Raw genomic sequence first — 44,314 nt, forward strand, 5'->3', positions numbered from 1 at the left:
TGGCATGATCCACCGTGTAATTAAGGGGGAAAATGTCCGGGTGGTCGTCCACCCATACCGCGAGCCACCCGACCGAGTTGCCGCGCAGCAGCGCCCAGCAGGCACTTTCTTCGAGAACTTCGGTTCGGGTGGCTGGCTGGTTGGTGCTCATGAAACCGAGCGTAGCCCTGGCGGTCGACGCGCAGTAGGGCATTAGTGCCCTGTGCGATTCAGGGGCCCGAAACGTGTCGGTGACCTGAGACAAGGCCAACGTCGAGACGCTGGCCCGCGTGCAGGGTCTGCCGAATGCCCTCAACATTGACGTCTATGGCTGCGGCCGGCCCAGGATGCAGTTCCAGCCGCACGCGCTGCGCGCTGCATTCAACGCTGATGCGCTGACCCCGGTACAGCAGTTGAAAGTGGACACCGGGCAGTTCCGGGGGGGAGCACCGGGTGAAGCCACAAAGCACCATCACGGGTCTCGACGCCGCCGTAGCAGCGCAGCACCATGTCTACGGTGCCTGCCATGGCGCCCAGGTGGATGCCTTCGGCCGTCGTCCCGCCCTGCGTGTCGTCCAGATCGGAATCCAGCGCTTGCCGGAACAGGCTCCACGATTTCCTCCGATTGCTCCGGGCCAGCACCCAGCTGTGCGCAACCCGGCTCAATGTCGAACCATGGCTGGTGCGGGACAGGTAAAAATGCACAGTTCGCGGGATCTGCTGGGGCCGGAGGTGATAGCCGAGCCGGTCAAAAATGTCCTGCAGTTCTTCGGCCGAGAAGAGATAGAAGATCATGAGCACATCCGCCTGTTTGGACAACCGGTAGTTGTTGGTGCTGTCGCCCTCAGACTGCAAAATCAGGTCCAGGCGGCCGATATTGCCATAGCGGGCCTGGTATCCCTCCCAGTCGAACTCTTTGAGCTTCTCGTATCCCTCGAACTGGCTGATGACGCCGTCGCTGTGGAACACTACCGTGAGCCGCCGGCTGATCGCGTCCCAGCTGTTCAGCTCTGCCTCGTCCATCCCCAAACGGTTCCACAGCGATTCCCGGTCCCCTCCGGTTGGTACTTCAGCCGCCTCGATCGCCCGGGCCAGGACCCAGGCGGCCAGGATATTCGTATAGGCGTTGTTTCGCACGCCTCCACCGGAATTGCCAGGGTAGCCGTCGTGGAATTCATCCGGTCCCATCACCGAGTCGATGCTGAACCGGTTGCCCGTCTCATCGGGTGTGGCCAGGGAGGCGAAGAACCGGGCGATCTCCACCAGCAACTCGATGCCGTAACGGGTCAGGAAGTCGATGTCGCCGGTGGTCTGGTAGTAGCGCCATACACTGTAGGCGATGGCAAGGCCCACGTGACGCTGGCGGTAGGAATGATCAGATATCCAGTCCCCGTCACGAGTGTTGAACAAGGTGGTTGGAGTCTCATCCCGGCCATCGCTGCCACTTTGCCAGGGGTACATTGCGCCACGGAACCCGGCACGACGGGCAGCGTCGCGGGCGGCGTCCAAGCGTCGGAACCGGTAGAGCAGGAGGGACCGAGTGAGATCCGGCCGGCGGAGTGTCAGCATTGGGTAGACGAACAGTTCATCCCAGAAGATATGGCCTCGGTACCCCTCGCCGTGCAACCCACGTGCGGGTATGCCGGCGTCCTGGTCATCGGAAGCGGCCGCTGTGGCGGTGAGGACATGAAAGGTTTGCAGGCTCAGGGCCATACCGCTGCGAGGCCGGCCGGCAAGTTCGATGCCGAACACGCTCCAAAGCCTGCCCCAGGCATCGACGTGACGCGCCAGAAGCTCCGCAAACCCTGCGGCCCGATCGATCCGCGCAAGCGCGTCCAGGCCAGCGGTTGAGACGGCGTAATCACGGGAGGTGGCAAGTGCCGCCGTCTTTTCGATTATCAGCGGCATCCCACGCTTCAACTGGACCTTGAAGAGCTGCCGGGCACCGGAGCCGGCTCCGGCGTCCGTGCGGCCGGCCAATCGGGTCCGGACGGCGAGGGCGATGTGGATCCCTGACTGGTTGGTGTCGGTTTCCACCAGCACGGTGGCGCCTGGCGTGCGGCTGCATCGGCCAGGACGCAGGTGCAGCCGGTTGAGGGCTGCGTCGGCGGCCGCATTACGGTTGGAAACGGCGGTGTTTATACCGGACTCGATCTCAAGAGTGCCCGCCCAGTCGACGGCGGTAACCTCCACCTCAAGGGCTGCAAGGTGCGGGTCGGCCATTGATTGGGGTGCCCTGCTGGTGACGCGGGTGGTGCGGCCCGCTGCATCGCGATACACCGTCGTGCGTTCCAGGACACCTCGGCGCAAGTCAAGCTGCTACCGGTGGCTGAGGGTTCGCGTTCTACCCGGCAGCAGTGGTTCGCCGCCGGCTGGCTTCAAAGACAGGAAGGTCGAGTCCGGAAGGTTGACCAGATGCTCGGTCTCGGTAGTCTGTCCGGCACGTTCGGTCCGCACGCGGTTGTAGACCCCGGCGGCATAGGTTCCGGGACAGTGAACTCCGTCTGCGAGGCTTCCGGGAGCTGACTCGCGAGTTGCCCAATAGCCATTGCCCAGCGTGCACAGGGCCTCCCTACGGGTTTCCAAGAAGGGATCGAAGTCCTCGTAGGTGAGCAGCCAATCGCTGTCCTTGCCTTTGCTGAACAGACTAGGGCGGCGTGGTTTTTTCTCCCGGACTACCGGACCACGTGGAGCACGCAAGTCAAGATTCGCGACGTCGGTCACTATGATCGTGGCTCCTGCCGAGAGCAGAGCCGGACCGTTCTCGCAACAGCACGGTGTCGGAGTACGCCTTGACGCCGGACTCTTTCAGTCTCTCGACGAAGAGTTCCTGCTTGCGTTCGGCCAAGGCACTCACGGTCAGTGCCGAACCCGCATCGTTCGATGTACCTTCCGTAAGCCGCAAGCCCCGGGCCAGCAGGAAGGCCCGGATGCCGTCTTTCCTGCTGCGGCCATCGATGTAGGTGCGATAGTCCAGCACAGGGTCGAACGGCTCGGGGGAGTGCAACGAAGGCAGGACAGAGTCGAACAATGCCTTCCATGCCGCAGCATGGACGGAAGCTGTATCCGTGACTACCCCGTCGAGGTCGAAAATGACAGCTCCAAAGCCCGCTGTTGTGCTTCCCCGGACCGTCCTTCCGCGGTGGGAGGGGTAGTGCTTGAGCTTCACAATGTCTCCAGGTCCTTAATGCACGGTACCGTCGCCGGCCATCCGCACGGTACCGTTGCCGGCCCCTATTCGAATGATGCCCGGCGCGGATCGGACAGGGGAGTCTTCCAGATCTCGGGTTTCGTCACCTTGAATCTTCGTCCGCTGAGATTGAGGGTATTGACGCGGATAACGTGCTCTTTCGGCCCGCCCTGCCATGGGTCCAAATAGGCGACGCTGGCGTTCGACAGCTCTTCCTGCCGACGGACTTCCCGAGCGGCTCCGCGGAGCACGACGCTCCACGCAAGTTCGGTGTGCGAGTCGTAGCCGTCGATTTCCATGGCCACAGGTGTGCTCTCCAATGCGCCCAAGAATTTGGTTCCGGATGCGGTGCGGAATACGACTGATCTGTTGTCCACGACGTAATTCACAGGGAAAATGTCCGGGTGTCCATCCACCACGACAGCCAATCGGGCCAAAACGTGGCTCTCCAACAGATGCCAGCATTCGATTTGCTCGAGCTTTTCGACGTCGGGCCGGTTCTTTGCATCCATGTCCTTGAGGCTATCCAAAGTCGGCTTTGGGCGGCAGGGGCGAAAGACCCTCCCGACCGAAAGACCGTCCGGCTGTAGTCTTTCAGCACGCGGTTGGTTCCCTTTGGAGGTGTCGGATGAAGGATTCCCCGAGGTCGGGCGAACTGCTGTACACGCAGGAACGCATGCAGGGACTGATGGCTGCCGTGGTGTCGATCGGTGTCGAGCTGGATCTGGCCTCCGTACTGAAACAGATAGTTGAGTCGGCGTGCACCTTGCTTCATGCCAGCTATGGCGCGTTGGGGGTCATCGGCGAGGAGGGCGGACTGAGCCACTTCGTCACGGTCGGCATCGATCCGGACCTCGCCGCCATGATAGGACCCCTGCCCACTGGCCACGGCGTTTTGGGACTGCTGATCCGCGAGCCGAAGCCAATCCGGCTGCCTGACCTGCACAGCCACCCCGCCTCGTACGGTTTCCCCGCTCACCATCCGCCGATGCAGACCTTCCTGGGCGTACCAGTCCGAATCCGGGACATCGTCTTCGGCAATCTGTACCTGACCGAAAAAGAGAACGGAGAGCTGTTCACTAAGGAGGACGAGGACCTTGCCGTTGCGCTGGCGACAGCTGCAGGCGTCGCCATTGAGAACGCACGGCTCTTCGACGACTCCCGGCGTCGTTCGCAATGGCTGGAGGCCTGCATGGCTGTTGCGGCCGGTGCCATGGGGAGCAGAAAGGGCGGCGGAGTCGCTGGCCTGGGCCTGGTTGCCAACCGCGCCCAGGAAGTCTCCGGTGCCGCCATGGTACTGATCGCCGTTCCTTCCGGTGACGGCGGTCCGAGCTTCATCGCCGCAGCTGCCGGGAAAGGCGCTGAAGCGTTCCGGGGAAGGTCGCTGGAACTCGACGCCGTCGTCGTCCGACACGTACTGGAGGCAGGGGTACCCGTTACGCTCGCGACTGCCGCGGAGCTGATGGGAGCCGGCGAGGGGAGGGGTTTCGGCCCCGCCCTCGCGGTGGCGCTGGGATCCGCAGAGATGGAAAATGGCGTCCTGATTTTTCTTCGCCCCGCCGCCGGCGGAAATTATTCGGCAACGTTCGTCGAAATGGCTGCTCTTTATGCGGCCCAGGCGGCGCTGGCCCTCGAGCTGGTGCGCACTAACCGGCTCCGCGAGCAGTTGGTGGTCCTGACAGACCGGGACCGGATCGCCAAGGACCTGCACGACGTTGTTATCCAACGGTTGTTCGCCGCCGGGCTGAGCATCCAAAGCCTGGGCCGGCTCACAGACAATCCGATAGCGGTGCAGCGGATCCACGCTGTAACCGGGGAATTGGATTCCACGATCCGGGATCTGCGGGACACCATCTATTCGCTCCAGGAAAGCGCCGGGAACGTCGAACTGCTCAGTAGTCGGATTCTGCGCGGTGTCCGGAATGCCACCCGGTCGCTTCCTTTCACACCACGGCTTCACTTGGCCGGGCCGGTGGATACGGCCATTGACGACGCCACATCCGTACATTTACTGGCAGTGCTCTCCGAGGGCTTGAGCAACACGGTGCGCCACTCCGGCGCGCAGACAATCGAAGTGACGGTGGCCGTCGAGGACAGCCGGGTCAGCCTGCAGGTGGACGACGACGGCACGGGCTTTGCTGCTCCGGCGCACCGGAGTGGACTGGCCAACATGGATCAACGGGCCCGGGAGCTCGATGGATCCTTGACCGTGGACAGCGCCCCCGGAAAAGGGACGCGGCTATGCTGGTCGGTGCCACTGGCCGAGGTCTAGGCCAACGGATGTCCTGGCGCTTCAGGGGATGCGCGTCACGTATACCGCTGCCTGGGTGCGGCGTTCAAAGCCGAGCTTGGCGAGCAGCGATGAAACGTAATTCTTGACCGTCTTCTCGGCCAGAAACAGTTCCCGGCCGATTTGCCGGTTCGTCAATCCCTGCCCGATCAGATTCAGCACTTTTCGTTCCTGGGCGGTAAGCATCGCAACCCGCGGATCCAGATGTTCGAGTTCGACCAGTCCCCGGACCACTCGGCTCTTGAGTGCGGAGTCAAAGAGAGATTCCCCGTCGGCTGCCCGGCGCAGAGCGGAAACCAGGTCCGTCCCGCCGATCTCTTTTAGGACGTATCCTGCCGCACCGGCGAGCACAGCCCCGCGGACCGCCTGCTCGTCGTCGTAACTGGTCAGGATGAGACAGCGCAGTGAAGTGTCCACGGCGCGCACGTCGCGGCAGACCTCGATCCCAGTCCCATCGGGCAGACGCGCATCCAAGACGCAGACGTCGGGATGAAGCGCGGGAATCTGCCGTGTCGCCTCGGCTGCAGAGCCCGACGAACCAACGACAGTGAAACCCTCACCCTCCAAGAGTTCGGCCAGCCCGCGGCGGACCAGTTCATGATCATCAAGGATGTAGACACCGATGTTAGGCAGGAAAGAATCCCCGGCGTCGCGCGACTTTGCCGTCCCCGGTGACGAACCGCTGGATGACTGTGTACTGGTGGATGGTGAGCTCGCCACGGGACCTGGATTTCTGTTGAGCGTCCGCAGTCGCGGACAAGGCCATTCTTTCGCTCCGCCCACCCGGCTGCAAGGGTCCAAAGACCCGCCGATCAGTTTCGCGGTGCCCGACGCCAGCATGTGCCGTTGGAACTTAATCATCGTTGGTCTCGATGGATCCGACGCATCTCGGTTGCAGAGCAGAGCAGAACTGGCACGCGGCCCGGTAGGTCGGTACCGTCGTCGTAACGGCACATCAGCAACCAGACAGGTGCGGCATGACCAGGAACAACAAGAATCGGCACAGGGGAAAGAGCCCATCGCGGAAGGGCGCCCCCGGTTCTGGCTCTGCCGGATCCACTTCCCTGAGCGCCTTTCGCTCGGCACGTGCCGTGGACGCCCTCACACCAGCCTTCCTTCAATGGTTCAAGGCGCAAGCACCGGCCGAAGCCCCAGCCGCTGTTGCCTTGGATCTCCTGAACCAGGCCAAGGCGGTGCTGGCCCGGTATATGGAGGAAACTGCCGGCTCGGAGATCACCAACCTTGACCCGATTCCGTTGGCGAAGGCCGTCGCCGAAGCAAGCACCGCCGTTGCGGCCCCGGCCGGCGAGGAGCAGCCGGGAGACAGCGCCTTCACCGTGATCGCCATGCACGCCTTCGTGGACTTCCTTTCCGAAACGGGCCGGTGGACGGGAACTGAGGAGAACCTGGCCGCCATTCTTAGCTTCTTTGCAACAGTTGACGGTCAGTTCACGAATGGGGATACCGACGACGGCGGTCTCATCGATGTGCCGGAAGTCTCCGATGAGCGGGCCTACGAAGTCTTTTCCAACCTGCCTCTCATCCAACGGGCTGCGGCCTTGCTTGAGTGGATCGGCGATGGGAAGCCGGTGACCGCAACGGGCGCGCTTCGGCTGAAGGACATCGAAGCTGCTGCGGCCTCCATCGGTGTGAGGGCCAGGGGCGGCTCCAAACGTGTCCATGCCGAAGACTCCTCTGCGGGGACGTCCGAAGAAGTCGTTCACACTGTCCGCAGTATGTTTGACGTCCCGCCGCTTGCCCAGCTGTGGAAGGCGTTGGAGCGGGCCGGGCTTATCGGCCTGGGCGCATCGAAAGCGGTTCCTACCGAGGTGGTTGCATATTTTCTGACCGGGGAGCCGTGGGCCCGCCTGGAGGAGTTCCACAACTTCACGGTGAACTTTCTCGAGGTGGCGGTGCTCGACGTAGACCCGGCACAGCCGTGGCAGGGCCAGGTCTCCAGTCTGCTGGCGTCAGTCCTGATCGCGGCGACCACTCCGGAGCCGCCGTCGGTGGAACAAATTCTGGCCGCCGAACATCAGGCGCCGGAAGGGGAAAGGCTGCTGGTCCGGCTGCTGAGCGGCCTGGCGGTGCAGCGGCTGAAGGGTTTCACCGAGCTCGGCCTGCTGACAATGGACACCCACTTCAGAGTGCCCCCCGCACTCGTGCAAGCGGTGGCGGAGGTCCTGGACCATGACGGGGTGCTGGAAGAACTCGGATTGGGCGGAGACTTCGACGACGCCGACGACGCCGACGACTTCGACGACGCCAGCGCAGACGAGCCGGACATCAGCGCGGGGGAGATGCCGGACATTTCGGCGGAGGAAATTGAGCGGGCGCTCGCGGGCGATATTGTCATCGAGGCGCCGGCGCAGCAGCGGCCGGCGGGTGGGTCGATCCTGCAACTGAAAGTCACGCTGAAGGGCTCCAAGCCGCCGATCTGGCGCCGGGTTCTGGTGCAGTCCGGCATGCCGCTCAGCCAGCTGCACCAGACCATCCAGTCACTGTTTGCCTGGCAGGATTTCCACCTGCACGAATTCCAGACCGGCGGCCTGCGCGGGCCGGCTTACGGCCCGGTTGATCCGGACGGGGAGGACGACGGATTCGGAGAAGCTCCGCAGGACGAGGCGACAGTCAGCGTCGTCAAACTTCTGCCGGACATCGGCAGTTCGATGACGTACACCTATGACTTTGGCGACGGCTGGGATCACGAGATCAAGGTCGAGAAGATTTCGACGGACGACGGCGTCGGGCAGCTTCCGCGGTGCACCGCGGGCCGCGGCGCCCCACCAGCGGAGGACAGCGGCGGCCCCGACGGCTGGGCGCACATCGTCGAGGCCGTCAACGATCCCGGCCACGAGGAGCACGACGAGTACCGCGAGTGGCTGGGGCTGCAGCCGGGAGAAACTCTCGATCCGAAAGCCTTCGATCTGGACGAAATCAACGAGGAACTGGCTGGTCGGTTCTGAGGTCGGGTTTTGGGTCTGCAAATCACGGGCGCCCCGACGCTGAACATTGGCGTCCGGGTCCGACCAAAAACGACTAGACGACGGCGGAGACCAGCTCCTCGGCTTCCCTGACCCGCAGTTTGCCGGACATCAGCTGGGGAAGAAGCGCGTCGCGGGTAGCGGCAAGACTGCGATTCTCGTCGGTGAGGGACTTCATAAGAACAAACGTGCAACCGGTAGATTCCTCGAACTCGGCCAGATCACGATCGTCAGGTTTGCTGACTGTATATCCCGTCAAGTCAAGGGCCGAGACGCGTTGCCTGCCCGATGTGCCGACCATGTGTCTGATTGCGAAGGTTCTAAAACGTTCACTTGTCGCGATGAAGTATGAGAGAGCGATGGGGATGCCGGCGCGGGACCGTAGGACGATGAACTCTGTTGAGCCTATTCCCACTTGGCCGTCGTCCAAGAAGTCCACGAAGCCGGTTTTACGGTTTTCCAGGCAGGGCGTTATCCTCGCAAGCAACGTATCGCCGTTCTTGAACCGGGCTCCGCCTTTTGCCGGTCGATGATCCCAGTCGCTGATGCTTATGTTGGCAACAGGGATTTTCTGCATATCCACATAGACAGGTTCGGCTTCCACAGGAGCGGCCACCTTGGGATTGAGTTCTACGAGCTCGTCGAGTCCGACTAGAGGTGTGTCCTCTCCAGGATCTTGGTTCAAACCCAACGCGGCAAAATGTGCCTCAAGCAGTGATACGGCGGTAGCAGCGAGCTTGGTGTTGGCGGCGATCTTGTCGTCGAGCGCGCCCAGCACCTCCGCAATCGCCCGCTGCTCCTGGAGCGAAGGAAGGTTCAGATTCATGTTTTTCGCTGAACTGACGTTGAAGTGCTGCTGGACAGCACCGACCAGTTGAGAGTCAATGTAGCCTGCTGCTGCGCTGTTTATGTAATAGCTAAGCCAGTAAGGATCGATTTGCGGCCCGGGACGGGTAATTACTAGGTCTGAGCAGTTGGCTGCCGACCATTCGGCAGGTACAACTGCCGTCGATCCAGGCTTTCCTGTTCGGACCGTAACGACGTCGCCACCACGAAGCGCGCTCTTCTTCAACTTTAAGTGGAAAGCCTCATCGATGTACTTCACGTCCGAAAGGTCGAAACCATGGCGAAGGACATTCTGTGATCGTAGCAAAGGGATTCCAGTGGATATGTATTCCTGAGCCATTGAACCGACGTGGCCGACCGTGACTTCCTCAGCAATATCGCCTAGCTTGATCTGCCGCCAGTCGGTCACGAGACCCGCCCCAACTGTTCGCGAACAACGTGCGCCAGTCGTTCGGATTCGTCGAACTGTTCGAACAGCTCCTTCGACAACCTGGCGATTTTTTCCTCGATCGGTTCGCCGTCGTCCTCAACCTCTGCGGCCCCAACGTACCGTCGGGGGTGAGGGCGTAGTCGGCGGCCTTGACCTCCGCGAGGGTGGCCGAATAGCAGAAGCCGGGTTCGTCGTCGTACGTCAGGCCCGCGTCGACGGCGGAAGTGGTTCCGCGCCAGGCGTGGAAGGTGCCTGCGATCTTGGCGATGTCTTCGTCGGAGAGTGCGCGCTCGGCGCGGTCCACCATATAGCCCAGGTTGCGGGCGTCGATAAAGAGTACCTGTCCGGTGCGGTCCACGGATCCGTGCGTCCCAACGGTTTTGTCCTTGGCGAAGAACCAGGTGCAGACGGGGATGCCGGTGGAGCGGAAGAGTTGTGTGGGCAGGGCGATCATGCAGGAAACCAGGTCCGCCTCGACGAGGTTCGCACGGATGTCGCCTTCGCCGCCGGAGTTGGAGGACATGGAGCCGTTGGCCATGACCACGCCGGCCGAGCCGCCGGGTGCGAGTTTGGAGAGAATGTGCTGGATCCAGGCATAGTTGGCGTTGCCGGTGGGCGGGACGCCGTACTTCCAGCGCGGGTCAGACTCGGCGCGGGCCCAGTCCTTGATGTTGAAGGGCGGGTTGGCCATCACGAAGTCCGCGCCGCGGTCGCCGGTCAGTTCGGGGTGCTGGTCGCGCGCGAAGGTGTCGCCCCAGCGGGAGGCGAGGTTGGCGTTGAGGCCGTGGATGGCGAGGTTCATTTTGGCCATCCGCCAGGTGCGCTCGTTGAGCTCCTGGCCGTAGACAGAGATGTTGGAGCCTTCTTTTTGGTGGTGCTCCAGAAATTTCTCGGTCTGCACGAACATGCCGCCGGAGCCGCAGCAGGGGTCGTAGACCCGGCCGTAGGTCGGCTCGAGCACTTCGACCAGCACCCGGACCACGCCAGCAGGGGTGTAGAACTCGCCGCCGCGCTTACCCTCGGCCTTGGCGAATTTCTCCAAAAAGTATTCGTACACCTCGCCGAGCAGGTCGCGGGCCTTGGTGGCGCCCTGGCCGGTGAAGCGCGCGGAGTTGAACAGGTCCAGCAGTTCACCGAGGCGGCGCTGGTCGATGTTGTCCCGGTTGAAGATGCGCGGCAGGGTCGCGGCCAGGCTCGGGTTGGCGGACATGATGAGGTCCATGGCGTCGTCGATCAGTTCGCCGATGGTCCGGGCTGCGTCGCCGCCGTCGGCCTGCGTGCCCTTGGCGTTCTGCGCCAGGTAGGTCCAGCGGGCCCGGGCCGGGACCCAGAAGACGCCGCGGCCGGTGTACTCGTCGGTGTCGTCGATCAGCTGGCCGATCTGCTCGGCATTCAGCCCGTCGGCCTCAAGCTCGGTCTGGATCTGCCCGCGGCGCTCATCGAACGCGTCGGAAACGTACTTCAGGAACACCAGCCCCAGGATCACGTCCTTGTACTGCGAGGCGTCCATGGAACCGCGCAGCTTGTCCGCGGCCTTCCACAGGGTGTCCTTCAGTTCCTTCATGGTCGAGGGCAGCTCGGCGGTCTTTGCCCGGAGGGCAGACTTCGGGGGCATTAGGTGTTTCCTTCCGTGGGGACGCCGGCAGCGAGGCTGAGACTGCCACACGACACTCCGTCCTTGATCAGGTTATCGAGTTCATTAAGCATCAGGAGCCGTTCGCGGGCCAGGCGCTGGGCGTGTTGGATCTGCTGTAGGGCATCGGTGAGGGCCTGGTGCTGGCTTTCGGGCACCGTGCGCAGCCGCCAGTTGCGCCAGTCCTTCGCTGCCGGCGGTAGGGCGTTGATGTCGGCGGCGACGACGTCCGGGTGCAGTCCGCGCGGTTTCGTGGCATTGATGCGCAGCACCCGGGCCGGAAAGAGGACGACGGCGGCGCCTTGGGTATCGACGACGGCGGCAGGCCGCGGGCTGGTGCAAAAGACGATGTCTCCGGGTTCGGTAAGCCGGCCGTGCGGATGGCGCCGGGTGAAATCCAGCAGGCTGATGGATCGGCTCCGGCCCGTAGTGAGCAGTTCGGCTGTGCCAATAAGTCTGGTGCTGCCGGCGCCGGCCAGATCGTCAGGGTCGAGGCGGTTTCCCTGCAGATATTTCAGTGCGCCGGCAACCAGCAGCTGGTGGATGGCGGCGGCCGGGAGCGGAGTTGCCGCTGCTGGGCCGGCCGCAGTCGAAAGGATGCGAAGGTCCGGTGACTGTCCAGCGCCGGATTCTTCGGTCAGCAGCCGGAGCAGCTCATCGGCCCGAACGGCCGCCGCGGCTGGATCTGCCGCACGTCGTTGGGCTGCACCGGTGGGCTGGGCGGCCGCCACCAGCGACCCGCGTGCTGCCAACAGCGAGCGGGTAAGAACCAGCCGGGCGAAGCGGAAGGAGTGCGCGCGCACCATGGCCCGGTCACCCATCGAGGCCGCTATGTCGGCAAGAAGATCCTGCGCCGCGGCCGGCGTCAGTTCCTGTCCGATCAGATCCGCCACCATGGTCCAGCGGTCCGCAATGTCCACCTCCGCGAAGGACGGTCCCAGCACCCACAGCGCCTGGGCTTGGCGTGGTTGGCTGCGCCGCAGTCCCTGCGGAAGACGGATCACCGCGCGGACCCGGCCGGATCGCAGCAGGTCCGCCCGTAGGCCGGAAACCCTGGTGCCGGCGACGGCTGCGTCGCACAGCACGCCGGCTGGCGCAATGAGAACGGCACGCTGGGGGTCATCCATTTGCAGCAGAATCTGCTCAATGCCGGCAAGGATTTGATCCGGTCCCATGGAAGGGCAGCCGGGGGAGGGAAACTGGGCCATTTGGACGGCCGGACCGGGAACGTCAAAACTGCCGTCCGTGCCGATGTCCAGTGGGACGGCCCGAACGCCATGTGCCCGCAGCCGGCGCCGAACCAGCCGCGCGGCGCCGTCGTCGTCCTTGGTGGTCAGAAATGTCGGACTGCCCGCGTCGCCCAACCGGTGAAGAACTCCCAGCAGCAGATCGCTGCCGCCCAGGGTGGGATCGACAAAGGAGGGATCGGAGCCCACCGTCCGGCCCAGCTCGACGGCGGCGGCTGCCACCAACTCGATGGCAGGGGCGGTCAGGGCCACGGTTGAGTGACCGCCCAGACCCGTGCGGAATCTGTCGGTCATGAGCTTTTCGAAGGCGGCCGCCGCGTTGTAGGAGCCATCCACCAACCGGTCCGCGTACTGGGCCAAAGGCGTCAGTTGCTTTCCGCGGGCCTCCAGCTCCCGGTAAAGGAAGTGGTCGTCCGGATCGGACTCGTCGGCGGCGTCCAAAAGCTCGGCGCTGCTGAGCCCTCCCAGCGTGCTGCCGCTGGTGACCCGCAGGGCCAACAGTGCAGTGAGGGCTTCAAAGTGTCCGGCGTGAGTTTCCGTGGAATTCGTGGAATTTATGGTGCCGGGCGTGGCCGCCGGCGACGCGTAGGCTGCCACGTCCGCTTGCGCACTTGGATTATTGCCACGGCCCGTCTCCGTGAGCCAGGCGGCAACTTCCTCCGCGTCAAAGAGCTCCCGTCCACGGTCCGTCCGTGCTGGTTCTGGAAAGGGACGCCGGAGCGCACTCCCCGGGTGCGCCACATGGAAACCACCGGGCGCTGCACATGGGCCAGTGCTGCGACGTCGGACAGGGTCATGTCCATTGCTGCGTTCTGCTGCACTGTCGTTTCCTTCCGGTGTCCCGTGCAAAAGCGGGCCGATGGTTGGCCGGTCCTGGCCGTGTCCCAAAGGCGTCCTGCGGTCTGCCCTCTCCCAGAGGGGTCCTGCGGGCTGTCCTGCTCCAGAGTAACTGCAGATCGAACGCTGCGATGACTCCAAAGCTTTGATAACCCCCATTATCAACCATCCGCTGCAAAAGGGATCCAACACGGCCATAGGTTGATTCTGCAGGGCCGGTACATCGGGCCCCGCACCGGTCGTCGGTGGCTTTGGTTGGGGGGTGCCGCCGACGTCCGGTTTCACACCCGCATTCCCCGATCAGGAGAGAACGTGACAAAGCCGGATGAAGGCGCCACCGCCCGTGGCCCCGCCGATGCAATGAACGGCGGCACAGAGGCTTCGGCGGAGGACGGCGGGTCTGAGCGTCCCGTCGTGTACGGCGGGCTTAAGCGTCCCGCGGACGGCGGGTCCGAGCGGCCGACGGACGACAGAGGATCTGAAGTTCTGTTCAGCGCCGATGGCACCATGCTGGGGCTGGCGGGCGGCCGATTGTTCGGCGCCCGCAGAGGCGGTTCCATGATTTGGCCCGACGGCATCGAGGGCAAGGTTGCCCGTGCAGTGGCCCGAAAGACCGAAAGTTGCCGGGCCAAGGAAGCACGAAACGATTTGGGGGAATGACGATGGAACAGATGCGGGACCAGCAGCAGGATCGAGCGAATGATCCGGACCAAGAGCAGACACAGAACCTGGACCAGGCGGAGAACCAGGATCAGACGCAGGAAACGGAAGGCGGACGGATACCCGGTAGTAAGACCGGTACCTCAAAGCGCAAAAAATGGGCCGCGATTGCCGTCGCCGGCGCGCTGCTGCTGGCGGCTGGGGGAGCGGTGGGATACACCATGCCGGATCCCAAGGCCAGCGATGCCTACCGTGCCTTGGACACGGTAAAGTCTTCGGCCGTGGCGGACAGGGATTCGGCTCGATCCAGTTACGACTCGATTAAGGGTCGCTATGACACCCTGCTCAATGGAATCAGCGACCGCGAGACCGCCGTTGGAACCCGTGAAACCGATGTGACGGCCGCGGAAGGAGTGGTCAAAGACGCCCAAGCGGCCGTCAAGAAGCGCGAAGACGCCGTTGCCGGAGCCGAGCAAAAGAAAGCCGCGAACACCATCAGCGATGGCACGTGGACGGTAGGGACGGACCTTACGCCTGGCACCTACCGCGCCACCGCGCCTGTGGGCTCCAGGTGCTATTGGGCCATCTATAAGAGCGGGACCAACGGAAGCGACATCGTCGAAAACGACCTCCCAGGCGGCGGCCGCCCAGCCGTGACCCTGGCGCCCGGCCAGGATTTCAATACGGCCCGCTGCGGCAGCTGGGAAAAGCAGTAACGTCCGCACTTAATAGGCGATTCTGTCCAGCACTGTGCCAATGCAGCCTCGCACTGGCCAGCGACGCACCTTCCACCAACAACAGCTTCAGCACGCAACTTCAGCACGCAACGAAAGGCACATCATGTCTGCACGAATCCCCGAACTGACCGAAACCGCAGTCCACACGTCTCCCAAGCCGGACCCGGCGAATCGGAACCGCAAGCCCTTCTACCGGAAGAAGCGCATTCTCATCCCGACCGCCGTTGTCATCTTTGGCATTGCCGTGGGTTCGTGTTCGGCTGGCAGCGGCAAACCCGCCGCGGCCGTACACCCGGTGGCGACACCGACGTCGGCCGCGTCGCCGTCGCCGTCGTCGTCGGACCGAGTTCCCGTTGCGGCTCCCGCCGCAGCAAAAACCGCCGCTCCGGTGAAAACCGTGGCGCCGGCGGAACCCAAGGTGGGCGTGCCGTTCACCGTCCCGATGCGCAACGGCGACGTCGCGCGGATCACCATCGCTTCAGCCGTCCGCACCCAGAGCCTGGGCGATTCGGTGATGGCGGTTCCGCCGAAAAACGGCGAGTACCTGCTCCTGGACGTCCTGTGGGAGACGCAGACCGGGGAGACCAGTTCAAATCCGTTCTATTTCAGCGCCAAGGACAGCCAAGGGCGAAAAGCCGACCAGAATCTCTTCGTCCATAACCAGTTGGGCGCGGGGAAAATTGTTCCGGGCGACAAGTCGCGCGGATCCATAGCCTTCGACATTGCTTCCGGACCGGCGACGGTGATGATCTCCGATCTGCTGCTGCAGGAAGCTGCCCGCATTCAGATTCCGGGATAGCGGGTCAGCTCAGGGCGCTGAAGCCGTCCAGTGCCGAGGCGATTTCGTTGGGAAAGGTGCCGCCGCCGTGGCCGGCGTCGTCGAGCACCACCAGCCGACTGCCCGGCCACGCACGGTGGAGTTGCCAAGCGGTCTCCGGCGGCCCGGAAATATCGTAGCGACCGTGCACCAACGCTGCTGGGATACCGGCCAGCCGGGGCATCGCCGCGAGCACCTGACCGTCGGCCAGGAAGCAGCCATGGGACCAATAATGCGTGACCAGGCGGGCAAAGACGCCTTGGAAGGTTGGATCCTCGTATTTCGTGTTGGGTGTCCAGCCGGGCATCAGCGACACATGAGTGTCCTCCCACGCGCACCAGGCGCGGGCCGCCCTCCCGCGCACGGCCGGGTCCGGACTGGAAAGCAGCCTGGCATAGGCCGCTGCCAGGTCTCCGCCGCGTTCGGCCACTGGCACCAGCGCCGTGAAGGCCTCCCATTCCTGCGGAAAGAGCCGGCCCATGTCCTTGGTGATCCAGTCCGTCTCGCGCCGGCTGCCGGATGTCACGGCGCCAAGCACCATCGCGATGGCCCGCTCGGGATGGGCCTGGGCATAAACCAGGGCCAGGGTCACGCCCCAGGAGACGCCGACAATAACCCAGCGGTCAATGCCCAGCTGCTCCCTCAGGAGCTCCAAGTCGGCGACCAGATGGCTGGTGGTATTGGTGACCAGATCAGCATCCGGCCCGTCGGCGAGCGGCCGGCTCCGGCCGCAGCCGCGCTGATCGAAGAGCACGGCTCGGTACGCGGCCGGATCGAAATACCGTCGGGAGCCAGGCCCACAGCCGCCACCGGGTCCGCCATGGAGATAAACCGCCGGGGTGCCGTCAGGGGTACCAACAGTTTCCCAATAAAGGGTGTTGCCGTCGCTGACCTGCAGAAAACCTGATTCGTATGGTTCCACTGGGGGATAGCGGTCGGTCATGGCTTCAGTATCCTGGATATCTCCTGCCGGCGGAGGGGTAGCTAACGGGTACAGAGTGTCCCGGCTGCGCTCGGAGCCGATTGAACGGCTGTTCGTCACTTTCCCGTCCATCACTTCCATCTCCGACATGCTGCTAACGAGGGCCCTGATTATTGTTGGGTTGCCGAATGAACTTGGCGGTGGTGCCTGCCGGCTTTGGAAGGCGGGGAATTCCAGCGGGGAGATGAGGGTTGTGGGTTTTGGAGCAGGAATTCGTGCGGTATCCGACCGTGCTTGAGCTTGTATTCGTCGTTTGCTTTCTGAAGGGATGTTTTATGGATCTGCAAGATCGTTCAATTCTGCTGACGGGCGCCGGCAGCGGTATCGGCAGGGAGATGGCGTTGGAGCTGGCATCACGTTCGGTAAGGCTTACCCTGGTGGGCCGCCGGAGTGAGCCCTTGGAGGAAGTTGCCGCCATGGTGCGTGAGAGGGGCGGCCAGGCCCACGTGGTGGCACTGGACCTTACTGCGCCTGGTGCCCCGGCTGCGGTGGTCGCCGCGGCGCAGGACCGCTTCAGCGGTGTTGACGTTCTCATTAATAACGCCGGTAACGTCCGGGCCGGCCGGTTGGAGGCCTTGGATGAGTCCGAGGTGCTGGCCCAGATCGCGTTGAACCTTACCGCGCCGATCCTTTTGACCCGAGCCGCGATTCCCGCGCTCCGCGATTCCGGCGACGGACTGGTCGTGAATGTTTCATCGGGCATCGGGCTGATCGGCCTGCCGTTTTATTCCACGTATGCAGCGACGAAGGCCGGGATTGCGCATTTCGGGGAAGCTCTGCGCCGGGAACTCCTCGGTGAGGGCGTCCACGTGCTCAATGTGTATCCTGGGGCGACGAGCACACCGATGATGGACAGCTCCCAGGCCGGGGTTGAGCACGGCTTTGAATATGAGAGCCCGCAGGACGTGGCTGCCGCAGCGGTGGCCGGGATGGAACAGGGCGCCTTGTCGGTGGTCCGGGGAGGCGCGACCCGCAGCGCGATGATCGCCCTGAACCGTGAAGACCCCGCCGCAGTGGACAGGACGCTCTTCGCGCGTAAGGGCGCCCTGGAGGAAGCCGTTGCGGAGCATTCCAGTCTCTGAACTGCTTCCTTGCCCGGGGACTGCGTCGCGGCCTGCCACCCGTGCGTGAAAGGACTCTGCCTATGACGGGACAATGGCGCTGGCCGGCGCTGGCGATGTTCGCTGCCGGTTACGGGGCGAACCAGTTCGTTCCCCTTCTGGCGCTCTACCGCCGTACGCTGGCCCTCTCGGACGCGGAAGCGACCGCCGTGTTCGGTGTTTACGCCCTGGGTTTGGTCCCCGGGCTCATCCTGGGCGGGAGGGTCAGCGATGCCAGGGGACGCCGTCCGGTCATGGTGGCCTTTACCGCGTTGTCGCTGGTGGCAACCGCCGTGCTGATCACCGGACAGTGGGGCGTCGCCGGGCTATACGCGGGCAGGCTGCTCACCGGCGTAGTCTCCGGAACCGTCTTCACGGCTGGTACGGCTTGGGTGAAGGAGCTCTCTGGAGAAGGTGCGTCCGGTACAGGCGCGCGGCGGGCCGCGCTGGCGCTGACGGCAGGGTTCGGTGTCGGCCCGCTCGTGGCTGGCCCGCTGGCCCAATGGGCGCCGGCACCGCAAGTGCTGCCCTACCTGGTTCACTTGGCACTGGCCGGTACCGTCCTGGTGATGCTTCCGCGTGCACGGGAAACGCTGCCGCCGGGCAGACTCCTTCAAGCCCGGGCGCCCGTGTTGCCGCCGTCGGTTTCCTCGGCGCGGTTCCTCCGCGTGGTCGTGCCGATGGCGCCTTGGGTGTTTGGCAGCGTCACGCTGGCCTTCACCACGCTTCCCGGTCATGGAACAGGGACGGTGGGCGTACTCGGTGTGGCCTTCCCCGGGCTGTTGGCCGCGGGCGCCCTCGCGGCGGGCGTGATCTCACAGCCTTTGGGCCGGCGCCTGCATGAGGCAGGGGCGGCCCGTGGAGGAACCACCGCAGCGATGACGGGCCTTGGCATTGTTGCCGCAGGCTGCGCGGCGGCCGCGTTTGCTACGGCCCGGCCCGGGGTGCCGGCAGCCACGGTGGCGGCCCTGGTGCTCGGCGCGGGGTATGGAATATGCCTTATCGTCGGGCTGCGGGAGGTCGAGGAAATCGCTGCGCCCGGGGAGCTCGGCGCTGTGATCGCTCTCTTTTACTGCTTGGCGTATTCGGGCCTGGCCATTCCGTACCTGCTGGCCCTCGTGGCCCCGCACACCGGTTACCCTGAAGCGCTGCTTTTCACCGCAGCCGCCGCCACCCTGACGCTGGTCGCCATATTCCTTGCAGGACGGCGGGGCTTACGGGCCGAACCCGAAGTGAACAACACCTAACCCGCCGCTTCCGGACAGCCGGCCGTCCGTCACAGGTCCCCTCCTGATCGGAGCAGATGAACTCGGTGTTCTGCGCCGAAGGTTAGTGGATCCGCACCGGAGTGAACCTGACACAAGATGGCAGCGCGGCAAGAGTGGCTGTGACCGGACTTCCACTCACCCTGCGAAGCGGCCGCCTGGGCGGTGCTCATGGGTGCCGGCTCGAGGCCGAAGTCGCCGAGCGGTACCCCGGGTCGCGCTCTCATCGTGTTAGGTGAACGGGTGGGAAACGCCGACAATGCGTCGATGGACAACGTTCTTGCTGATCCTGAACTGGATTCGTGGATTTCCGGAATTCGCGCCGTCCCCGCCCAGGTGCCGCCGCTGGACATTCCGGCCTTGCGCACGCCGCGGATCAGACCGCCGGGACCGGATCTTCTGGCTGTCCGCAGTCTGACCGTCCCCGGAAACATTCCGGTGGCCGTTCGCCTGTACCGGCCGGGCGAGGGGAGGCTGCCCGTCGTCGTTCATGTCCACGGCGGAGGGTTCGTCTTCGGCGACCTTGAATCGCACGACCGTACCTGCCGCCGGTTGGCGCAGGAGGCGAACGCGGTGGTGCTGGCGGTGGATCACCGGCGGGCGCCGGAGCACTGCGCTCCGGCGGCGGTCGACGACGTCGCCCGGGTCCTCGAATGGGTGCTGTCCCAGCCGGGAGAGCTGGGAGCGGTGGATGGGCGAACCGGCCTGGCGGGGGACAGTGCCGGCGGACTGCTCGCGATTGTGACTGCCAATCGGCTGGTCTCGGCCGGGGCCCTGCTGCGGGCGCTGCTGCTTATTTGTCCGAATGCGGATCTGACCTTGTCGCAGCCGAGCATCGTGCAGAAATCCTCCCGCTGGGGACTCGACGAGGCAGAACTGCGTTGGTTTGTCGAGCAGTGGGTGCCGGGTCTGGATGCGGCAAAACTGTCGCGGTTCAGCCCTCTGCAGATGAACTTCGGCCCACTACCCCGGACCCTCATCGCGACGGCAGAACATGACCCATTACGGCATGAGGGTGCGGCCCTGGCCCGGAAACTCCAGGCCTCGGGCATCGACGCCCGCGAGGTCGCCCACCCGGGACTCGTGCATGGATTCCTCAGCCTCGACACCGTTTCGCCGGCTGCTGCAGCGGCTGGAGCCGCTTTATTGAGGCTGTTCGGTGCCGTCCTGCGGGAACCGTGAGACCGCCGGGCCGGGAATGTCCGTCAGGACAAGGCTGGCCCAAACCCGGTCAGTGCCATCTGCGGCAGAGGGGGTGAACCCGAGCTTGCGCAGAAGGGCCTGTGCCGCGGTATTGGATCCGCCGGTTTCGGCGCATACTTCGTCATAGCCCAAGGAGCTGGCTTCGCGCAGAACGGCGGCCAGTGCTTCCTGGCCGGCGCGCCGTTCGCGGTGCGAGCGGCGGATCCAAATACCGGTTTCCAGAACGCGCGGCGAACCGGTCCTCTTCAATCGCACCGAACCGACTACTTCATTGCCGGTGAGAATGGCCCACGTGGCCTCGGCTTCCGGGCCGTCCAGTCCGCCCCTGCGCGCCCGATGGAAGTCGCGGAGCCAGGTGATTCTCGCGGCCGACCATTCGCCGTCGTCCGTCAGCGGTGGAGTTACCTCGTTGGCAGCGGCGTCCGTCGTCGCGGCGTCAATCAGCCGGACAAGTATGTCCTCATTCACGGGCACAATCATTCGGGCGCCGCAAGTCTGCAGAAGGAATGTCCGGCGGAGATCGACCGCCGGGGTTCCACTGGAGGATAGCGGTCGGCCATGGCTTTAGTATTGCGGAGATCTCCGATCGGTGAAGTGGAAACCGTTAGCTGCGGGGTATTGGATGCTTTCGCCCGGCGAAATCTGACGGGTTTGATGGCGCGCCGGATATGGGAGCGAAATGGGGCATTCGCCCCATGATTTTCCTTTGCCGCCGGCCGTACGCTCAATGCACCAGAACGAAAGGAACCCATCATGGCAGCCCATCAGCCCCAGTTCTTTGCCGACCAGGCGTGCAGTGACACAACCGGTAACGAAGGACCCGAAGACCCAGCCGAACATTTCCACGGATACGCCGTTCTCGGATTGCCGTTCAGCTCCGGCTACTACCTGGCATTCCGGCACTGGCCCTCCAGCTCCGTTGGACCTGGGTACCGGGCGGTCTGGGTGCGGACGCCGGACCGCCGATGGACCATCTATGCAGACGTGGCCCCGGAGCTGAGTTGCGCCAGATACTTCGGCTCAGCGATCCATTCCGCGGTGACTGCTCCGGTATCCATCGATTGGTCCGGGCCCTCCACGGCACGGATCCAAGTACCGCGCTTTGTCGACTGGCAGCTCCAGCTCGCGGGTTCTGCCGCCACCGCCATGCTGACTGCCATGGCCACAAGCATGCCGGCACCGCTCTGGCGGCGGGAGAGCCTGCTCCGGGCCATGGGTGCCATGGCCGGAGGAGCCCTGCGGGCAGGAAAAATGAGCGTCAGCGGTACCGTCCCCAACGGCCAGTCCTTCCAGGCCCAACCCAGGAGGCTGTGGCTGGTGCGGGACTCACGCGCCATTGTCGACGGATGCGACGTCGGTGAGCCCGGGCCACTGCCTGAGCAGGACCGGCTGGGCAGCTTTTGGCTCCCGCAGCGTGGTTTGTTCGCCGCAGACCTAGGCATCAGATTCCCCTCCACGGCGCCGGGCGCCTTGCCGGAGTCGGCAAAGGAACGGAGCGAAACACATTGAATAAGGCAGCCATGTCCCTGACAACGGGATGAAAGACCCGGAGCGCGTCACCCTCCAGCTGTGGACGGACAATGGGAAGGAAGAGAACATCGCACGCGTACCCCTGCTGCCGCAGGGCGCGTCCCTATAATGGGAAAGGTGACGCGCCCTCCTGGCTTTGGCGGTGCAGACCAAGGTCGGCGGGGACCACGGCCGGCAGCAGCGGCGCGGGCACCGAGCGGTGCGGCTGCGGGAAATGGGGCATCGGATGGGGCAGTGCCAGTGCGGCGCTGCGAGATCCTTGCCGCACTTTCGCTGGCCATCGATTTGGGCCTCGGGCAGCCGATGGAACATATGCTTCGGTCCTGCCTGTTGGCCCTGCGGATCGCAGACCGGACGAATGCAAACCCGGCCGAGCGTGGGAGCATCTACTACGCGCATCTGCTGGCTTGGATTGGCTGTCATGCCGACTCCTTCGAGCTGGCCGCCATGTTCAGCGACGACATTGCGTTCCGGGCGGACTACTACACGATCGATCAGCGCGGATTGCCGATGTACAAGTCCTTTTTCAGCCACACCGGCGCCGCCCTTCCGCCCGTGCAGCAGGCCATCAGCCGCACCCGGTTTGCTCTCACCGGCCGCGGTGCTGTGCAGAACCTGATCCGCTCGCACTGCACATCAGCCGGGGAACTCGCCCGTCGGGTGGGACTTGATGAAAATGTCTGCGCGCTGCTGACCAACACCTTCGAGCGGTGGGACGGCAAGGGCCTTCCGGAGGGGCGGAAGGGGCCGGATATCCCACTGGGAACGCGGATCACAAATCTCGCGGAGACCATCGAAGTGTTTCTGCGGGCGGCCGGTGTCCAGGGGGCCGTGGAGATGGTCCGGAAGCGGCGCGGCACGCAGTTTGATCCTGAGCTGACGGACCTCTTCTGCGCCAACGCCGTCGAACTGACCGACGGCCTGCTGGATCAGGACCCCTGGCCGGCGGCGCTGGCGGCGGCTCCGGAAGGCGATCTGCTGGCAGGAACCGAACTTGACGCCGTCCTGCGGGCGATCGGGGATTTCGCCGACCTGAAATCCCCCTACACGACGGGCCATTCCCGGGAGGTCGCCTCGCTCGCAGCCGAAGCGGGCCGCGAACACGGTCTTGCCCCGGACGGCATTGCAGTGCTCCGCCGGGCCGGCTGGGTGCACGATATTGGGCGAATGGGAGTCTCCAACGGCGTGTGGGACAAGAAAGGGGAGCTGTCGCAGCGCGACACCGAGCATCTGCAGATGCATCCGTATCTGGGCGAGCGGATCCTGAGCCGCGTGCCGGGAATGCGAAGCGTCGCAGAACTCGTGGGCTCACACCACGAGCGTCTGGACGGATCAGGATATCCCCGTGGCCTTGGGGAACAGTCACTGAACATCAGCCAGCGCATCCTGGCCGCCGCCGACAGTTACCGGACATATCTGGAACCCCGACCGCACCGCGCCGCCTTGAGCCCGGACGGGGGCGCCGAAAGGCTGCTCGCGGAAGTGGCGGCGGGCCGGCTGGACGGCGCCGCGGTGGATGCGGTGCTGGTGGCGGCGGGACAACGACGACGACGGCCGCGCGTGCTTCCCGGCGGCGTAACACCGCGGGAAGCGGAGATCCTGAAAATGCTCTGCCATGGGATGAGCACCGCGGACATAGCCGGAATCCTGTTTATCTCACCGAAAACCGTTCGGAACCACGTTGAACACATCTACCTGAAAATTGGGGCCAGCAACAGGGTGGGAGCCACCCTTTACGCCGTTGAGCACGGGCTGTGAAAACCTGATCATTCGGGTGCCACAAAGATGCAGAAGGGATGTCCGGCCGGGTCCGCGAAGACATAGAGCGGCTCGGCGTCGTCATTGGATCGGTCCCGGAGCAACTTTGCTCCAAGGGCGGTGGCGCGCCGGTACTGCACCTGCAGCTCGGCTTTGCTGGGAACGGAGGTATCCAGGTGCAGCATCTGCGGTCGGGACCCCTCCGGCCAAGTGGGACGGGGGAGAGCCGGCACCTGCGCGAAGGCGAGCGCCGGAGCGCCGCCGGCGCTGCAGAGCACCAGCCATTCTTTACCTTTGGCGTCGGGTGTTCCCGCCGGAGGAAGTTCGTCGCCGGCGCGGTAGTTCAACCCGAGCAGTTGGCGGTAGAACTCGGCCAGTTGCCGGGCGTCCTCACAGTCGAGCACCACTTGGCGCAGCGTGGGCGTTGTCTCAATCGAACCCGTCATGGCTGCCTGCTTCCTTCCAACGTCCGGGCGGTGCGCTGCTGCCCAGCGGATCCGGCGAATCAGCCGGGTTAGTTCCCCGTTCCGTCGGCCGGGACGAGCTCCGCAGCGTCTGTTGAGCCATTTTCCCCCTGCGCGCTGCGCGGCGTCCAGCGCACGTGCACCGGGCTGGGGTCGCAGGTCGGTTCCCTGAGCAGGGACAGCCGCGGCCGGATGGCATCCGTCCGGGCGCTCGGTGGCTTCCGGCTGCCGGCCCGGAAAGGAAGCACCCACGCGGCCGAATCCCCCTTGAAGTCCTGGTCGGCAGCGGCGTGCAGCGTCCAGTGTGGGTCATACAGGTGCGGACGGCCCACGGCGCACAGGTCGGCGCGGCCTGCCAGCAGGATCGAATTGACGTCGTCGTAGGAAGAGATGGCGCCGACGGCGATGACGGCGGCTCCAGCGGGAGCGGCAGCTTCCTGGCGGATCCGGTCCGCGAACGGAGTCTGATAGCTGCGTCCGTAGGCTGGTTTTTCGTCCTTGGTCACCTGGCCGGTGGAGACGTCGATGCCCGCCGCGCCGTGGTCAAGGAAGGCGCGGGCAATTTGCACGGCGTCATCGACCGTGTTGCCGCCGCCGCACCAATCGGTGGCGGAGATGCGGATGGTCAGTGGCTTGTCGGCGGGCCAGGCGGCACGGACGGCGTCGAACACCTCCAGCGGATAGCGCAGCCGGTTGGCCAGGCTGCCGCCATATTCGTCGGTGCGTTTGTTGGAAAGGGGCGAGAGGAATGAGGAGAGCAGGTAGCCGTGGGCGGCGTGCACCTCGAGTAGGTCGAAGCCTGCCGCGGCGGCCCGCCGGCCCGAGGCGGCGAACTCCTCCCGGATCTGATCCATTTCGGCCCGGCTGATTTCGCGCGGGATCTGGCTGCCGTCGCCGTAAGCAACGGCCGAGGGGCCGGTGACCTCCCAATTGCGGTCATCCAGCGGCTCGTCGATGCCCTCCCACATAAGTTTCGTCGAGCCCTTGCGGCCGGAGTGGCCGATCTGGGCACCGATCTTCGCGGTGGACTGCTGATGCACGAAGTCCACAATCTGCTGCCAGCTTTCGCGCTGCTCCTCGGTGTACAAACCGCTGCAGCCCGGAGTAATCCTGCCTTCGGGCGAAACGCACACCATTTCCGTCATCACCAGCCCGGCACCGCCCAGAGCCCTGCTGCCGAGATGGACCAGATGGAAGGAGCCGGGGATTCCGTCGACGGCCGAGTACATGTCCATCGGTGAAACGACGATCCGGTTCTTCAGCTCCAGCTGGCCGATCCGGTAGGGCTGGAACATGGCGGGCGCCACCTGGTCAAGGTCCTGCGAGGCGGCGAAGTCCGCGTCCACTGCCGGGCGAACTCGGGGTCGCGCAGCTTCAGGTTGTCATAAGTGATACGGCGGCTGCGGGTGAGCAGGTTGAAGCAGAACTGGGTGGGGTCCTGGTCCTTGTACTGACCGATGTTCTCGAACCACTCCAGAGACGCCTGCGCAGCGCGCTGGGTGGATTCCACCACCGGTCGGCGCTCGGTTTCGTAGGCTTGAAGCGCCTCGCTCACGCCGTGGTGTTCATGCAGGCACGCGGCCAGTGCCAGCGCGTCTTCCATGGCCAGCTTGGTGCCGGAGCCGATGGAGAAGTGCGCCGTGTGGGCGGCATCCCCGAGCAGCACGACGTTGCCGTGGCGCCAGTTTTCGTTGCGCACCGTGGCGAAGTTCAGCCACTTCGAATTGTTGCTGAGCACTTCGTGGCCGCCCAGCTCGTCCGCGAAGATGGCGCGGATTTTGGCCACGGCTTTATTGTCCGAGGCGCCCCGGCCGAAGCTGTCTGCGTCGGCTTCGTCGAAGCCGGCAGCGCGCCAGACCTCCTCCTGCATCTCCACAATGAAGGTGGATCCTTCATCGGAGTAGGGGTAGCCGTGAATCTGCATCACGCCCCATTGGGTGTCCTTGACGAAGAACTTGAACGCCTCGAACACCTTGTCGGTGCCCAGCCACATGTATTTATTTATTGCCGCGCACGTCCAGGCTTGGCTTGAACGAGTCCGCGTATTTGGTCCGGATCTGGGAGTTGACTCCGTCAGCGGCGAGCACCAGATCGTGGCTGGTCTGCAGTTCCTCCACCGGTGGTGCCATGGTGCTGAAGCGGACGTCCACCCCCAGCTCCAGGGTGCGCCGCTGCAGCAGTTCCAGCAGTTCCCGCCGGCTCATGGCGGCGAAGCCCTGACCGCCAATGGTACGCACCTGGTTGCGAAAATGGATGTCGATATCGCTCCAGCGGGCGAAGTGGCGGCTCATGTAGTCGGCCACGACGGGATCCGCGTTGCCAATGCCGCCGAGGGTTTCGTCGGAGAAAACGACGCCGAAACCGTAGGTGTCACTGGCGGCGTTGCGTTCCCACAGGGTGATCCGGTGGGAAGGGTCCAGTTGTTTCATCAGCGCGGCGAAGTACAGGCCACCGGGCCCACCGCCAACAATTGCGATCTTCATGTTCGAGTCCTATCGGGTGTTGAGGGCGGCGGTGCCGGCCAGGCCTGGGGGCGGGGGAGAATCTGACGCGCCGTCCTGGGACTGTGCCTCGAGCGCGATGGCTTCGCGGAGCCGGAAATGCTGGAGCTTGCCGCTGGGGTTGCGCGGCAGTTCGGTCACAAACCGCACATCGCGGGGATACTTGTAGGGGGCGATGACCGCTTTGACGAAGTCCTGGATTTCCGTGCCCTTGTCGGCAGTGGCGGCGACGCCCTCGCGCAGCACGACGAACGCACAGACCACGCTGCCGCGGTCCTCGTCGGGGCGGCCGACGACGGCGTTCTCCAGTACGTCGGGGTGTTCGTTAATGGCTGCCTCGACTTCGGGCGCGCCAATGTTGTAGCCGGAGGAGACGATCATATTGTCCGAGCGTGCCTGATAGACGAAGTAGCCGTCGTCGTCGCGCAGGAAAGTGTCGCCTGTGACATTCCAGCCGTTGTGGACGTAGCTGGCCTGCCGCGGGTCATCGAGGTACCGGCAGCCGGTTGGGCCGATAACGGCCAGCCGGCCGGATTCGTTGGGACCGGCCTCCGCACCGTAGGCGTTCAGGATGACGGCCCGGTAGCCGGGCACCGCCACGCCGGTGGCGCCGGGATGGATGTCCTCGCCCACAGCGGATATGAACACGTGCAGCATTTCGGTGCTGCCGATTCCGTTGACCAGCTTCACTCCGGTCTCGTCGTAAATGTGCTGCCAGGTTTCCCTGGGCAGGTGCTCTCCGGCGGAAACGGCGATCCGGAGCCGGCTGAGGAGATCGCCGCGGCCCTGCTTGAGGATGGCCCGGTAGGCGGTGGGCGCGGTGAACAGCACGGATGCATTCGCGGCCGCGGCCGCTTCCGCCAGCTCAAGCGGCGTGGCCCGCTCCGTCAACAGGGCGGACGCCCCAAAGCGCAGCGGGAACACAACGAGCCCGCCGAGGCCAAAGGTGAACGCCAGCGGCGGCGAGCCGGCAAAGACGTCTTCCGGTGTTGGCTTCAGGAGGTAGCGGGCAAAAGTGTCCGCATTGGCCAGGATGTCCCGGTGGAAGTGCATGGTCACCTTGGGCGTGCCGGTGGTGCCGGAGGTTGGACCCAGGAGGGCGACGTCGTCGGCCGCCGTTTCGACGTTGCGGAACGTTCCGCTCTTGGCGGCACAGCGGGAGGTGAGGTCCCCGCCGTCGTCCGCGCCGTACGTCATGACCGGCAGCGCTGCACCCGCCGCGGTGCGCATCTCCTCGGCAAAGCGATGGTCGGTGATGGCGACAGTCGGCTTGGTGCGGTCAATCAGGGTGGAGATTTCGGCTGAGCAGCATGGGCATGGTGGTGACGACGACGGCGCCGGCTTTGAGCACACCCAGCCAGGCGGCGACGAGCCAGGGGTTGTTCGGTCCGCGCAGCAGCACCCGGTTCCCCGGCACCACACCGAAGTCCTCGGTCAGCACCTGGGCGATCTGGTTGGCGCCCCTGAGAAGCTCACCATAGCTCCAGGTGACACCCTCGGGTGTGTGCAGCGCGGGCCGGTCAGCGCCAAACCGGGCGACGGCGTCGTCGATCAGCACGGTGCCGGAGTTCAGCCGATCCGGGTACTGCAGTTCCGGCAGGGTGAATTCAAGGATGGGCCATGACTCCACCGGGGGAAGATGATCCCGGGTAAAGCTGTCCAGATGGGCCGATGTCGTCAATGTCATGGCCGTTCCTTTCGGTTGCGGTGCGGTGCGGTTGCGGTGCGGTTGCGGTGCGGTGCGGGTGGGGCAGAGGGGCAGAGGGGCAACCGGATCAGGTGCCTGAGCGGACCATGCCTTCCTGCGCGACAGTGGCCAGCAGCAGGCCGTCGCGGGAGAAGAACCTGCCCATCGCCAGACCGCGGCTGTGTTGACTGGAGATGGCCTCCTGGGCGTACAACACCCAGTCGTCGGCGCGGCCGTCGCGGTGGAACCAGATGGAGTGGTCCAGGCTGGCAGTGGTCAGCCCCGGGGTGGACCAGTTGAGTCCGTGCACGCGCAGCAGCGGCTCCAGAATGGTGTAGTCGCACACGTAGGCGAGGGCGGTGCGGTGCAGATCGGCGTCGTCGGGAAGCCGGTTGAAGGCCTTGACCCAGACGGCCTGGTTGGGGGCGGTGCCGCCCTCGAGCTCGAGATACAGCGGACCCGGCACATGACGCATGTCGAAGCTGCGCCCGTGGGACCAATAGTCGGCCGCCGGGCCGGGGACGCCGTCGAGCACCCGCGCGGCGCTGCGCAGCGACTCGGGGTTCAGGGAGGCTGGCATGGCCGGCTGGAAATCGGAGCCGTCTTCGGCCACGTGGAAGGAACCCATGGCGGCAAACAGGGTTTTGCCCTTTTGCCAGCCCCGCACGCTGCGGGTGGAGTAGCCCCGCCCGTCGCGCAGGATTTCCACTTCATAGCGCACCGCCGTGCCGACATCCACCGGGCGCATGAAGTAGCTGTGCATGGAATGCAGCTTGCGGTCCGCGTCCACGGAACGCATCATGGCGGCGGCGGCCTGAGCCACCATGTCGCCACCGTAGGATTTGGGCCACGGCACATATTGGGTGACGGCCTCAAAGGCCAGATCATGGACCTGCGGCTCAACGGCGGTCAGCTCAACGGCCTGCAGGAACGTCGCTGATCTGCCTGCCTGGACGAGGGCGGATTCAGCTTTCACGTCAGTTATGCCCTCCGGTAATCGGCGAGCGTTTCATCTGCAACGTCTTCGAGGTTGATGACCAGGTTTTCCGGGGTGCGTGCCGTCAGCCAGACAAGGTCCTCGGTCAGAGACATATTGGCCTCGACGTGGGGCATGAACGGCGGGACGAACACCCAGTCGCCGGTCTTCATGTCCAGAAACTCGGAGTAGTTTTCGCCAAAATAGATCCGGCCGTGCCCGCGCAGCACGTAGCCGCCGGTCTCCGCCTCACCGTGATGGTGCGGCAGCGATCGGTAACCCGGAGTATTGGAGACCTGGCCGAACCAGATCTTCGTGGCGGGCGTGTGCTGGATGGACACGCCCGAGACGCGGATGCAGTCCCCGGATTGGGCGGTGTTGGTGTCCTCTTCCCCGGCACGGGTTACGACGGGCACCACGGCGCCAGCGGAGTTGGCATATTCGGAGTTGTCGCCCTCGGTGCGGTAGGTGATGGTTTCGCTCATGATTTTCACTCCTGGTTTGTTCTCGTGGTTGCGGTGCGGGCTTAGCGGCTTTCCAGCTGCGGAGCTAGTGGCCGGTTCCGGCGCCTTGATGAATTCGGATCTGGTTCTCGAGCCGGCCGATCCCGTCAATTTCGGTGCTGAGGATGTCGCCGTCGTTGAGGAACCGCGGTGGCTTTCGGCCCATGCCCACGCCGCCGGGGGTGCCCGTCAGGACCACATCGCCGGCCCGCAGGGTGGTGAATTGGGAAATGTAGGACAGCAGCCGGGCCGGCCCAAACACGAGGGTGCCGGTGTTGCCGTGCTGGACGAGTTCGCCATTCACCCATCCCCGCACTTCGAAGCCATGCCCGGCCGGGAATTCGTCCGCGGTGACCAGCACCGGGCCCAGCGGCGTGGTTGCGTCAAAGGCCTTGCCTTGGAACCACTGCAGGGTCCGGTTTTGCCAGTCGCGCATGGAGACGTCGTTGGACACCGCGTAGCCGGCGATCGCCGCGGCCGCCTCGTCATCACTGGCGCGGGTCAGCGTTGCGCCGACGACGACGGCGAGTTCGGCTTCCCAGTCAACGGACTCGCTGCCGTGGACCTCTATGCTGTCTCCGGCGCCGACGAGAGTGTCGGCATACTTGGCGAAAAGCGTGGGATAGTCGGGCAGTTCGCGGCCCATTTCCAGGATGTGGTCGGCGTAGTTCAGTCCGCAGCAGATCACCTTGCCGGCCGTGGGCAGCAGCGCGGCCAGCGTAGCCGCACCAGCAGGGACAACGGCGGAGTCCCCGGCAGCCGCAGCGGCTGTGACGAAGGCCTTCCAGTCCGGACGGGCCAAGAGGTCCCCGACATTGGGGGCGGACAGGAGGAGGTAACCGTCCGTGCCAACGGCCAGCGCCGCCGTCGTACTGTTTTCGCCGATCCGCAGGGTGGCAAGTTTCATCAGTGCGTTCTCCCATTCCAAGGACGTGTGTCGACTTTTTTACGACCGTCACATATGCTCAATGTAGCACCGAACGAGACTTCTGTTCCAGCTTGAACGATGAGTTTCTCCCCCGCACCGAAGGAAGCAGAATGCACACGACGATCAATCCCGCCGCGCTGCCTAAGCCTTCCGGCTACGCGCATGGAGTCCTGGCGGGAAAGACCGTCTATCTCGGCGGCCAGACCGCACTCACGAAGGACATGCAGATTGTCCCGGGCGGCATTGTGGCGCAGTTCCGGCAGGCGTTCAGCAATGTCCTGCTCACCCTCTCGGAGGCCGGCGGCCAGCCGCAGGACCTGGTCAGTGTGACCATTTACCTCACGGATGTGGACGACTATCTGGCCAATGGTCGGGAAATCGGCCGGCTGTGGCGGGAGATGGCCGGGTCCGAATATCCGGCGATGGCGGGCATCGGGGTCAGCCGGCTGTGGCAAAAAGAAGCACTGATCGAGATCCAGGGCATCGCCGTCATACAGTAGCGGCCAGAAGGTTCGCGTCCTGGGGAGCGGCGGATAAATGACCTATTGCGCACTGCTCCGCCGGCGTGCTAACGTACAGGCGATCGAGATCCATCGGCAGGAGGTGAGACCCATGAACGCAGTATCCGCAGTGGGTGCTCCCCTGCAATCCACGATTGCGCGACTGAGGTAGTCGCCACCGGGAGCGCCCGACAGGCAATTCGCGAAAGGCGACTCCCGTGAACACAACACCTTCCTCAAATCCGCACTTCACCTCGACGACGACCTCAGACCGGCCGAGGTCCCACCAAGATCAGCCGCAGGTCGACGCCACGAAGGTGGCGAGCGCCGCGGGCAGGCGGGCGCTGGTCCTTGGCGGTGGCGGATCCACAGGCAATGCATGGCTTATCGGCGTGATCGCCGGCCTGTTCGATGCCGGTCTGGATGCGCCCCAGGCCGACCTGATCATTGGGACGTCGGCCGGATCGACGGCCGCGGCCCAAATAACCAGCGCGACCCCGATCGAATTGTTTGACGCCATCCTTGCCGCTGAGGCCCAGCCACGGACTGCTCCGGGGGGATCCGCCCGCGGACCTGTCCCGATCAGGCCGGCGGCGAACCACATGGAGACAACGAGCGCAATCATCGCCGCCGCTGAGGATGCGGCGGACATGCGCCGCAGAATGGGCGCGGCGGCGCTCGAAACGGCCGCGACGTCGCACAGTTCCGTGCAGACGCGGTGGCGCGCTACGGTCGCGGCTCGTCTGCCCAGCCAGCTCTGGCCGCAACAGCGGATGCTCATTCCGGCGGTCGATGCCCATACCGGCGAGCCGGTCGTGTTTGACCGCGACAGCGGGGTCGACTTAGTGGACGCCGTGGCCGCCAGCTGTTCCAGTGGCCCTGCCTACAGTATCGGCGGCGGCCGATACATCGACGGCGGCTACCGATCGAACGCCGACAACGCCGATCTGGCAACCGGGTACGCACGGGTGCTGGTGCTGTCACCATTCGGTGGTAGATCACGGACACCGGTGGGCTGGGGCATGCATCTGGCAACACAGGTCGACGAACTACGCGCAGGCGGCAGTAGAGTCGAAACGATCTTCCCGGGCAGCAAGTCCGAGCACATGTTTGGCGCCAATGCGATGGATCTGTCGCTGCGTCCGCCCGCTGCTCTGGCTGGCTACAGCCAAGGCAGAGCCCTTGCCGAACAACTCACCGAATTTTGGCGGTGACGCCTGCGGCACCGGTCCACTCGATAGGCGTGACGCATTAGTCGTCAACGGAACACTATCCTTTCGGGCGCGCATGCGGGTCGGACGTCCAGTCGGCCACGCATGCGGGTCGGACGTCCAGTCGGCCACGCATGCGGGTCAGGCGTCCAGGATTCCGTTCCTCGCTTCCCGTAGTTCCGGGAGTGCATGGGTATCAAGGTCTTCCCTGAATTGGATGCTGGCGTAGCGATCGAATTTGATGCGGCCGGCGTCGTCGAAAATCCTTATGCTGCGGCGGATCCTCCCGGTTGGGAAGTACGGGTGACGGCAGGTGACCCGGACGAGGGTTCCGGGCCACTCACCGATGACGTCCACTTGTGTTTCACGGACACCCGTTGCGAGCGGACGGGCGGTTCCATCTGGCGCATTCCAATAGGGGCCGGCGTCGACAAACTGATCCGTCAACGCCTTCACCGCTTGGGTTTTCTGTGCATCGGTTAAGCCAGCGAACTTCCAGCGGCTTCCTGCCGCGTTGGCCAGGTCGATTTGCGCGGCATCATGGGATGGGACATAGGGGTTGTAGTTCAGCTCGAGCCGTTCTGGGGCAACAGGGGGTCCCCATCCTTGGGGGACGTAGTCCCTGAATTTCACGTGCTCGGGCCATTGTTCAACGGGACCCAAAACCAGGGCGGTGCGCCGGTATTCGTAAGTAATCCCGCCAGAGTCACGGTGGGCGACCGGCGGGGAGGGTTCACGAACAGCACATGCCCTTGGTTTTCTTCGCGTACGGCGTTGACATACCGATCGACGTGCAGCGTTCGCGGAGGTTGCCCGGGGACGTGGATGTGCAGCGTCGTTGGTGCCCAATCGGTCGGCAACTCGCCGCCCCGATAAGTGTCATCGATGAGTTCTCCTGGGGAACTACCCGCCCACAGTCCGGCACGAGTTGCGCCCAAGACCGGTGTGCCTCCAAGGCGAACCACCCCAACGGATCCGTCCACATCGATTCTTACCACCGCCGAAAAGTCGGGCGCTTGCAGATCCGGGTAGCGATCGTCACCTCCTACATCACCGGCTTGATACAACACCCAGAGTGCATCCGGCGCCTGAAGTACCCACACGTTCGGGGCAAATATTCCGATATCAAGCTCCGGCCAGGTGAGAAATAGGTCCGGTTTGGCTTTACGGCGGGCCACCACCACAGGGCGTTTGTCCTCGACGAAAAACGTCGTCTCACCAATCGTTGCGCGCGGCAACGGTGACATTAAGTCGGTCATGGCCCGATGCTAACAGCAGACAGGCCTTGGCAAGCCGAAGCAATCCGCCTTGTACATAGCAGCAAATCGCAGGGCAAACGCGGGAACTCAACTCTCGGTCCGGTCGTCGAGGGCAGCGCAGCTGCGATCCTCGTGCCCAGTGGTCACCTGCCTTTGCGAGCCTCAGGGGACTATTTTCCAGTTTTCTGCAGCGACCCCATCAAAGCCTCGGCGTGGGCCGCGGCCAGCGGAGCGAGCAGGCGATGGATCTGCAAGAAGGCCGCCTGGGCTGCTGGCCCTTTCCAGTATTCGGGCAGGTACTCCAAGGGCAGGCCCGGATCCTGGAAGGGGAACCGGCGCCAAACGGTCAGCATCGGGAGGTAGAAACGGAAAGCGTCCCGCTTCAGTTCGGCTGTCGATTCAGCTAATGCGCGCCCGGGGTCGGTACCAATACGTGCGGTCCAATGTTTAACCGCGCCGCCATACGAATCCAAAAACTGTGCAAACTGTTCGTCCAGGGCGCTCAAGTTCCACCAGCGGTCAACTTTGCCGCGCAGATCGCCGTCCGCGGCCGGATCGCCGCGGAAAAAATCCACGAACTGGTCAAGTTCCAGGGCCGCAAGCCGCTTCATGGTCCGGTCCAATGCAGCGGCCGGGGCAATCCACGCTCCAGACGCCATCGACCCAAATCCGAACCCCGCCAAGACAGTGCGTAATTGGTGCCGCCGGTTCCGCATCGATTCGGGAACCGAGAAAATAGCCAGCACCCAGCCGTCGTCGGCCCTCGAAGGATGGGAAGCGAAGATTCGCTCATCGCCTTCGAGGAACATGCCCGCAACGGACGGCGAAAGCTCATATCTGGCACCGTTTCCGGACTTCACGCTCCTGAGAACGCCCTTGGCTTTCAACCGTGAGACCGCCGAGCGGACCCCCGGCGCATCAAAGCCAAGATCGCCCAGCATGCTGATCAGCACGGACACCGGTAAGGACGCTCCGGCACCACGGCAGTACAAGCCGTAGACGGTGATGATCAGTTGATGATGCCGGATCTGCGGATCCGTCCGGCTCACGATGACTTCACCGCAAGATCAACGACGGCCCCGGAGCCGCCGGTGCACTGCATTCGCGCTTCGGACTGGCGTTGGGGGAGGCGCATGGTCCCAGTCTATGACGGCCAGGTGACGTTCGTCCGGAACGCGCAACACGGCATAGTCAGCGCCACCGGCCTTACCAGTGAATCTGATCGAATTCCCGCCGCAGCCGGTCCCCGCGGCCCGCATTCAGCGAACTCATCCAGCCGATCCGGCCGAGCAGGTGGGCCCGGAAGTCGGAATGCCCGCTCCGGTTTTGTGTCCCCGGCCCGTGCTGGACGCAGTTGTGCAGGATGGCCCGGAGCGCATCGAACTCCTTTCGCCCGGCGTTGAGCCGCCGGTTCACGACGACGCCCGTGACGCTCTGCCGGCGGCTGGCCGTTCGCGCCCGGGTCTTTCGCGGGTTCAGGGTGTGGCCCTCATCATCAACGACGCGGTTCACACCACGGATGAAGGCGTCCACACCCCGGGCCAGCGCCGTTCCGCCGCTGAAGCTCAGGTCATCCGCGTACCGGGTGTAGGTTGCGGCGGAAGCATCCGCCCAGCCCTGCAGGCGCACGTCCAGCCGGCGCAGGGCAAGGTTGGCCAGCTGAGGCGACGACGGCGCTCCCTGCGGAAGGTGCGGAAGGCGCAGGGACTGCCGCAGCGCGAACCGTTCATCAACGCTTCCGCCGAGCGGCATCGCGTTGAGCACCCACGGCGGGACGGCGTGTGTGCACAGTCCGGTCAGGCTGTGGGCCACTGCCTCGGGGTAGCCCGCGCGCCGGAGCATGCCGTAGATGCGGCCGGCGTCGACGCGGGCAAAAAAGCTCGTGAGATCAAGGGAAATCACCACCTCGGTGCCGGTGTGACGCGCCGCTCCACTGGCCGCACTGCGGCCGGGAACAAATCCGTGTGCAGCCGGGTGCACAGGAATGGTCCCGATCAGGCGTTCCAGGACCTGGCGCTGGATGGCGCGCAACCGCAGCCCGGGAACCTCCAGCAGCCGGGGCGTGCGGCCGGGCCGCTCCCGCCAGACGTAACGGTAGTGCTGCAGCGGCCCCCGGGCTGCCAGCCTGTTCCAATGGCCGGTATCGGCCCTGACCGGGAGCGTGCGGTCAACCGTCGAGGCGGAAACCCGGCCGCATGAACTCGATGACCACACCCGCCGCTGGTACGAAACGCGCAACCAGCAAACCGACCGACTCGATCTGGCGGTCATTGACCGAGCCACCGGCAGCTGCGTTGGTGAAGCCGTCCTGAACGACTGGCGCCCGGCGGATGACATCGTTGGTTTCCGCATTCTCCTTGGACCGGCGGGACGCAACCGCGGCCTGGGTACCGAAGCAACCGGGCTGATCACTGATTACTGCTTCCGGAACACGACCATCAACCGGATCGAACTTGAGGTGTATGCCTTCAACCCACGTGCCCAGCGGGCATATGAAAAGGCCGGATTCGTCGTTGAAGGCCGCCAACGGCAGGTGCTGAAATTCGACGGGGAATATGTCGACGTCATTCAAATGTCGATTCTGCGTTCCGAGTGGAAAGGCCGGTAAACAGCGGTTGGGGATGCGGTCATCATCCGGATGCCAGGAATGTATGCCCCAAGCTTTAGGGTTCAGTTATTCGCACCACAGCTGGCTGGGCCTGCTGATAGCCGTCTTCACCCTTGGCATCTGCTGCTGGATTTCATGACGGTGGAAATCTACACCTTCTGGGTCTATCCGCGGTTGATGCAATGGAAGGTCGAAAAGACGGTCAACGCCTGACCCAGATTCCACCCGCCACAGCCACGCCGGGAGAGGCTGTGAGATTGTGTAGCTATGACTAAGATTCTGCCGCCCGTTCCCGGGGAACCGCGGCGCCCGCTGGGACCACGGGATCCTGGTGACGCGTGGGTTGAGGGCGAGCGGGGAAAGTTCTGGGGACGATTCGGTGCTGCCGGCGTGCTGGTCCACGACCTTTCCCGGGGGATCCTGCTTCAGCATCGTGCCACCTGGAGTGATCACGGCGGGACATGGGGGCTGCCGGGGGGCGCGCTGCATGAGGGCGAAGATGCGGTTTCCGGGGCCCTGCGGGAGGCTCAGGAGGAAGCGGCGGTGCCGCCGGATCACCTGCACCTTCTGTTCACGTCAATTTATGATGTGGGCTATTGGACCTACACCACGGTGGCTTTGCGTGTTTTGCGGCCATTTGAGGCCGCCATTACCGATCCCGAAAGCATCGAGCTGTCCTGGATCCCCGTGCAGGAGGTTGAGCAAAAGTCCCTGCATCCGGGTTTTGCTTCCTCTTGGCCCGAACTGCGACGGCGCCTTACATCGGCATAGCCGAATCCGCGGCGTCGCGCGCCGGTTTGTGACAGGGCAGAAGCGGCATTACCCAGCGATCGTCAGCGAGGTTATCCATTCCTTGGCGCCAGTGCGGACTCATTGACGGCGCCCGGTCAGTTTTCCTTGTCCAGGCGACGGACGACTCTGCGGAATGAGGGCTGGGGCGGGCCCGGAACATTCTGGCGTCCCGCCGAGCCGGCGGCCCGTCGACGGCGCAGCTCCAGGTGGAGGCTCTCTTCGCCTCGGAGCATCGCCCAGCGGTGGTTGGCTGCGAACACTGGTTTCATCAGCCAGCTGAGCTGGCGCAGCATCGGTTTTGCGGCACTGACCCGCCAGTCGTAGGTGATAACAGTTTCCGGCCCGTCAGCTCGGAATGTCCATCGGCCGGTGCCATTGAGATCCCCCGCTGCTGTCAGTCCAAATCCGGATTCGGTGATGGGTTCGGTCACGGTAAGCGTCCAGCGCAGGGTGTAGGGCAGCCACCCCTTGGTGTACAAATCCACCGTGCGGCCGTTGCCGTCGGCCGCGCCGGGGAGCACCTGGTGCACATCCAGGTAAACGGACGGCCACCAACGGGGCAGGGTCAGCGGGTCACCGAGAACGTCCACGACTTCCCGCGGCGTGCCCGGCACCCGCCACACCGACAGAAACTGGTACTCGTTGTTCTTCACCGGGGGATCCCTCAAGGTTCGTCAAACCGGGGAAATACTGTTTTCCTCGGAGTCAGGAGTGGTACTGGACTCCGCGGCGGCCGCAGCGTCGAGGTTAATCAGGGACGCTGGGTCGACTTTCGTCTGAGACCCTGGGTCGGAACCGGGCGAAGTGACGGGGCTGGTCATTTTCCTGCTTCGGGCCTGAAATCCCATTTCTGATTCCAAGACCCGATGGCCCGAAAACTGATCGAGCAGTCCGCAGGCACGGTGCCTGGTCACTGCCCTGAGCATTCTGTCCGCTCGGATAGCCGGAGGCGTTTTCTGTTGATCTGTCAAGGGACTGTCCTTCCTCTTGCACGGCAGCCAGCGGCGATGGGTAGTCCAAGGAGCATCGGCAGCCGAAGTCCATGCTTCAATCGTCGCCCCTCCGCGGGCCGGTGTATAGGGCCGGAGATCACTTTTTGGTCGCAATAATGGGCACCTCAGTGCGGTTCATCCGGATCCGCCGGCGAGTTCCGCCGTCGTTCCTCAATCAGGTCTTTTGACCGCAGCAGCCTGAGAGCGGTCACCAACACCAGGCCTCCCACAATGTTGAAGAACAGCGTGTAACCGAACCAGCCCAGCCAGTTCAGATAGGTGATCGGGGCGCCGGAATGCAGGGCGCCGAAGATCAGCAGCGAGTCCAGGATGGAGTGGAACAGCGGAAGGCCGGAGAGCAGGAACCCTCCCGCCACGGCAGCAACGACCTTGGCCATCATCGATTCCGTCCCGTGCTGCATCCGCGTCATCAGCGTGATGGTGCTGCCTCCCAGAACGGCCAGGCAGATGTTCTGCAGCGAAATGGGAGTCTCCACGAAATGCTGGGCGGTCTCCGCGACGGTGCCGGCCCATTGCGGGAAGGCGCTCATCAGCAGCCACATGAACAGCCAACCGCTGACCAGATTGGCCACCAGCGTCCCGGCCCAGAGTTTGGCCAGCTTGCCGATACCTGCCTCACGAGCGGCGACTGCTGCGATCGGGACCAGGAACCCTTCAGTAAACAGTTCGCTCTTGGCCAGCAACAGGGCGACGAAGCCTATGCCGAACGCCACGCCGGCCAGCAGTTGGTTGCCGGTCTCATGGAGCACGGCCAGATAAGCCATGATGCCCGTGCCGATTTCCAGACCACCAAAAATACCGGTGATGATAACGGCCAGCCAGGTCCGGTTCAGGCGTTGGGCGCCCTCGTCCACAATCCGGTCAAAGGAGGTCTCAATCTCTTCCTCGACCGGAGCGTCGTTGTCTCCAAGCTGGCTGCGGCGTTCCTCGTTGCTCATCAGGGGTCCAGACTCTCGAAGCGGGCTGTCGGTTCCTCCAGCCTAACGGCCGTTTCCGCCGCCCGGGTTGGGGCGCGGCGAACCGTGAACGGTAGAGTCTTTGGCATGGTGAGTAAGACGGAAAGCGGCGGTCGTTCGGCCGTATTGGAAGAGCAGGGCTTCGAAGAGTCCGCAGCCACGGAGCAGGATTTTTTCTATCGTTCCCTGGGCGGAGGAAGCTACGAGTCCACGCTTCACACTCAGGGCGCATGGAATCCGCACGAGCAGCATATGGCGCCGGTTTCGGGCATTATGACCCGAGAGCTGGAACTGTGCCAGCCACGGCCGGACCTGCGGATGGCTCGGGTCAACTTTGACATACTGGGGCTGATTCCGGCTGGTCAGTTCCGGATCGAGACGCAGATCATCCGCGGTGGCAGGACGATCGAGCTTCTGCAGGCGGAACTCATCGCCGAGGGCAGGGTTGCCGTGCGCGCCACGGCTTGGCGGCTGCAGCGCGGGGATACCGCTGGCGTCGCCGCCGTCGAGGAAGAGCCCATGCCGGGCGTGGCGGAAGCGGCGGGGTGGGAAGGGATGACCCAATGGCCCGGCGGCTACATCGCCTCGCTGGAGATCAGGGTGGTCCCGGGCCACCGGCCGGGGCGCGGTAAAGTCTGGATCCGCAGTCCCTACCCTATGGTTGAGGGGCAGCCGACGGCGGATTTGGTGCGGTTGATGGGATTGGTGGACACCGCGAACGGCCTTGCCGCCCGGGTACCTCCGGGACCGGGGAGCTATATGTTCCCGAACGTCGACCTGTCCGTGCACCTGCACCGCGACCCGGTAGGTGATTGGCTGGGCGTGGACACCAGCGTCACCTTCGGCACCGACGGCATAGGTCTTACGTCCAGCGTGCTTCACGATGTGCAGGGACCGTTCGGCCGGGCCGCCCAGATCCTGACCATCCGCAGGTTGCCGGAGGCCGCGAAGCCGGACACAGTCTGACGGTTCGAGAAACTTCCGGTTCCTGAAACTTCCGGTTCCAGCAACTACCGGTTCCTGCAGCTACCGGGAACGAAATGCCACAGAGCAACAATTCGCCTGACCTGAAGGAGAAACCGATGGTCCAGATGGTCGAGGGTGCGCTGGGTTCTCCAGACGCCCCGATGCAAGGACTTTCGCCGAACGCGGCTCTTTCGCCGGCGGCGGCCCAGTTTACGGGCGACACCTATGCGCCGGCGCTGTCCATCCTCCGCCAGCCCGTATCACTGGGCCGGGCCGAGGACCTGGATTTTGGACTCCGGCTGCTCACCGAAGCGCGCCAGGGCAACCTTGGTCCCACCGTTCGGTTTTACCGTCCTGAAGCCACCTTGGCCTTTGGCCAGCGGGACGCCAACTTGACCGGTTTCGCCGAAGCCTGCGCTGCGGCACGGCGGCACGGTTTTGAACCCTTGATCCGTAAGGCTGGCGGCCGGGCTGCGGCGTACCACCGGGGATGTCTGGTGGTGGACCATATTGAACCCCAGCAGGATGCCATGGTCCGCGCGAAGGCCCGGTTCAGTCATTTTGGCGAGTTGCTCGGCGGCGCCCTGCGCAGTGTGGGCGTGGACGCCGAGGTTGGCGAGATACCGGGGGAATATTGCCCCGGGGAATTCAGCGTTCATGGCACCGGATCCGATGGGACGCAGATCAAGCTGGTTGGCACTGCCCAGCGGGCGGTTTCCGGGGCGTGGCTGTTCAGTTCGGTGATAGTGGTGCAGGATCCGGCACCACTGCGGGCCGTACTCACCGAGTGCTATGCCGCGCTGGGGTTGGAGTGGACGCCGCAGACGGCTGGTGGTGCCACGGATCTGGTCCCTAAGCTGACCGTGGAAGCCGTGGAAACCGCCGTCGTCCGGGCCTACGCGCAAAACGCAACTCTGACCGAGCAGGATTGGTCAACGCTGAACCTCGGCGCGAAGCCCCATCCCAACCCGTAGTCCGGCCTGAAACCGGCAGTTCCCGATCAGGATGGCCACAGTCCCTCCATTCGAGTTCGGCCGGCGAAGTTCCGCCGTCAGCCACCGGCAGTCACCGGCCATCACCGGCCATCAGTGCCCGCGCTCGATCCACTCCTGCAGATGGACAGCCTCGGCTCCGATGCTGGTCTGATCTCCATGCCCCGTCCGCACCACAGTTTCCGGCGGCAGGGTCAGCAGCCTGTTCCGGATGGAGTCGATAATGGTGCCGAAGTCGCTGAACGACCTTCCGGTGGCTCCCGGCCCACCCCGAAAAAGGGTATCGCCGGTGAACACGGTCCGCTCCGAGGCCAGATGGAAGCACATTGATCCGGGGGAGTGGCCGGGCGAATGGAGTGCCTCCAGCGTCAGTCCGGCCACCTCGAATGTATCCCCATCATTGAGCTCGTGCCCGGGCGCGGTTTGCGGGTAGACCCGGTCCCAGAGCATCCGGTCCGCGGCGTTGAGATGGATCGGCGCATGGAGCTCCGCGGCCAGCCGCCCGGCCGCGCCAATGTGGTCATCGTGGGCATGGGTGAGCAGCAGCGCGATAACCCGGCGGCCAGCCACGCGCTCGACAATCGCCTGCGCGTCATGCGCGGCGTCAATGATCAGGCACTCCTGGTCGTTCCCGATGATCCAGACGTTGTTTTCCACGTCCCAGCTGCCGCCGTCGAGCGAAAACGTTCCCGAGGTGACCACCTGCTCAATGCCCGCCGCTATATTGGCGGACATCAGAGCTCCACCACCGAGCGCAATACCGTGCCCTCCCGCATTTTGTCGAAGGCCTCCTCGATCTGGTCAATCCGGATCCGCTCGGACACGAAGGCGTCCAGATCCAGCCGGCCCTGGCGGTACAGGCTCACCAGCATCGGGAAGTCCCGGGACGGCAGGCAATCGCCGTACCAGGAGGACTTCAGCGCGCCGCCGCGGCCAAAGACGTCCAACAGCGGCAGCTCAAGCTTCATTTCAGGGGTGGGAACACCCACCAGCACCACGGTGCCGGCAAGGTCACGGGCATAAAACGCCTGCTGGTAAGTTTCCGGCCGGCCGACGGCGTCAATGACAACGTCCGCGCCAAAACCGCCGGTGAGCGCACGAATGCCCTCGACCGGGTCGGCTGTGGAGGCGTCGATGGTGTGAGTTGCGCCCAGGGCCTGCGCCCGTTCCAGTTTTCGGGCGTCCAGGTCGACGGCGATGACGGTCGTGGCGCCGGCCAAGGCAGCCCCGGCAATGGCGGCCGTTCCCACACCTCCACAGCCGATCACGGCCACGGAGTCGCCACGCTGAACTCCGCCGGTGTTGATGGCCGCGCCGATGCCGGCCATCACGCCGCAACCCAGCAGACCCACGGCGGCCGCATCGGCTTCCGGGTCCACCTTGGTGCACTGGCCGGCGGCGACCAGCGTCTTTTCAGTGAACGCCCCGATTCCCAGGGCCGCTGACAGCTCGGTTCCGTCCTCCAGCGTCATCTTTTGCGTAGCGTTGGACGTGTTGAAGCAGTATTCGGGCTTGCCCCGCCGGCAGGCGCGGCACTCGCCGCAGACCGCACGCCAGTTCAGGATGACGCGGTCACCCGGGACCACATTCGTCACATCCGGACCCACGGCGCTCACCACCCCGGTTGCCTCGTGGCCGAGCAGGAAGGGGAAATCATCACTGATGTGGCCCAGCTTGTAGTGCAGGTCGGTGTGGCAGACCCCGCTGGTGAGGATATCGACGAGGGCCTCGCCGGGGCCGGGATCCGGAACCAGGATGGTTTCGAGGGTGACGGGTGCTCCCTTGGACCGTGCGACGACGCCTTGAACTTTGTGCACCACTGCTGCTTTTCCCTTCGACCGAGATCCTCACGCTGAGTCCTTCGTGTCTACCACAGCACGACGGCAGTCGCTACTTTCGCACGCTCAGGCGGCCAGCCGGGCCTTCACATCGTTCAGGGAGGGGTTTGTTGCCGAGGAGCCGTCCGGGAAAAGCACCGTGGGGACGGTCTGATTGCCGCCATTGAGCTTCTCCACGAGCTCCGCTGTTCCGGCGACATCTTCGATGTTGATCTCGGTGTAGCCGATGCCCTGGGAGTCCAGTTGCGTCTTCAACCGGCGGCAGTAACCGCACCAGCTGGTCGAGAACATGGTGATGGTGCCGGCCTTGGGTGTGTAGTCCAACGGAACTCCTTTGAAAATTCGCTTCTTGTTGCTGTCAGTTGCGTCAACGCGGGGATCGGGCGCCATTATTCCGCGGCCAACTACGCCGCTTCCAGGTGCTGACCCATAATGAGTACATGTGTGGGAGATACGTCATGGCGCGCAGCACCGGCGACCTTGTTGCAGCCTTTGATGTCACGGAGCCTTTTGCAGCGGACATTCAGCCGTCCTTCAATATCGCGCCGACTGATGTGGTCCCCCTTGTCGTTGCCCGCAAGTCGTCCGTGGCGGATGAACCGTCGCGGGAACTGATCACGGCGCGCTGGGGACTCGTTCCATCCTGGTCGAAAGACGCCAAATCCGGTGCCCGCCTGATCAATGCCCGGCGCGAGACTGTGACGGAAAAGCCCTCCTTCCGCCAGGCCGCAGCCAAGCGGCGCGCCCTGGTGGTTGCCGACGGGTATTTTGAGTGGCAGAAGACACCGGACGGAAAAATACCGACCTACCTGCACGCTGAAGACGAAGCAATTCTCGCCTTCGCCGGGCTCTTTGAATATTGGTCCGACCCGTCCCTGCCGGACGATCATCCCGACCGGTGGCTGCGGACCTGCACCATCATCACCACCGCGGCGGCGGACTCGCTGGGGCATATTCACGACAGAACCCCAATGATCGTTCCAGCCGACCTCCAGGCCGAGTGGCTGGATCCGGAAACCACACGTGCGGCCGAGGTCGAGCAGCTTCTGGATGCGATTCCAGAACCGAGGCTCGTACCGCGGGTGGTCAGCACCGAGGTGAACAGCGTTCGCAACAACGGATCGCACCTGATCGAGCCGGCTGCCGAAAACGACTGACATGGCTGGGACGGTGTTCACGATCGAGGCCACGTGCTCGTTCTCGGCGAACCCTGCGACCGAGACCGGCGGGACCGTGAGTACGTGCGCCGAGCTGACGGACACGGTCCGCTTCTCAGCCGATCCGGGCAGTCACTTCGAGGATGCCGTCAGGTCAGGCTGGGTGCCCGTTAGTGTGGGCCGACGGGATGTGGGGGTTGACGTTCAGGTCTGCTGGAGAGTTGGAAGACACCGAAAACGGCTAGCGAGCCGGCGGCCACGAACGTGGCAATGGCCCAGAGCGGAGCATGGGTGGCTTCGCCGAGCACGACGATGCCGATCGTGACACCGACCATGGGGTCAATGACCGTTAGGCCGGCGACCACGAGGTCGGGTGGGCCGGATGAGTACGCGGTTTGAACGAAGTATGAGCCCAATAACGCGGCCGCGATGATGCCAATCAGGCAGAGGAAGACCAGGCCGTCACCTGGGGCGA

The 44,314-nt window shown here is 64.4% G+C and carries 40 protein-coding genes and 5 pseudogenes (1 of these 45 running past the window's edge); 17 read left to right on the forward strand and 28 right to left on the reverse strand.

Translation table 11 applies throughout. The features are described from left to right. From IV498_RS02260 to IV498_RS02280, 6 genes and pseudogenes are all read right to left on the reverse strand, one after another. A protein-coding gene (locus tag IV498_RS02260) for a pyridoxamine 5'-phosphate oxidase family protein (RefSeq protein ID WP_269044938.1) crosses the window boundary here: on the reverse strand, nucleotides 1-151 show its beginning. It extends 320 nt beyond the left edge of the window; 151 of the gene's 471 nt are visible here — the first part of the coding sequence; it begins with the start codon at nucleotides 149-151; its stop codon lies off the left edge, out of view. A 58-nt stretch (nucleotides 152-209) separates the two neighbouring features. Further along, on the reverse strand, nucleotides 210-452 hold the full coding sequence (locus tag IV498_RS19005) for a glycosyl hydrolase family 65 protein (protein WP_442951262.1): 243 nt from the start codon (nucleotides 450-452) through the stop codon (nucleotides 210-212). Further along, on the reverse strand, nucleotides 361-1,692 hold the full coding sequence (locus IV498_RS02265; RefSeq protein ID WP_269044977.1) for a hypothetical protein: 1,332 nt from the start codon (nucleotides 1,690-1,692) through the stop codon (nucleotides 361-363). The genes IV498_RS19005 and IV498_RS02265 overlap by 92 nt, the downstream gene beginning before the upstream one ends. A gap of 162 nt (nucleotides 1,693-1,854) precedes the next feature. Next, nucleotides 1,855-2,703: pseudogene (locus IV498_RS02270) on the reverse strand (glycoside hydrolase family 65 protein); the annotation flags it as partial. Further along, nucleotides 2,681-3,148 (reverse strand): hypothetical protein, encoded by a 468-nt coding sequence (locus IV498_RS02275; protein WP_269044939.1) that lies wholly within the window; start codon nucleotides 3,146-3,148, stop codon nucleotides 2,681-2,683. The gene IV498_RS02275 and the pseudogene IV498_RS02270, both read right to left, overlap by 23 nt. A gap of 65 nt (nucleotides 3,149-3,213) precedes the next feature. Continuing rightward, the gene (locus IV498_RS02280) at nucleotides 3,214-3,681 is read right to left on the reverse strand and encodes a pyridoxamine 5'-phosphate oxidase family protein (RefSeq protein WP_269044940.1); all 468 of its coding nucleotides are present in this window, start codon (nucleotides 3,679-3,681) and stop codon (nucleotides 3,214-3,216) included. Between the two features lie 116 nt (nucleotides 3,682-3,797). Between IV498_RS02280 and IV498_RS02285 the strand changes: the two genes are divergently transcribed. Further along, a complete protein-coding gene (locus tag IV498_RS02285) occupies nucleotides 3,798-5,441 on the forward strand; it encodes a GAF domain-containing sensor histidine kinase (RefSeq protein WP_269044941.1) in 1,644 nt (547 codons plus the stop codon). Nucleotides 5,442-5,462: 21 nt separating this feature from the next. Here the strand turns inward: IV498_RS02285 and IV498_RS02290 are convergent, their stop codons facing one another. Continuing rightward, nucleotides 5,463-6,092, reverse strand: coding sequence for a response regulator transcription factor (locus IV498_RS02290; protein WP_330059143.1), 630 nt, complete (start codon nucleotides 6,090-6,092; stop codon nucleotides 5,463-5,465). Nucleotides 6,093-6,436: 344 nt separating this feature from the next. On the opposite strand from IV498_RS02290, the gene IV498_RS02295 reads away from it, so the two are divergent. Beyond that, nucleotides 6,437-8,425, forward strand: a complete 1,989-nt coding sequence (locus IV498_RS02295) for a plasmid pRiA4b ORF-3 family protein (RefSeq protein ID WP_269044942.1) — start codon at nucleotides 6,437-6,439, stop codon at nucleotides 8,423-8,425. Between the two features lie 73 nt (nucleotides 8,426-8,498). Here IV498_RS02295 and IV498_RS02300 read toward each other — a convergent pair whose 3' ends face one another. The 3 genes and pseudogenes from IV498_RS02300 to IV498_RS02310 form a co-directional block, all read right to left on the reverse strand. Beyond that, entirely contained in the window at nucleotides 8,499-9,698 is a 1,200-nt protein-coding gene (locus tag IV498_RS02300) for a restriction endonuclease subunit S (protein ID WP_269044943.1), read from the reverse strand. Next, a pseudogene (locus IV498_RS02305) lies at nucleotides 9,695-11,334 on the reverse strand (class I SAM-dependent DNA methyltransferase). Before IV498_RS02305 ends, IV498_RS02300 begins: the two are co-directional and overlap by 4 nt. Then, nucleotides 11,334-13,196, reverse strand: coding sequence for a hypothetical protein (locus tag IV498_RS02310; RefSeq protein ID WP_269044944.1), 1,863 nt, complete (start codon nucleotides 13,194-13,196; stop codon nucleotides 11,334-11,336). Before IV498_RS02310 ends, IV498_RS02305 begins: the two are co-directional and overlap by 1 nt. A gap of 552 nt (nucleotides 13,197-13,748) precedes the next feature. Here IV498_RS02310 and IV498_RS02315 point away from each other — a divergent pair. The 3 genes from IV498_RS02315 (at nucleotide 13,749) to IV498_RS02325 (ending at nucleotide 15,632) form a co-directional block, all read left to right on the forward strand. Then, the gene (locus IV498_RS02315; RefSeq protein ID WP_269044945.1) at nucleotides 13,749-14,096 is read left to right on the forward strand and encodes a hypothetical protein; all 348 of its coding nucleotides are present in this window, start codon (nucleotides 13,749-13,751) and stop codon (nucleotides 14,094-14,096) included. Next, nucleotides 14,093-14,812, forward strand: coding sequence for a hypothetical protein (locus IV498_RS02320; protein WP_269044946.1), 720 nt, complete (start codon nucleotides 14,093-14,095; stop codon nucleotides 14,810-14,812). Before IV498_RS02315 ends, IV498_RS02320 begins: the two co-directional genes overlap by 4 nt. Nucleotides 14,813-14,936: 124 nt before the next feature. Continuing rightward, entirely contained in the window at nucleotides 14,937-15,632 is a 696-nt protein-coding gene (locus IV498_RS02325; protein ID WP_269044947.1) for a hypothetical protein, read from the forward strand. Between the two features lie 4 nt (nucleotides 15,633-15,636). On the opposite strand, the gene pip is transcribed toward IV498_RS02325, so the two are convergent. Then, nucleotides 15,637-16,692, reverse strand: a complete 1,056-nt coding sequence (gene pip / locus IV498_RS02330; RefSeq protein ID WP_269044948.1) for a prolyl aminopeptidase — start codon at nucleotides 16,690-16,692, stop codon at nucleotides 15,637-15,639. 215 nt (nucleotides 16,693-16,907) lie between these two features. Between pip and IV498_RS02335 the strand changes: the two genes are divergently transcribed. The 3 genes from IV498_RS02335 to IV498_RS02345 all read left to right on the forward strand — a co-directional run bounded on the left by IV498_RS02335 (nucleotide 16,908) and on the right by IV498_RS02345 (nucleotide 20,179). Continuing rightward, nucleotides 16,908-17,714: an SDR family NAD(P)-dependent oxidoreductase gene (locus tag IV498_RS02335; RefSeq protein ID WP_269044949.1), complete on the forward strand. Its 807-nt coding sequence runs from the start codon at nucleotides 16,908-16,910 to the stop codon at nucleotides 17,712-17,714. A 62-nt stretch (nucleotides 17,715-17,776) separates the two neighbouring features. Then, nucleotides 17,777-18,979: an MFS transporter gene (locus IV498_RS02340; RefSeq protein WP_269044950.1), complete on the forward strand. Its 1,203-nt coding sequence runs from the start codon at nucleotides 17,777-17,779 to the stop codon at nucleotides 18,977-18,979. A 261-nt stretch (nucleotides 18,980-19,240) separates the two neighbouring features. Beyond that, a complete protein-coding gene (locus IV498_RS02345; protein WP_269044951.1) occupies nucleotides 19,241-20,179 on the forward strand; it encodes an alpha/beta hydrolase in 939 nt (312 codons plus the stop codon). Here the strand turns inward: IV498_RS02345 and IV498_RS02350 are convergent. Next, entirely contained in the window at nucleotides 20,141-20,668 is a 528-nt protein-coding gene (locus IV498_RS02350) for a GNAT family N-acetyltransferase (protein ID WP_269044952.1), read from the reverse strand. The genes IV498_RS02345 and IV498_RS02350 overlap by 39 nt on opposite strands. Before the next feature lie 285 nt (nucleotides 20,669-20,953). On the opposite strand from IV498_RS02350, the gene IV498_RS02355 reads away from it, so the two are divergent. Both IV498_RS02355 and IV498_RS02360 read left to right on the forward strand, forming a co-directional pair. After that, a complete protein-coding gene (locus IV498_RS02355) occupies nucleotides 20,954-21,709 on the forward strand; it encodes a hypothetical protein (RefSeq protein ID WP_269044953.1) in 756 nt (251 codons plus the stop codon). 255 nt (nucleotides 21,710-21,964) lie between these two features. Beyond that, a complete protein-coding gene (locus tag IV498_RS02360; RefSeq protein WP_269044954.1) occupies nucleotides 21,965-23,488 on the forward strand; it encodes an HD domain-containing phosphohydrolase in 1,524 nt (507 codons plus the stop codon). Between the two features lie 8 nt (nucleotides 23,489-23,496). On the opposite strand, the gene IV498_RS02365 is transcribed toward IV498_RS02360, so the two are convergent. The 6 genes and pseudogenes from IV498_RS02365 to IV498_RS02400 all read right to left on the reverse strand — a co-directional run bounded on the left by IV498_RS02365 (nucleotide 23,497) and on the right by IV498_RS02400 (nucleotide 30,526). Beyond that, nucleotides 23,497-23,934, reverse strand: a complete 438-nt coding sequence (locus IV498_RS02365) for a VOC family protein (protein ID WP_269044955.1) — start codon at nucleotides 23,932-23,934, stop codon at nucleotides 23,497-23,499. Between the two features lie 68 nt (nucleotides 23,935-24,002). After that, nucleotides 24,003-26,435: pseudogene (locus IV498_RS18800) on the reverse strand (bifunctional salicylyl-CoA 5-hydroxylase/oxidoreductase). A gap of 9 nt (nucleotides 26,436-26,444) precedes the next feature. Continuing rightward, nucleotides 26,445-28,140 (reverse strand): annotated as a pseudogene (locus IV498_RS02385) (AMP-binding protein). 88 nt (nucleotides 28,141-28,228) lie between these two features. Continuing rightward, nucleotides 28,229-29,116, reverse strand: a complete 888-nt coding sequence (locus IV498_RS02390; protein WP_269044959.1) for an acyl-CoA thioesterase — start codon at nucleotides 29,114-29,116, stop codon at nucleotides 28,229-28,231. 5 nt (nucleotides 29,117-29,121) lie between these two features. Continuing rightward, nucleotides 29,122-29,601, reverse strand: coding sequence for a cupin domain-containing protein (locus IV498_RS02395; RefSeq protein ID WP_269044960.1), 480 nt, complete (start codon nucleotides 29,599-29,601; stop codon nucleotides 29,122-29,124). A 64-nt stretch (nucleotides 29,602-29,665) separates the two neighbouring features. Next, the gene (locus IV498_RS02400) at nucleotides 29,666-30,526 is read right to left on the reverse strand and encodes a fumarylacetoacetate hydrolase family protein (RefSeq protein WP_269044961.1); all 861 of its coding nucleotides are present in this window, start codon (nucleotides 30,524-30,526) and stop codon (nucleotides 29,666-29,668) included. A gap of 131 nt (nucleotides 30,527-30,657) precedes the next feature. Between IV498_RS02400 and IV498_RS02405 the strand changes: the two genes are divergently transcribed. Both IV498_RS02405 and IV498_RS02410 read left to right on the forward strand, forming a co-directional pair. Beyond that, nucleotides 30,658-31,047, forward strand: a complete 390-nt coding sequence (locus tag IV498_RS02405) for a RidA family protein (RefSeq protein WP_269044962.1) — start codon at nucleotides 30,658-30,660, stop codon at nucleotides 31,045-31,047. Between the two features lie 218 nt (nucleotides 31,048-31,265). Next, nucleotides 31,266-32,261, forward strand: coding sequence for a patatin-like phospholipase family protein (locus tag IV498_RS02410; protein ID WP_269044963.1), 996 nt, complete (start codon nucleotides 31,266-31,268; stop codon nucleotides 32,259-32,261). 138 nt (nucleotides 32,262-32,399) lie between these two features. Here the strand turns inward: IV498_RS02410 and IV498_RS02415 are convergent, their stop codons facing one another. The 4 genes from IV498_RS02415 to IV498_RS02430 form a co-directional block, all read right to left on the reverse strand. Next, nucleotides 32,400-32,891, reverse strand: coding sequence for a hypothetical protein (locus tag IV498_RS02415; RefSeq protein ID WP_269044964.1), 492 nt, complete (start codon nucleotides 32,889-32,891; stop codon nucleotides 32,400-32,402). Then, on the reverse strand, nucleotides 32,888-33,517 hold the full coding sequence (locus IV498_RS02420; RefSeq protein WP_269044965.1) for a hypothetical protein: 630 nt from the start codon (nucleotides 33,515-33,517) through the stop codon (nucleotides 32,888-32,890). The genes IV498_RS02415 and IV498_RS02420 overlap by 4 nt, the downstream gene beginning before the upstream one ends. A 170-nt stretch (nucleotides 33,518-33,687) precedes the next feature. Continuing rightward, nucleotides 33,688-34,566 (reverse strand): PaaX family transcriptional regulator, encoded by an 879-nt coding sequence (locus IV498_RS02425; RefSeq protein ID WP_269044966.1) that lies wholly within the window; start codon nucleotides 34,564-34,566, stop codon nucleotides 33,688-33,690. 157 nt (nucleotides 34,567-34,723) lie between these two features. Beyond that, nucleotides 34,724-35,788, reverse strand: a complete 1,065-nt coding sequence (locus IV498_RS02430) for a reverse transcriptase family protein (RefSeq protein ID WP_269044967.1) — start codon at nucleotides 35,786-35,788, stop codon at nucleotides 34,724-34,726. Here IV498_RS02430 and IV498_RS02435 point away from each other — a divergent pair. Together IV498_RS02435 and IV498_RS02440 are read left to right on the forward strand one after the other, a co-directional pair. Continuing rightward, nucleotides 35,679-36,125, forward strand: a complete 447-nt coding sequence (locus IV498_RS02435) for a GNAT family N-acetyltransferase (protein ID WP_269044968.1) — start codon at nucleotides 35,679-35,681, stop codon at nucleotides 36,123-36,125. The genes IV498_RS02430 and IV498_RS02435 overlap by 110 nt on opposite strands. 267 nt (nucleotides 36,126-36,392) lie before the next feature. Further along, nucleotides 36,393-36,896, forward strand: a complete 504-nt coding sequence (locus IV498_RS02440) for an NUDIX domain-containing protein (protein ID WP_269044969.1) — start codon at nucleotides 36,393-36,395, stop codon at nucleotides 36,894-36,896. Nucleotides 36,897-37,012: 116 nt separating this feature from the next. Here the strand turns inward: IV498_RS02440 and IV498_RS02445 are convergent, their stop codons facing one another. After that, nucleotides 37,013-37,570, reverse strand: a complete 558-nt coding sequence (locus IV498_RS02445) for an SRPBCC family protein (protein ID WP_269044970.1) — start codon at nucleotides 37,568-37,570, stop codon at nucleotides 37,013-37,015. Nucleotides 37,571-38,034: 464 nt separating this feature from the next. After that, entirely contained in the window at nucleotides 38,035-38,868 is an 834-nt protein-coding gene (locus IV498_RS02450; protein WP_269044971.1) for a formate/nitrite transporter family protein, read from the reverse strand. Nucleotides 38,869-38,973: 105 nt separating this feature from the next. Between IV498_RS02450 and IV498_RS02455 the strand changes: the two genes are divergently transcribed. Continuing rightward, nucleotides 38,974-39,852 carry a thioesterase family protein gene (locus IV498_RS02455; protein ID WP_269044972.1) on the forward strand — a complete coding sequence of 293 codons (879 nt, stop codon included), beginning with the start codon at nucleotides 38,974-38,976 and terminating at the stop codon, nucleotides 39,850-39,852. 116 nt (nucleotides 39,853-39,968) lie between these two features. Further along, nucleotides 39,969-40,826, forward strand: a complete 858-nt coding sequence (locus IV498_RS02460) for a lipoate--protein ligase family protein (protein ID WP_269044973.1) — start codon at nucleotides 39,969-39,971, stop codon at nucleotides 40,824-40,826. A gap of 111 nt (nucleotides 40,827-40,937) precedes the next feature. Here IV498_RS02460 and IV498_RS02465 read toward each other — a convergent pair whose 3' ends face one another. The 3 genes from IV498_RS02465 to IV498_RS02475 form a co-directional block, all read right to left on the reverse strand. Then, a complete protein-coding gene (locus tag IV498_RS02465) occupies nucleotides 40,938-41,579 on the reverse strand; it encodes an MBL fold metallo-hydrolase (protein WP_442951263.1) in 642 nt (213 codons plus the stop codon). Then, entirely contained in the window at nucleotides 41,579-42,664 is a 1,086-nt protein-coding gene (locus IV498_RS02470; protein WP_269044974.1) for an S-(hydroxymethyl)mycothiol dehydrogenase, read from the reverse strand. Before IV498_RS02470 ends, IV498_RS02465 begins: the two co-directional genes overlap by 1 nt. An 84-nt stretch (nucleotides 42,665-42,748) precedes the next feature. Then, on the reverse strand, nucleotides 42,749-43,006 hold the full coding sequence (locus tag IV498_RS02475; protein ID WP_330059141.1) for a mycoredoxin: 258 nt from the start codon (nucleotides 43,004-43,006) through the stop codon (nucleotides 42,749-42,751). A 116-nt stretch (nucleotides 43,007-43,122) separates the two neighbouring features. On the opposite strand from IV498_RS02475, the gene IV498_RS02480 reads away from it, so the two are divergent. Further along, complete coding sequence (locus IV498_RS02480) at nucleotides 43,123-43,839, forward strand: SOS response-associated peptidase (RefSeq protein ID WP_269044975.1); 717 nt, start codon at nucleotides 43,123-43,125, stop codon at nucleotides 43,837-43,839. A 170-nt stretch (nucleotides 43,840-44,009) separates the two neighbouring features. Here the strand turns inward: IV498_RS02480 and IV498_RS02485 are convergent. Further along, nucleotides 44,010-44,314, reverse strand: a pseudogene (locus IV498_RS02485) (multidrug DMT transporter permease); the annotation flags it as partial.

This window comes from Paenarthrobacter sp. Z7-10 (assembly GCF_026932795.1).
Lineage (GTDB): Bacteria > Actinomycetota > Actinomycetes > Actinomycetales > Micrococcaceae > Arthrobacter_M.

Excerpts from the sequence above, each read along its gene's own strand:
- IV498_RS19005 (WP_442951262.1), bottom strand. The coding sequence starts at position 452 with ATGGTGCTTTGTGGCTTCACCCGGTGCTCCCCCCCGGAACTGCCCGGT.
- IV498_RS02265 (WP_269044977.1), bottom strand. The coding sequence starts at position 1,692 with ATGGCCCTGAGCCTGCAAACCTTTCATGTCCTCACCGCCACAGCGGCC.
- IV498_RS02280 (WP_269044940.1), bottom strand. The coding sequence starts at position 3,681 with ATGGATGCAAAGAACCGGCCCGACGTCGAAAAGCTCGAGCAAATCGAA.
- IV498_RS02285 (WP_269044941.1), top strand. The coding sequence starts at position 3,798 with ATGAAGGATTCCCCGAGGTCGGGCGAACTGCTGTACACGCAGGAACGC.
- IV498_RS02295 (WP_269044942.1), top strand. The coding sequence starts at position 6,437 with ATGACCAGGAACAACAAGAATCGGCACAGGGGAAAGAGCCCATCGCGG.
- IV498_RS02320 (WP_269044946.1), top strand. The coding sequence starts at position 14,093 with ATGACGATGGAACAGATGCGGGACCAGCAGCAGGATCGAGCGAATGAT.
- IV498_RS02325 (WP_269044947.1), top strand. The coding sequence starts at position 14,937 with ATGTCTGCACGAATCCCCGAACTGACCGAAACCGCAGTCCACACGTCT.
- IV498_RS02335 (WP_269044949.1), top strand. The coding sequence starts at position 16,908 with ATGGATCTGCAAGATCGTTCAATTCTGCTGACGGGCGCCGGCAGCGGT.
- IV498_RS02340 (WP_269044950.1), top strand. The coding sequence starts at position 17,777 with ATGACGGGACAATGGCGCTGGCCGGCGCTGGCGATGTTCGCTGCCGGT.
- IV498_RS02355 (WP_269044953.1), top strand. The coding sequence starts at position 20,954 with ATGGCAGCCCATCAGCCCCAGTTCTTTGCCGACCAGGCGTGCAGTGAC.
- IV498_RS02365 (WP_269044955.1), bottom strand. The coding sequence starts at position 23,934 with ATGACGGGTTCGATTGAGACAACGCCCACGCTGCGCCAAGTGGTGCTC.
- IV498_RS02395 (WP_269044960.1), bottom strand. The coding sequence starts at position 29,601 with ATGAGCGAAACCATCACCTACCGCACCGAGGGCGACAACTCCGAATAT.
- IV498_RS02400 (WP_269044961.1), bottom strand. The coding sequence starts at position 30,526 with ATGAAACTTGCCACCCTGCGGATCGGCGAAAACAGTACGACGGCGGCG.
- IV498_RS02405 (WP_269044962.1), top strand. The coding sequence starts at position 30,658 with ATGCACACGACGATCAATCCCGCCGCGCTGCCTAAGCCTTCCGGCTAC.
- IV498_RS02420 (WP_269044965.1), bottom strand. The coding sequence starts at position 33,517 with ATGACCGACTTAATGTCACCGTTGCCGCGCGCAACGATTGGTGAGACG.
- IV498_RS02430 (WP_269044967.1), bottom strand. The coding sequence starts at position 35,788 with ATGACCGCCAGATCGAGTCGGTCGGTTTGCTGGTTGCGCGTTTCGTAC.
- IV498_RS02440 (WP_269044969.1), top strand. The coding sequence starts at position 36,393 with ATGACTAAGATTCTGCCGCCCGTTCCCGGGGAACCGCGGCGCCCGCTG.
- IV498_RS02450 (WP_269044971.1), bottom strand. The coding sequence starts at position 38,868 with ATGAGCAACGAGGAACGCCGCAGCCAGCTTGGAGACAACGACGCTCCG.
- IV498_RS02455 (WP_269044972.1), top strand. The coding sequence starts at position 38,974 with ATGGTGAGTAAGACGGAAAGCGGCGGTCGTTCGGCCGTATTGGAAGAG.
- IV498_RS02460 (WP_269044973.1), top strand. The coding sequence starts at position 39,969 with ATGGTCCAGATGGTCGAGGGTGCGCTGGGTTCTCCAGACGCCCCGATG.
- IV498_RS02465 (WP_442951263.1), bottom strand. The coding sequence starts at position 41,579 with ATGTCCGCCAATATAGCGGCGGGCATTGAGCAGGTGGTCACCTCGGGA.
- IV498_RS02480 (WP_269044975.1), top strand. The coding sequence starts at position 43,123 with ATGTGTGGGAGATACGTCATGGCGCGCAGCACCGGCGACCTTGTTGCA.